The organism is Stenotrophomonas sp. STEN054 (assembly GCF_056854535.1).
In genome coordinates this window covers 1-54,210 of the sequence record NZ_JBXFWG010000027.1, presented here as the reverse complement: position 1 = coordinate 54,210, position 54,210 = coordinate 1, and the positions used below count along the sequence as shown (strand labels likewise).

The following is a 54,210-nucleotide window of genomic DNA, read 5'->3' as shown; positions in this document are numbered from 1 at the left end:
GTGTTGCGGGCGGGGGGCCGCGCCGGCGCGGGCGGCCCCTCCTGCCCGGCCGCGGGCCGCCCCGCCCCGCCCCGCCACTACCGGTGGTTCAGCCCAACCTCCACAGCAGCACGCGGTTGTTGGCCGGCATCGCCACGTCGCGCAGGCGGGTGAAGCCGTAGTCTTCGGCCAGCGCCTGCACGGCTTCGACATCGCGGATGCCGCTGCGCGGATCACGCGCCTTCAGCCAGGCATCGAACTGCGCGTTGCTGTCGCTGGTGTAGCGGCCGCCGTAGTTGAACGGGCCGTAGACCGCCAGCAGCGCACCGTGGCGCAGCAGCGGCGGCAGCGCGGCGAACAACGCCTGCACGTGCTCCCAGCCCATGATGTGCAGGGTATTGGCAGTGAACGCCGCATCGAACGAGCTGCCCTCGGGCAGGGTCAGGCCCGGTGCCGGCGGCAGTTCCACCTGCAGCGCCACGGGCGGCAGCAGGTTGAGCAGCGCCGCCTCGGCGCGCCAGGCCTCGATGCCGGGCAGGTGATCCGGGTGATCGCTGGGCTGCCAGCGCAGCCACGGCCAGCGCTCGGCGAAGAAGGCCGCGTGCTGGCCGGTGCCGCTGCCGATTTCCAGCACCCGATGCCGGTCGCCCATCCATGGGTCGAGCGCGGCCGCGATGGGTTCGCGGTTGCGTTCGCAGGCTTCTGAATACGGCTTGCTCGACATCGGGGAACGTCCAGGCGGGGTCGCCCCATTGTGCACGAGGGGTGTTCTGGGCAGGGCTTGCAGCCCTGCACCCGCCTTAGATCAACGTCAACTTCAAAAGCTGGCTATCCGTGGGTTGGCGGGTGGGTCCGGTCGAGGGGGACGCCGTGAATACGTTCATGCAGGCTGGGTCGCGGCTTGCTCGTGTGCGCTGTCCTGCGCACACGGCAAGACCGGGGTTGGGCGTCCTGCCCAACCCGCCCGAGGCATGCCTCGGGCCCATGCCGCTCACACCCCCTCAACCGGACCCACCCCGCCTTCGACAGACTTCCGCGATCTGTCGGAAGCTGCTGCTGATGGTGGGTGCCGACCGGTGGGCCGGACCGCTGAATTTTGATATAAAACAGATGTGGCCACCCACTGGGGGGATTTGTGGGGGGGGGGGGGGTGGGGGGGGGGCCGGCGCGGCGGCCGACGCGGGGTGTGTCGGGCGCGCCCCCCCCCCCCCCCCCACCCCGCCAACCCACGGATAGCCCGCTTTTGAGTTTGACGTTGCCTCGGCAGGTGCAGGGCTGCAAGCCCTGCCGAAACCCTCCCCTACCATGACTGCAGTCACTTGCCCGATCGCCCCCCGCTGGCGAAAGTCGGACAGTTGATGTGATCGGAGCGGCCCTTTGCCCTCCGCACAGGTGTGAAAGAGAGAGAGACGCTGTGCAACGACGTGAGTTCCTGGCGTATTCCGGTCTGGGCCTTGCCGGCCTGGTGCTGCCGCATTCGCGGCTGATCGCGGCCGAGCAGCTGCTCGCGCCGGTGGATACCGTGCAGCGCCGGCGCCTGGCCGAGGTCGCCCTCGCCGCCGCGCGTGCGGCCAAGGCCAGCTACTGCGACGTGCGCATCGGCCGCTATCTCAACCAGTCGGTGGTCACCCGCGAACACCAGGTCGGCAACGTGACCAACCGCGAGTCGTCCGGCGTGGGCGTGCGGGTGTTGGTCAACGGCGCCTGGGGCTTCGCCGCCACCCACCAGCAGACCGAGGCAGCCGTGCGCGGCGCGGTCGAGCAGGCCACGGCCATCGCCCGTGCCAACGCCAGCATCCAGACCCGGCCGGTGCAGCTGGCGCCGACGCCGGCGGTCGGTGAGGTGCGCTGGCAGACCCCGGTGCGCAAGAACGCGATGGAAGTGCCGATCCAGGACAAGATCGAACTGCTGCTGGCACTCAACGGCGCCGCGCTCGATGCCGGCGCCGACTTCATCAATTCCACCCTGTTCCTGGTCAACGAGCAGAAGTACTTCGCCTCCAGCGATGGCTCCTTCATCGACCAGGACATCCACCGCATCTGGCTGCCGTTCACCGCCACTGCCATCGACAAGGCCAGCGGCAAGTTCCGCACCCGTGCCGGGCTGTCCTCGCCGATGGGCATGGGCTATGAATTCCTCGATGGCGATGTGCGCGGCAAGGTGCAGCTGCCCGGCGGCATCACCGCCTACCGCGATTCCTACGATCCGGTCGAGGACGCCATCGCCGCCGCCCGCCATGCGCGCGAGAAGCTGAAGGCGCCCTCGGTGAAGCCCGGCAAGTACGACCTGGTGCTGGACCCGTCCAACCTGTTCCTGACCATCCACGAGAACGTCGGCCATCCGCTGGAACTGGACCGCGTGCTGGGCTACGAGGCCAACTACGCCGGCACCAGCTTCGCCACCCTGGACAAGCGCGATGCCGGTTTCCGCTGGGGCAGCGACCTCGTCACCTTCTTCGCCGACAAGACCCAGCCGGGCAGCCTCGGCGCGGTCGGCTACGACGATGAGGGGGTGAAGACCCAGCGCTGGGACCTGGTGCGCGATGGTGTGCTGGTCGATTACCAGGCCACCCGCGATGAGGCCCATATCCTCGGTCGCGAGGCCTCGCATGGCTGCAGCTACGCCGATTCCTGGTCCAGCGTGCAGTTCCAGCGCATGGCCAATGTCTCGCTGGCGCCGGGCAAGGCGCCGCTGAGTGTGGACGACATGATCAAGGGCGTGGAGAACGGCATCTGGATCCACGGCCGCGGCTCCTATTCCATCGACCAGCAGCGCTACAACGCGCAGTTCGGCGGCCAGCTGTACTACCAGATCAAGGACGGCCAGATCGCCGGCATGGTCGAGGACGCGGCCTACCAGATCCGTACGCCGGAGTTCTGGAACGCCTGCACCGCGATCTGCGACCAGCGCGACTTCCGCCTCGGCGGTTCCTTCTTCGACGGCAAGGGCCAGCCCGCGCAGGTATCGGCGGTCTCGCACGGGTCGTCCACCACCCGCTTCAACGGCATCAACATCATCAACACCGCGCGCAGTCTCGGCGCCTGAGTCGTCCCCATCCTTCGACGTGGAGAGCTGCCTTGCAGAGACGTGACTTCCTCGCCCTGACCGGGCTTACCGCAGGCGGCCTGATCGTGCCGTCGTTCTTCGGCAAGGCGATCGCCGCCGAGCAGCTGCAGTCCAGCCTCGACCTGGGGCTGAAGAAGCGCCTGGCCGATGCCGCGCTGCAGGCTGCCCGCAGCGCCGGCGCCACCTACTGCGATGTGCGCATCGGCCGCTACCTGCGGCAGTTCGTCATCACCCGCGAGGACAAGGTGCAGAACGTGGTGAACACGGAGTCGACCGGCGTCGGCATCCGCGTGATCGTCAACGGCGCCTGGGGCTTCGCCGCCACCAATGCGCTGGGCACCGCCGACGTGGCCCGCGCCGCGCAGCAGGCTACCGCGATTGCCAAGGCCAACGCTGGCGTGCAGACCGCACCAGTGCAGCTGGCCAAGGCGCCGGGCGTGGGTGAAGTGAGCTGGCGCACGCCGATCCGCAAGAACGCGATGGACGTGCCGATCAAGGAAAAGGTCGACCTGCTGCTGGACGTCAACGCGGCCGCGATGGGCGCCGGTGCCAGCTTCGTCAACTCGATGCTGTTCCTGGTCAACGAGCAGAAGTACTTCGCCTCCACTGATGGTTCCTACATCGACCAGGACGTGCACCGCATCTGGGCACCGATGACGGTCACCGCCATCGACAAGGCCAGCGGCAAGTTCCGCACCCGCGAAGGCCTGTCCGCGCCGATGGGCCTGGGCTACGAGTATCTGGACGGCGCCGCCGCCGGCAAGGTGCCCACTCCCAACGGCGTAGTGAACTACGGCTCCTCCTACGACATGAAGGAAGACGCCATCGCTGCGGCCAGGCAGGCGCAGGAGAAGCTGAAGGCACCGTCGGTGAAGCCCGGCAAGTACGACCTGATCCTCGATCCGTCGCACACCTGGCTGACCATCCACGAGTCGATCGGCCACCCGCTCGAACTCGACCGCGTGCTCGGCTACGAAGCCAACTACGCCGGCACCAGCTTCGCCACCCTGGACAAGCGCGAGCAGCAGTTCCAGTACGGCAGCGAGCACGTCAACATCTTCGCCGACAAGACCCAGCCGGGCAGCCTCGGCGCCGTGGCGTACGACGATGAAGGCGTAAAGTGCAAGCGCTGGGACCTGATCAGCAACGGCAAGCTGGTCGACTACCAGACCATCCGCGACCAGGCCCACATCCTCGGCAAGACCGAGTCCGATGGCTGCTGCTACGCCGATTCCTGGTCCAGCGTGCAGTTCCAGCGCATGGCCAACGTGTCGATGGCGCCGGGCAAGACCCCGCTCAGCGTTCCGGACATGATCAAGGACGTCGAGAACGGCATCTACATCATCGGCGACGGCTCGTTCTCCATCGACCAGCAGCGCTACAACGCGCAGTTCGGTGGCCAGCTGTTCTACGAGATCAAGAACGGCAGGATCACCCGCATGCTGGAAGACGTGGCCTACCAGATCCGCACGCCGGAGTTCTGGAACGCCTGCACCGCCGTGGCCGACGAGCGCGACTACCGCCTGGGCGGTTCGTTCTTCGACGGCAAGGGCCAGCCGGGCCAGGTCTCGGCGGTCTCGCATGGCTCGTCCACCGCGCGCTTCAACGGCATCAACGTCATCAACACCGCACGCAGCCTCGGCTGACCGGTCAGGAGCCCTTACACCATGAGTATCTTCACCGAAGCCCAGGCCAAGGCCATCCTCGACAAGGTCATCGCCCTGTCCAAGGCCGATGAGTGCACCGCCGTGCTGGCCGGTTCGATCAACGGGAACATCCGTTTTGCCCTGAACAACGTCTCCACCAGTGGCATCGTGGACAACACCGAACTGGCCGTCACCGTGGCCTTCGGCAAGCGCGTGGGCACCGCCTCGATCAACGAGTTCGACGATGCCGCGCTGGAACGCGTGGTGCGCCGCGCCGAGGACCTGGCCCGTCTGGCCCCGGAAAACCCGGAGTTCATGCCGGCCATCGGCAAGCAGACCTACCGCGCCAGCCCCACCTTCAGCGAATCCACCGCTGCGATCGATCCGGCGTTCCGCGCCAAGGTCGCCGCCGATTCCATCGCACCGTGCCGTGGCAACGGCCTGATCGCCGCCGGCTTCCTGGAAGATGGCCAGGGCTTCTATGCCACCGCCAACAGCAACGGCAACTTCGGCTACCAGCGCAGCACCAGCTTCGATTACACCTGCACCGTGCGCACCGAAGACGGCCGCGGTTCGGGCTGGGTCGGCCGCAACCTGAAGGACGCGGCGGACTTCAAGGCCGACCAGGACATCCGCATCGCCATGCGCAAGGCCACCGAATCCTCGGAAGCCAAGGCGCTGGAACCGGGCAAGTACACGGTCATCCTGGAACCGGCTGCGGCTGCCGGCCTGATCAGCTTCATGATGAACTTCTTCAGCGCACGCTCGGCCGATGAAGGCCGCAGCTTCCTGTCCAGGAAGGGCGGCGGCAACAAGCTGGGCGAGCAGGTCTACGACCCGCGCGTGAGCATGTACGCCGACCCGTGGCATGCCGATGCGCCGGTGCTGCCGTGGGATGGCGAGGGCATGCCGCGCGAGCGCATGGCCATCATCGAGAACGGCAAGGTCGCCAACCTGGACTACTCGCGCTTCTGGGCACAGAAGCAGGGCAAGACCGCCAAGGCCACGCCGGGCAACCTGCTGATGAGCGGTGGTGACAAGACCACCGCTGATCTGGTGCGCGGCACCCAGAAGGGCATCCTGGTCACCCGCACCTGGTACATCCGCATGGTCGACCCGCAGACCGTGCTGCTGACCGGCCTGACCCGCGATGGCACCTTCTACATCGAGAACGGCCAGATCAAGCACCCGGTGAAGAACTTCCGCTTCAACGAATCGCCGGTGATCATGCTCAACAACATCGAAGAACTGGGCAGGCCGGTGCGCGTGGCCGGTGATGAATCCAGCTTCGTGATGATGATCCCCCCGATGAAGCTGCGCGATTTCACCTTCACCTCGCTGTCCGACGCGGTCTGATGGATCGGCGGGCCTGCTTGCGCTGGTTGGCCGCTGCCGCTTCGGCGGCGGCGCTGCCGGCCTTCGCGCAGGCAGGCCCGCGCAGTTCGCGTTACGACTTCTGGTTCACCCGCCTGCAGTACGACTCCGGCGACTGGGACGTGGACGCGCGCATGCCGTCCAACCTGATCACCTCGCTGATCGACTACACCTCGCTGCGCGTCGACCCGCAGGAACACGTGGTGGCCCTGGCCGACCCGCGCATGCTGGAAGCGCCGTTCTGCTACCTGGCAGGGCACACGCTGGTGGAGTTCAACGCCGCCGAGCGGCAGAACTTCGTACGCTACGTGCGCAACGGCGGCTTCGTTTTCGTCGACGACTGCAACCATGACATCGACGGCCTGTTCGCCACCTCGTTCGAGGCGCAGATGGGTCGACTGTTCGGGCCCAGGGCCCTGCAGAGGCTGCCCAACAGCCATGCGCTGTACCGCAGCTTCTTCCGCTTCCCCGACGGCCCGCCCGCCACCGGCTTCGAGCTCAACGGCTGGGGCGACGACCTCGTGCACGACTACCTGAAGGGCATCGACGTCGATGGCCGCCTGGGCCTGCTCTACAGCAACAAGGATTACGGCTGCGAGTGGGACTACGACTGGCGCAACAAGCGCTTCCTGGCCGAAGACAACACCCGCTTCGGCGTCAACATCGTGATCTACGCGTTGAACAATTGAACGGACCACCGCCATGACCTCCCTCGATCTCGATTCCCTGCTGCCGCGCCTGGATGGGCTGCGCAGCGCCCTGGCCCGCGCCGTGGTCGGCCAGCACACGGTGGTCGAGCAGCTGCTGATCGGCCTGCTGGCCGGTGGCCACTGCCTGCTGGAAGGTGCGCCCGGCCTCGGCAAGACCCTGCTGGTGCGCTCGCTGGGCCAGGCACTGGAGCTGCAGTTCCGGCGCGTGCAGTTCACCCCCGACCTGATGCCCAGCGACATCCTCGGCACCGAACTGCTGGAAGAAGACCACGGCACCGGCCATCGTCATTTCCGCTTCCAGCAGGGCCCGATCTTCACGAATCTGCTGCTGGCCGACGAACTCAACCGCACCCCGCCCAAGACCCAGGCGGCGCTGCTGGAAGCGATGCAGGAGCGCACGGTCAGCCATGCGGGAACCACGCGCGATCTGCCCGCGCCGTTCTTCGTGCTGGCCACGCAGAACCCGATCGAGCAGGCCGGCACCTACCCGCTGCCGGAAGCACAGCTGGACCGCTTCCTGCTGCACGTGCTGGTGGACTACCCCAGCGAAGACGAAGAGCGCCGCATCATCGAACAGACCACCGGCGGTGCTACCGAAGTGGTACCGAAGGTGATGGACGCCGAGGCAGTGATCGCCCTGCAGGCTGCGGTGCGCCAGGTACATGTCAGCCCCGATGTGCTGGCCTGGATCACCCGGCTGGTACGCGCCAGCCGCCCCGGCGACAGCGCACCGGCCGCGATCAACCAGTGGGTGAAATGGGGCGCCGGCCCGCGTGCCGGGCAGTCGCTGGTACTGGCCGCCAAGGCGCGTGCACTGCTGCAGGGCCGCTTCGCCGCCACCCGCGAGGACGTGCAGGCGCTGGCTGCACCGGTGATGCGCCATCGCCTGCTGCTGTCCTTCGCCGCCGAAGCCGAACAGAAGCGCGCCGACGACGTGGTCGCGGCGCTGCTGCAGGCCGTGCCCTTCCCGGGTTGAAGCACGCGTGAGCACCGGTACTCCGCTGACCCTGCCACCGGAACTGCGTGCGCGCCTGCGCACGTTGCGCCTGCGGCCGCGCCTGGCCAGTGGCGCCAGCGGCATCGGCCAGCACGCCAGCCGCAGCCGCGGTGCCGGCCTGGAATTCGCCCAGTACCGCGCCTACGAACCCGGCGACGAACTGCGCCAGATCGACTGGAAGTTGTACGCGCGCTCAGACCGCTTCTTCGTGCGCGAATCCGAACGCGAAAGCCCGATCACCGTCTGGCTGCTCCTCGATGCCACTGCCTCGGCCAGCCAGGCCGACCGCGCCGCGCCGCAACGCACGCGCCTGGACCACATGCGAGGGCTGGCCGCCTGCCTGGTCGAGCTGGCCCTGCAGCAGGGCGATCGTTTCGGCCTGCTGGCGATCAACGGCGATGGCCTGCAGCTGGTACCGGCCGGCAACGGCGCGCGCCAGCGTGACCGCGTGCACCTGCAGCTGCATTCGCTGCAGGCGAGCGGTGGCTGGCCAGCCGCCGACCGTCTGCGCCCGCTGTGGGAACGCGTGCGCCCGGGCGATCTGCTGCTGGCCATCGGCGATGGCTTCGATGAAGCCGGCATCGTGCTGCTGGAACACCTGGCCAGCGCGCGCCGCGAGGTGATGCTGCTGCAGGTGCTGACCGCCGACGAGCGTGACTTCCCCTTCGATGCCGGCCATCGCTTCCGCGATCCGGAAACCGGCGAGGAACTGCTGGGTGACGGCGCCGCGATCCGCGCCGACTACCTGCAGCGCTTCGCCGCCGGACACAGCGCCCTTCAGGCACGCCTGCAGGCCAGCGGCATCGCCAGCGCCACCGGCTGGCTCGACCAGCGGCTGGACCAGCCGCTGCAGGCGCTGTTCGGCCGCGGGGGCGGCGCATGAACCTGCTGTTCCCGCTGGGCTTGGCCGCACTGGCCGCGTGGCTGCTGCCCCTGCTGATCCACCTGGCGCGGCGCCATCCATACACGCCGCTGGATTTCGCCGCATTGCGCTGGCTGCGCGCACAGATCCGCCCACGCCAGCGCATCCGCTTCGATGATTGGCCGCTGCTGCTAGTGCGCCTGCTGTTGCTGGCCGCACTGGCGCTGCTGCTGGCGCGCCCGGCGCTGACCGGCAGCCCAGCACCGCCCAGCGCCTGGACCGTGGTCGCCCCCGGGCTGGATGCCCGCGCACTGCGCGGCACCGGCGAAGAGGGCAACTGGCATTGGCTCGCGCCTGGCTTCCCGTCCGTCGAGCAGCCCGCGCCCGCGACATCTGCGCCGCTGCCGAGCCTGCTGCGCGAACTCGACGCGCAGCTGCCCGCCGGCACTGCGCTGACCGTGCATGTGCCCGACCCGCTGCCCGGCCTCGATGGCGGACGCCTGCAGCTGTCGCATCCCGTGCAGTGGCAGGCGCATCCGATGACCCTCGCCAGCGCACAGGCCACAGTGGCCTTGCCACGCCTGCGCGTGCATGCCGAGGTACCGGCCAGCGCGCGGCACTGGATCGGCGCCCTGCAGCGTGCGTGGAGCCCCCGGCCCGTCGCCGCCGAGCTGCCTGCCGACACGCTCCCCGCACGCGGCGAGATTGCGGTGTGGGGCCGAACCGATGCACTGCCGGCTGCGTGGCAGGCGTGGCTGCGCGATGGCGGCAGCGTGATGACCGCGGCCAGACCTGATGCTGCCGCCACGGTGGTGCTGCGAAGTGCGGAAGGCGCACCGCTGCTGTGGCAGCAGCGCGTCGGCCAGGGCCGCCTGCTATCGCTGCCCGGCGAATGGGATGCCGCCCACAACGGCGCCCTGCGTGATGCCCGCTTGCCGCAGGCCCTGCTGCTGGCCCTGCAACCGCCAGTGCCACCGCGTGTGGGCGATGCGCGGGATCAGGCACCGCAGCAGGCGGTACTGCCCATGGCTGCCGCCGCACCACGCGAGCTGACCCCGTGGCTGCTGCTGGCCATCGTGCTGCTGTTCGCGCTGGAACGCGGGATGGCCAGTCGCGCAGCGTGGAGGCCGTCATGAACGCACTGCAGCGCGGCTGGCAGCGCGCACGTCGCCGCCGCGCCAGCATCACCGTCCTGCTTGGCCTGCCGTGGGCGCTGGCCGCCACCGCGCTGACCCTGCGCCTGGCCGGCTTCGATGCCGCCTGCGTGGTCGGTACGCTGGCCCTGCTGGCCTGTGGCGGCGTGGCCGTCGCGCGGGCAAGGCAGTTGGACCGGCGCTGGCTGCAGCGCCAGCTCGATGGCAGCGGCCGCAGTGAGGACAGCGCCGATCTGCTGTTCGCCGATGTCGCCCACCTCAACCCGTTGCAGCAGCGCCAGCGCGCGCATGTGCTGGCCACGCTGGCACGCACGATGCCGGACCTGCGCCCGCGCTGGCCGCGCGCCGCACTGGCGCTATGCTGGATCGGCGGGCTGGCCATCGCCCTGCTCGCGCTGGGCTGGCCACGCAGCGCGGGCGTCTCCGCAGGCATCGGTGCTACCGCAACGGCGCCTGTGGCCGCGGCCGGTCCGCTGCAGCTGCAGTCGACCCGCCTGCAGATCGATGCACCGACGTACACCGGCCAGGCCACGCTCACCCAGAACGCACTGGACGCCAAGGTGGCCGCCGACAGCCGGCTGTCGTGGTCGCTGCGCTTCGACCGCACGCCCAGCAAGGCATGGCTGCAGTTCCACGACGGGCGACGGCTGCCGCTGCGCGAGCACGATGGCCAATGGCAGGCGCAGGACGTAGCCCACGCGCCGGTGCTGTACCGCGTAGTCAGCGAGCCCGCCCTGGCCAGCACCCGCCTGTACCGGCTGGACGTGGTGGCCGACCGCGCACCCAGCGTGCGCGTGCTGGAACCGGCTGCCAGCCTGGTGCTGGGCACGCCGGGGCAGAGGCAGTGGGCGCTGCGCTTCGAAGCCAGCGATGACTACGGCGTGGCCGCGCAGGCGAAGCTCTCTCTCACCATCACCCAGGGCAGTGGCGAGAACATCACCTTCGTCCAGCGCAGCGTCACCCTCACCGGCAGCGGCGAACCCACCACGCGGCGCTTCGCCCACACCCTCGATCTGGCGGCACTCGGCGCGCAGCCCGGCAACGATGTGATCGCCCAGCTGGAAGTGCGCGACAACCATGCCCCCAGCGCGCAGACCGGGCGCAGCAGCAGCGTGATCCTGCGCCTGCCGACCACCGAAGTCGCGCTCGGTGCCGAACTGGAAGGCCGCATCAAGAAGACCCTGCCGGCCTACTTCCGCAGCCAGCGGCAGATCATCATCGACGCCGAAGCGCTGATCCGCCAACGCCGCAGCCTGGCCGCCGATGACTTCATCAAACGCAGCGATGCCATCGGCGTCGACCAGCGCATCCTGCGCCTGCGCTACGGGCAGTTCCTCGGCGAGGAAAGCGAAGGCGGGGCGAAGCCGCCGCCGACCAGCGACCTGCCCACCAGTGATGCACCCACGGCGGACGCGCATGATCACGACGATGATCACGGACATGCGCAAGACGTTGGGCACGATGAGCATGGCCACGATCACGGCGGTACGACCAGCAACGCCGACACGCCGCCGGTGTTCGGCAGCGCCACCGACGTGCTGTCCGAGTACGGCCACACCCACGACCACGCCGAGGCCGCCACCCTGCTCGACCCGCAGACCCGCGCCACGCTGAAGGCCGCGCTGGACCAGATGTGGTCGTCCGAGGGTGAGCTGCGCCAGGGCCGACCGGAGCAGGCGCTGCCATTCGCCTACAAGGCGCTGGCCTTCATCAAGCAGGTGCAGCAGGCCGAGCGCATCTATCTGGCCCGCGTCGGCCCGGAACTGCCGCCGATCGACGAGGGCCGACGGCTGGGCGGCGACCGCGCCGGACTGGCCAGCCGCGAGCTGCCGCTGGCCGCACGCACGCCACCGGACCCGGCCGTCGTCGAGGCCTGGCAGCGGCTGGGCGATGGCGATGGCACGCCTGACCTGGACGCTCTGGCCGCGTGGCAGCAGCGCAACGCCGCCTTCCTGCCCGACGCCCTCGATCTGGCCGCCGCCATTGAACAGCTGCGCATCGAGCCGGACTGCAGCGACTGCCGCCAGCGCCTGCGCGCACAGCTGTGGCGCGCCCTGCAGCGTCCGTTGCCGCAGGTGATGCGGCGCACCGCCCCAGATGCAATGGGCCAGCGTTACCTCGATGCGCTGGAGGTGCAGCCATGAATGCCACTGCCTTGAACCTGTGGCTGGCCGTGGCGCTGTCGGTCATCGTCATCATCGCCAGCGTCCTGCAGCTGCGTGCGCGCACCACACATCGCGGCCGCCGCGCGGTTCGGCTGGGCCTGCAGGCGATCACTGCGGTGCTGCTGTATTTCTGCCTGCTGCCGCCCAGCCAGCAGCGGCCTGCGGGCGGCCTGGTCGTGCTCACTGCCGATGCGTCAGCTGCCGGCGTGTTGCCGGCCGGCGATGGCCCGCTGCTGCTGTTGCCGGAGGCGGCGGATGTGCCGGGCGGCCAGCGCGTGCCTGATCTGGCCACGGCACTGCGCCAGCACCCGGCCTCCATGTTGACCCTGGTCGGCGCCGGCTTGGCCGCACGTGACCGCGACACCGTGCTGCCGGCGAACCTGCGCTGGCAGGCGTCGCCTGCGCCGCGTGGCTGGATCGCGCTGCAGCCGCCGGCCGATGCCGCGCCCGGTGCGCGCTTCGAGGTGCACGCGCAGGCACACGGTGTCACCGCTGGCCGCGCCGAACTGCTGGACCCGGCCGACACCGTGGTGGATCGCGTGGACGTGGCCGCCGATGGCCGCGTGCAGCTCAGCGGCATCGCCCGCGCGCCGGGCCGCAGCGTTTTCCATCTGCGCCTGCTGGATGTGCAGGCCCATGTGCTGGACAGCGTGCCGGTGCCGCAGCAGACGCTGGCAGCCGCACCGCTGCGCCTGCTGGTGCGTGCCAGCGCGCCCGGGCCGGAACTGAAGTACCTGCGACGCTGGGCCACCGATGCTGGCCTGCGGGTGCAGGTGCAGGCCGACACCGGCGCCGGGCTCAGCGTGGGCGATGGCGCGGTGGCGCTGGATGCGGCCGCCCTGTCGCGCAGCGACCTGCTGCTGCTGGACGAGCGCAGCCTGTCGGCATTGAGCGCCGGGCAACTGGCCGCGGTGCGCCAGGCACTGCGCGATGGCCTCGGTGTGCTGGTGCGCAGCGCCGGCGCTCCATCGGCCAGCGCGCGGCAACGCCTGCATGATCTCGGCCTGCCGGTGCAGGGCGATGGCAGCAGCCATGCCATTGAACTGCCTGGCGATGGCGAAAGCACGATGCTCGCCGCACGGCGCGGCCCGCTGGATTCGGCCACGCTGCCCACCACTGATGGCGAAGCGGCGGACCGAAGCTCGCACAGCGCCTCCCTGCCCTCGCTGGAGGCGCTGGCGCTGCAGGTCAGCGACGGCAGCGCCCTGCTGCACGACAGCGCAGGCAAGACCCTGGGTGGCTGGCGCAGCGTCGGCAAGGGCCGCATCGGTCTGCTGCCGGTCACCGACAGCTGGCGTTGGGTGCTGGCCGGCCGCGATGATCGCCACGGCGAACTGTGGAGCGGTGTGGTCGCCATGCTGGCGCGTGCGCAGTCCGGCACGGACGCGCTGTGGTCACCGCAGGCGCAGGCATGGCTGGGCGAGCGCGTCGCGTTGTGTGGCGTGCAGGCGCCGCTGCAGGCGTTCGATGCGAAGGGCGCGGGCGTGCCGCTGGTGGTCGATGCCGCTACCTCGTCGATGGGCTGCGCCGGTTGGTGGCCGCAGGCGGCAGGCTGGCAGCGGCTGCAGCAGGGCGACACGACCGTCTGGCGCTATGTGTTCGACGCGAAGGCGGCGGCCGTTCTGCACCGACAGTCGATGAGCGATGCGACGACGCAGGCGCTGGCGGCAGCCATGCCCGCCAGCAACGCTGCGATGCAGCCGGTACCAGGTCCGCGCTGGCCGTGGTGGCTGGCCTTCGTGCTGTGCGCATCGCTGTTGTGGTGGCTGGAACGGCGGCGCTGAGCCAAGGAGTCGGATCCCTTTCGCATGCGAAAGGGCTCTGACCCCGACATGTGAAGTATCCACGCATGGCGTGGAACTACTGCCTTGCGCGGATCAGCGCGCCCCGGTACGCCGGTACACCCCGTCGAACCGCACGTTCATGCCACCGCACTCGCTGTTGTCCGACACCACCAGCACATCGCCCAGCAACTGCGCGTGCACCGTGCAGCTGTCCTCGACGAAATCCACCTGGCTGCCGCGCGGCGTGGCCTGCGCTTCCACCTGGCCCAGGTTCGGCCCATACGGCCGCTGTTCCGGCGTGGGGTTTGCCGACGGCCAGTAGGCATCACCTTCGACGTGAAGCTGGCTGCCACGCACCGAGATGCTCAGCCCGTCGTCGCCATCCTTCCAGTCACCGGCCCAGCCCTGCAGCGTCGGCGTCACCCGTACCACCGGCTGCAGCTTGCTGCGCTCGACCCATCCGGCACTTCCCCCCACCTTGTTGGGGAAAAACGCGCAGCGGTAGGGGCCCAGGTCACGGCCGGTCACCACCGTGTCACCGCTCACCACGTAGCTGCGCTGGCGGCAGGCCGGTTCGCCCTTGGCCGGGCAGCCGTCCATGTCACCCAGCAGATACAGGCGCTGCGTGCCCACCACCTTGGCCACGGCGAAATCCGATTGCGCGGAAGGGAACGCGCCGTTGCGGCAGGAGCCGTCATCGGCCAGATCGCTGGCCAGCACGGACACGGGCAGGAGAAGGGCAAGCAGGAAGATTTTCGACACCGCAGCAGCAACCGGAAGGGAGGACGACAGGATCGTACGCTCCTGCCTGTGATTGGCACCACCTTCTGCAACAAATTGCATTTCCCGGCCTGTCGCTGCCTCGCAGACTGTCCAGTCGGCCTCCAGCACCGCATCACTCCCTGCGAACATGAAACTTGTTGGTGCACTTCTCGCCCTGCTTGCTGTACTTCCCGTACTGCTTGATTGCCTGGCCCGCTGGGAAGCACGCCGGGCGTTCAAGTCACTCGCAAGACAAGCGCCGGTGCGCACGCTCAGCGAAGACGAGGACGCCGCACTGCAGCCGTTCCGGAGCGTACTGGAGCTGGGCCGCGACCGCGGCGTTCGCATTCTTGAGGGGCCCTGCGTCGAGCATCGCCGGTGGATGCGGGGCGGAGCCAGTTCAGCCTGGCGCAGTCTCGCCGGGGTCAAGGTGCTGCTGCCCTTCAACGCGCTCGAGCACGTCGGTACCAACAACCGTGCCGAGGTGGTGCTTGGTCTCCACTTTGTGGTCGTCGTCCGCATGGAGGGGTTCGATATCGCGACGGCCGGCACGCGTACGCTGCGCACGGCCGCGACGCAGATCAGCGAACGCCGCGAGACCGCGGATGAGCGGACGCAGCGCCGGCGGCCTGCCATTCCATGGGGGGCCACCGGGCTGGCGCTTGCGGCGGGCATCTGCGGAGCACTGCCACAGCTGGGCCTGGGCCAATGGAACTGGATGGCCGTGGCAGTGGGGCTGGTGCTGGCGTCTAGCGCGTTCGTGCTGTACCGGCGCGGGCATGTGGGAACGAGGGCGCTGCAGCCCGTGGTGCGCGTGCGGGGTCGGCTCAGCGAGCTGCAGTTCGCAGATCCGCACGAGAGTACCTTCAGCCACACGGTGATGCTGCTCGGCAACGACCAGCGGCTGGTCATCGACCCGGCCTGGATGGCGTCCGGGGCCATCACCCGGGGGCGCTGGCTGGAGGCCGAGGTCCGCCCGCACGACCGGCGCCTGTTGTCGTTGGGCCCGGGCTGGTCACTGAGTGCCGACGAAAAGCGGTTTCCACCGGTGCCGGTCGCCCGGCGCCTGCTGATGTTCCTGGTGGCGGTGCTGTCACTGCTGCTGGTGCTCTGGTCGGGTGACGGCCCGCGGATCGAGGCAGCGCGTGCGGCAGAAATGCTCGGCCCTGCCAAGCTGCGGACGGACACGCAGCCCGGAACGCTGCTGGGGCATCCTCCCGCCCCCGGCGATGGGGTGCACGTCACGGTCGATGCCACCTGCGAACTGGTCACCCGGCGGCATGCCGGACATGTGCTGGCGGTGCCCGACTGCAGCCGCCTCCGCTGGGGTGGCGCTCCGCTGCAGGTGCCCCCTCTGGCGGTTGCCGACTCCATCCTGCGCCTGGGTGCCGGGAATACCCTGCGCGTGCGTTGGAAACCGGCCGACGGCATCTTCCCTGCTTGCCAGTGGGTTTCCGGGCTGGATGCGCTGCGCCGCGAACTGGACGCTGCCTGCGCCGATGGTCTACGCGGCTGCGACGACCTTCGCGCACAGCTTGCGGCGCTCTCCCCGGACGACAGCGCAGAACTTCCCCGTTGGAAGATCATGAACCTCAAGGACGCCCTGAAGGAGGCCGCGCATGCATCTGTTCTTGCTGCGTGGGCTGCATCCACGCCCGCGCTTCTGGCCGCACAGAACGGTGGCGTTGTCCTGGTCGATGCCGAGGCGAACCGGGATTTGGACACCGCAGCGTTCGCGCTTGGCGATGCCGGCACAGCGTGGAAGCGCATGCACGACGCGGCCACGCGCGCGAAGCGCATCGCCTGGTCCGGCACCCTGCAGTCCCGCAGCACGGATGGCCAGACGCTGTGGCTGGAGGTGGACCGCACGCGCCCTGCCCATGGCGCCATCGCGGGGATGACCTACTGCCTCTGGCTGATCGGTGCGTCATTGCTGGCCCTGGTCCAGGGCATCCTGCTGGTCCGCGCCGCGCCCCGGGCACTCTCGCGGTCCGCCGCCTTCGACGAGGAACTCAAGCAGCGCCAGGCACCGCGTGCCTCCTGGTCGGCATGATGCGCGGTGCCGCGCCTACTTCCCGGCCGAAGGATCACAGCCTTCCTGCTGCTCGCAGAACTGTTGCGCCCGGCGTCGCTGTTCGGGAGTCAGCTCCGGCGGCGGTCGCGCGATGGCCGCCTGGATCTGGTCTGGGCCACCGGTGAGCTTGTTCAGACCGCGGCCCGCCGCCAGCACGCCCTTCACCACGCCCATCATGATGTAGCCACCGCCCATGCTCACCTGTTCCGGCGACGGCGGCTCGCTCCAGTCGCGGCTGAAACGGTTGTCACCGAACTTCACCGGGTTCTTGAAGCGGTACAGATCCAGCGCCTCATCCTCGGGCTTGAGCGCACGTACTTCACCCAGGGTGGTGACATCGCCCTGCGGTGGCGCGGCGGCATCGGCGGGCGGCACCTCGCCTGCCGCAGGCGGATCGATCATGGGGTCAATCCGCTGCGCGTGCGCAGTGGCGGCCAGCATCATGCCGGCCAGAAGTGCTCCCTGCAGTGCCCGTCGTGCCACAGCGATCGCCCTGTCTGATGCGTCCAGTCCCCGAGGATACGCATCACGGCTTCAGATTTCGTTGGCGGCACTGCCGACGTTCAGCCGGCGATGTCCATGCCGCCGCAATGAATGGTTCACTGCATCCCGGTACACGGTCTCACACCCTGAGACCCATCTGTGGTGCCATGTGACCCCTCGCAAGTCGTCCCGGTTTCACCTTTTATGGCCTACGAACTCGCCAAGCGCACGGCCGACGCCGAGCAGAAGCTCGCCACCCGCGACGGCCTGCCCGCGCGCGATGGCGCCCTGCTCAGTGCGCGCCTGCAGCGCCGCTACCACGACCGCATCACCGGCAGCTTCGCCATTCCCGGCCGCGAGGGCCGCTACGCACCCCTCCCCGATTCGGTGCCCCCGGCCCTGGCCGCCGCCCTGAAGTCGCGTGGCATCGAACAGCTCTACAGCCACCAGGCGGAAGCGTGGGAGGCCAGCCAGCGCGGTGAGCACGTGGCCATCGTCACCCCCACCGCCAGCGGCAAGTCGCTGTGCTACACCCTGCCGGTGGTCAGTGCGGCCATGCAGGACAAGGCCAAGGCGCTGTACCTGTTCCCGACCAAGGCGCTGGCCCAGGACCAGGTGGCCGAGCTGCTCGAGCTCAACCGTGCCGGCGACCTCGGTGTGAAAGCCTTCACCTTCGATGGCGACACCCCCGGCGATGCGCGCCAGGCCATCCGCCTGCACGGCGACATCGTGGTGTCCAACCCGGACATGCTGCACCAGGCCATCCTGCCCCACCACACCAAGTGGGCGCAGTTCTTCGAGAACCTGCGCTACATCGTCATCGACGAGGTGCACACCTACCGCGGCGTGTTCGGCAGCCACGTCACCAACGTGCTGCGCCGGCTCAAGCGCATCTGCGCGTTCTATGGCGTGCAACCGCAGTTCATCCTGTGCTCGGCCACCATCGGCAACCCGCAGGCGCATGCCGAAGCGCTGATCGAGGCACCGGTCACCGCCATCACCGAATCCGGCGCGCCCAGCGGGCCCAAGCAGGTGCTGCTGTGGAACCCGCCGGTGATCAACCCGGACCTGGGCCTGCGTGCCTCGGCACGTTCGCAGAGCAACCGCATCGCGCGCATCGCGATCAAATCCGGGCTGAAAACCCTGGTGTTCGCGCAGACGCGGTTGATGGTGGAAGTGCTGACCAAGTACCTGAAGGACATCTTCGACCACGACCCGCGCAAGCCGCCGCGCATCCGCGCCTACCGCGGTGGCTACCTGCCCACCGAGCGCCGCGAGACCGAGCGTGCGATGCGCGCGGGCAACATCGACGGCATCGTCAGCACCTCGGCGCTGGAACTGGGCGTGGATATCGGCAGCCTGGACGTGGTCATCCTTAACGGCTACCCCGGCAGCGTGGCCGCCACCTGGCAGCGCTTCGGCCGCGCCGGTCGCCGCCAGCAGCCCGCGCTGGGCGTGATGGTGGCCAGCTCGCAGCCGCTGGACCAGTACGTGGTGCGGCATCCGGATTTCTTCGCCGAAGCCTCGCCCGAACACGCGCGCATCGCGCCGGACCAGCCACTGATCCTGTTCGACCACATCCGCTGCGCGGCCTTCGAGCTGCCGTTCCGGGTCGGCGATGGCTTCGGCCCGATCGATCCAGAAGTATTCCTGGAAGCGCTGGCCGAAACCGAAGTCATCCACCGCGAAGGCGAGCGCTGGGAATGGATCGCCGACAGCTATCCTGCCAACGCGGTCAGCCTGCGTGCGGTGGCCGATGGCAACTTCGTGGTGGTCGACCGCAGCGATGGCCGCCAGCAGATCATTGCCGAGGTCGACTATTCCGCGGCCGCGCTCACGCTGTACGAAGGCGCGATCCACATGGTGCAGTCGACCCCGTACCAGGTGGAGACGCTGGACTGGGAGGGCCGCAAGGCCTACGTCACCCGCACCCACGTGGATTACTACACCGACAGCATCGACTTCACCAAGCTCAAGGTGCTGGACCGCTTCGATGGCGGCGTGGCCGGCCGTGGTGATTCGCACCACGGCGAAGTGCACGTGGTGCGCCGCGTGGCCGGTTACAAGAAGATCCGCTACTACACGCACGAGAACATCGGCTACGGCCCGGTGAACCTGCCCGACCAGGAACTGCATACCACCGCGGTGTGGTGGCAGCTGCCGCAGGCGCTGCTGCTGCGCGCGTTCGCCAGCAAGCAGGATGCGCTGGATGGCTTCCTGGGTGCCGCCTACGCACTGCACATCGTCGCCACCGTGGCGGTGATGGCCGATGCGCGCGACCTGCAGAAGTCGGTCGGCAACGGCGATGGCTCGTGGTTCGCAATCGCCGACCAGACCGGCCGTGGCCAGCTGCGCGGTGGCGAGGGCGATGCCGGCATCGTCGAGCTGCTGCAGGAATTCGTACCCACCGTTTATCTGTACGACAACTTCCCCGGCGGCGTCGGCCTCAGCGAGCCGCTGTGGCAGCGCCAGGCCGAACTGGTGCAGCGCGCGCGCGAACTGGTGCAGCGCTGCGACTGCAAGGCCGGCTGCCCGGCCTGCGTCGGCCCGGTGCTGGCTGCGCAGGAAGAGGATGACACCTCGCCGCGCGCGTTGGCGCTGCGCGTGCTCGACCTGTTCGATGCGCAGGCCTGCCAGCATGTGCGCGACGTGGTGGTGACCACGCGCGACCCCATGGAGCTGCTGGCACCGTGAGCCTGAGCCTGGACAAGTTGCGTCTGCTGCGGAAGCAGGCCGGCGACCCCAAGGCGAGCACGCCCGCTACGCCCGGGCCGCCGCCGGCAGCACCGGCCCCGGTGGCTGCCAACGATGCACGGCAGCCCACGGCCGAACGCTCGGTGTTTGCCTGGGTCGAACAGGAGATCCGCCACAAGCCGACCGGCGCGGCGGCACCTGCCACGGCGCCGCCCGCACTGCGGCGGCCGGAGGTAGGCGGCCTGCATCGCCTGCTCGGCCTGCGCACGCGTGGCACCACCGCCCCGGTGCGGGCCAGCGCGCAGGACCGGCAGCTGCCCGGCGAAGAAATCGCACCGGGCCTGTTGCTGATCGAATCACTGCAGGCGCAGGCGATTCCCCCGCAGCCACTGTCGCTGGATTTCGCCCGCCGCGACGGCGAGCACGTGGCCGCGCGCGACCTGCTGTTCTTCGATACTGAAACCACCGGCCTGGCCGGTGGCACCGGCACCCGCGCCTTCATGATCGGCGCTGCGGACTGGCATGCCTGCCCGCAGCGCGGCCAAGGCCTGCGCATCCGCCAGCTGCTGATGTCCACCATGGCCGCCGAGGACGCGATGCTGGCCACCTTCGCCAGCTGGCTGCAGCCGTCCACCGTGTTCTGCAGCTACAACGGCCGCAGCTACGATGCGCCGCTGCTGAAGGCCCGCTACCGGCTGGCCCGGCAGCGCGACCCGATCACCGCGCTGGACCATGTGGACTTGCTCTACCCCACCCGCCGGCGTTATCGCGGCAGCTGGGAGAACTGCAAGCTCTCCACGATTGAACGCCAGCTGCTGCGCGTGGTGCGCGAAGATGACCTGCCGGGTTCGGAAGCGCCTGCGGCATGGCTGCGTTACCTGCGCGGCGGCGATGCAGTGAACCTGCGCCGCGTGGCCGACCACAACCACCAGGACGTGGTGACCCTGGCCCTGCTGCTGCAGCGGTTGATCCGCGAGGAACAGCGCGAGCGCGAAACGCTGGCGCTGGTGCAGCCCTGAGCGCGCGCGGGTTCAGGCGGCGTTGACACCACTGACACGCGCAACGGCGACACTGCCCGCTGTCCCTTCACCGGAGCCGTGCCCATGCGCCCTACCACCCTGTTGCTGCTGGCCAGCATCCTGCCGCTGGCGGCCTGCAGCCATGCCGGTACCAACAGCACCGCCGACACAGGCCACCTGCCGGCCAAGGGTGCCGAGGGCACGCATGAGTGCCGCCCCGAGGCGCTGGAAGCCTTCACCGGCAAGACCGCCGACGAGGCCACGATCAAGAAGCTGGTGGCCGACAGCGGCGCGCGAAACGCACGCGTGGTGAAGCCGGGCATGGCCGTGACGATGGATTTCCGCCAGGACCGCGTGACCGTGCACGTGGACGAACAGAACCGGATCGAACGCGCCAGCTGCGGTTGATGCGGTAGCGCCGGGCCATGCCCGGCGGGTTCCATTCGCATACGCGCCGCTGCGCTCGCCGGGCATGGCCCGGCGTGACCGCGCTGTCAGAGCTGCTGGGCTTTGCCGCTGGCCATGGCGCGGGCGATCACCTGCTTCGCCTGTGCCGATGCCTGTGCCTGCAGCTGCGCCTGGCGTTCACCCAGTTCCGCCTGCTGGCTGCCCAGCGCGGCCTGGCGCAGACCCAACTGCGCCTGCTGGTTGGCCAGTTCACTGATGTCGCGGCTGTGCGTGTCCTGCGTCAGCTGCACCTCCTGCATGGCACGGCGCACCTCGGCCGCAGCCTGGTGGGCAACCGCGGCGTCATCCATCGAACCGCTCGCGGCTCTCGCCGCCTCTGCTGCGGCCTGGCGGTTGATGTCGCTCTCGCGCACCGCGCGGCTGGCCGCCTGCGTCGCCACACGGCTGATTTCGCGGGCGTGCACGGCCTGCTTGCGGCCCAGTTCACCCTGTTGGCGCCCCAGGGCGCCCTGTTCACGGCCGAGCTCGCCCTGCTGGCGGCCCAGTTCGGCCGACTGTGCATAGACGCGCTGCAGCGGCTGGATGAGGGCCGGATCACGCACGGCATAGCGCTTGCTGCCTTCGCGGAACCACAGCACCGGGCCGTCGCGGCCGACATCACGGCGGGCCTGCTGGATGTCGTCGATCGTGGCGCTGGCATAGCTGCGGCCATGGTCGATCAGCACGTGGCCACGTTCCAGATCGTTGCCCAAGTGCAGCTCGCCCACGGTGGTGTAGCTGTCGTCGCCGTCCTCGTCGTCCACAGGGGGCGCCGGAGGTGCGGGCGGCGCAGCGGGGACCACCGGTGCGGCAGGCGGCGCGGGTATTACCACCGGGGTGGCGGAGGCCGGCACAGAGGGCGCGGCCGGCGGCGCGGGCGGTGCAGGGAAAACCTTCGGCGGTGCGGGCGGCGCCGGCGGGGCCGGGGCGGCCACCAGGCGCATCGGCGCCACGCCCACCGCAACCACCACGGCGGTCAGGCCGATGGCGAGGATGCGCGGGCAGGCACGACGCGGCTGCAGGCTCATCAGGCGGCGCTTCAGGCTGGTGGTGCTCGGCGCGGCACTGGCCACGCCCAGGTGCGGCTGCGGCGCCACACCCAGCTGCAGCAACAGGCGGCCGTAGGCGTGGCGGCTGGCACCGTGCTGGCCGACCACGGCTGCATCCACCGCTTCCTCGCGGGCCTGGGCGTATTCGCGCACGGCCAGGCGCAGCAGCGGATGGAAGAAGAACAGGTGCTGCGCTAGCGCGGGCAGCAGACCCCACTGCAGGTCACGGCGCTGCATGTGCTGCAGCTCGTGGGTCAGCGCCAGATCCAGCGCATCGCCCTGCAGGGCATTGGCACCGGCCGGCAGCAACAGAACCGGGCGCAGCGGGCCGACCAGCTGCGGCGCGTCCACCCGCCCGCTCATCCACAGGCGCGGTGCGCGGCGCAGGCCGTGGGCATCGGCAGCCAGCTGCAGCGCCTGCACCAGGGCAGCGTCTTCGCAGGGGTGCGAGGCAGCCAGCAGCGCGCGGCACTGGCGCCACTCAGCGAAGGTGCGCCACGCCATCACCAGCACGCCGGACAGCCACAGCGCGGCCAGCGCCATCGCCCACCAGGCCATCGGCGATACGCCGCTGCCGATCGACGCGGCGATGTCGTGGGCCTGGTCGATCGGCGCGGTGGCCAGGTTCGCGGAGAGTTCCGGCGCCATCGGATGGATCGCATCGGCGGCCAGGTCGGTGGCGCTCATTGCCACCGCCTGCGGCGCCGGCAGCCAGGCCAGCTGCAGCGGCTGGCTCCAGAACAGGCCCAGCACCGCCTGCAGCGACACCAGCCACCACATGCGGCAGCGGGTGCTGGCCGACAGCGAGGGCAAGGCGCGGCAGAGGCCGTACACCAGGGCCACCAGCAGCACGGTCTGCAGGCTGGTCCAGCCCAGTCGTTCCAGCAGGGAAATCAGCATCGTGGTGTCCATGGCTCAGCCCTCGTGGCGACGCGATTGGAGTTGGGCGACCAGTGCTTCCAGTTCGGCCAGCTCGTTGTCACTGACTTCCTGGCGCTGCGACAGGTAGGCCACGAACGGCGACACCGAGCCCTGCAGGGTGTTGTCGACGAACTGGGCCACGGCGCCCTGCAGCACGCTCTCCGGGCCACGGGTGGCCTGGTAGCGGTAGACGCCCTCCTGCTGCTCGCGCTGAAGATACCCCTTGGCGCGCAGCCGCTCCATCATCGTCAGCACGGTTGAACGGGCCAGCCCGCGGGCCTCGCCGTAGCCACTGGCGACCTCGCCGACACTGGCCGGCGCATGTTCATCGATGTACTGCAGCAGGGCCAGCTCCTGGTCCCCGATGGTCTTGCCACGCATGACACACCTCCCTTGACTACACGTGTCGTCACTGTCTGCGTGACGACAACTGTAGTCAACCCCCCGGAAGTCATGGGCCGACGAACGGCAGGGGCAGGTGAACGGCTTAAACCTTCTGCCCGCCCTGCGCATCCGATCTCCGACACCCCGCCGGGAATGCGCATGTTCCGCCCAACGCTGACCGTCCTTCTGCTGCTTCTCGCCGCCCTGCCAGTGGCCGCCGCTCCGCCCGGCCCTGATGCCGCCAACGAACAGGCACGCCGCCTGATCCGCCAGACCATGCAGGACGAGCGCATCCCCGGCCTGCAGGTGGCCGTGGTCAAGGGCGGCCAGGTCGTGCTGTCCGAAGCCTTCGGCCTGGCCAACGTGGAAAACGGCATCGCCGCCACGCGCAGCACGCGCTTCCCGCTGAACTCGGCCACCAAGGCCTTCACCGGCGTGGCGGTCGCGCAGCTGGCGCAGCAGGGCAGGCTGGATCTGGATGCGCCGCTGGCGCGCTATCTCGATGCGCTGCCGCCGGCCTGGCAGAACGTTCGCGTGCGCCAGCTGCTCGCGCACACCTCGGGCCTGCCGGACATTCTCGATGAACATGGCCTGCTGGGTGGAGGTACCGAGGCGCAGGCCTGGCAGGCCGTGACCGCGCGGCCGATGGATGCTGCACCCGGCCAGCGCTTCGCCTACAACCAGACCAACTACCTGCTGCTGGCGCGGATCATCGCGCGGCAATCGGGCATGCCCTACGAACGCTTCCTCGCCAGCAGCCAGTTCGGCACGGTCGGGATGGACCGCACCACCTTCGGCGACAGCTACGACTTGGTGCCCGATGCGGCGACGATGTACAGCCTCGCGCCGCGCGCGACCGAAGCCGCTGACACGCCGACACGGCTGTCGCACTGGTTTTACGACGTGCCACCCAGCCTCTGGGCAGGCGGCGGCATCCTGACCACCGCCGATGACACCGCCCGTTGGCTGGCCGCGCTGGCCGACGGCCGCCTGCTTGGCGAGCCCGCGCGCACGCGCATGTGGACGGCCGAGCCGCTCGCCGATGGCCGGGCCGGCCCGTGGGCCGCCGGCTGGCCAGTGCTGCAGGCGGTGCCGGACCGTCAGGTTGCCGGCATCGGCGGCGCGCGCTCGGCCTTCATCGTCTACCCCGACCGCGGCGTGGCGGTGGTGGTGCTGACCAACCTGGTCGGTGCCAACCCCCAGCGGTTCATTCCGCGCATCGCCGATCTCTATGGGCGTGGGGAGACCGTGCCCTGAGGTTGCCGGACAGCAGCCGGCACTACCGGAGCATCGGCCGTGCCGACGGCCATATCGGGCAGACTCGGCGCGTCATCCGTGCGGCCCGCCCATCACCGGCAGGATGACCCCGCTGATGTAGCTGGCACAGGCTGGCGAGGCGAGGAACACATAGGCAGGTGACAGCTCTTCCGGCTGCGCGGCGCGCCCCATGTCACTGTTCTTGCCGAACTCGGCCACGTCCTCGGCCGGCTTGTCTGCCGGGTTCAGCGGCGTCCACACCGGTCCCGGCGCCACGCAGTTGACCCGGATGCCACGCGGCAGCAGCTGGCTGGCCAGCGCCTTGGTGAAGGCATGGATGGCGCCCTTGGTTGCCGAGTAGTCGACCAGTGCCTTGCTGCCGAACAGGCCGGTTTCCGAGCCGGTGTTGATGATGCTGGCGCCCTCGCCCAGATGCGGCAGCACCGCCCGTGCCATCTGGATGTAGCCGCCGATGTTGGTCTGCAGCGTTTCCTGCAGGTGCGCGTCTTCCAGGTCTTCCAGACGCTCGCAATGCAGCTGGAACGCCGCGTTGTTGACCAGGATGTCGATGCCGCCGAACGCCTTCGCCACCTGCTTTACCGCCTTGTTGCAGAAGCGCGGATCGCGTACGTCACCGGCGATCACCACGCAGCGCCCGCCTTCGCGTTCCACGTGCTGGCGGGTGATGTCCGCATCCTCGGCTTCGTCCAGATGCAGTACCGCCACGTCGGCGCCTTCGCGGGCGAACAGCACGGCCACGGCGCGGCCGATGCCGGAATCACCGCCGGTGATGATCGCGCGCATGCCCTGCAGCTTGCCGCTGCCGACGTAGTCCGGGGCGAGGAAGCGCGGCGCAAGTTCGAGTGCGTGTTCATGGCCGGGCTTGGCCAGGTGCTGGGCCGGCATCGTTTCCGGCTGCCTGCGCGCACCAGCCTGGGTGGCGGTCTTCTTCGCCGCCTTCCTGGTTGCGCGTGCGTCCTTGGCCTTCTCCTGGTCCTGCAGGCGCCGCTGTCGCGATGCCACGCGCGCCGCGCGCGGGTCGCTGCCGGCAGCCTTGCGGGTGGCGGTCTTCACCACGCGCGGGCGGTCGGTTTCGGCAACGGTTTTCGGCGTGGTGCTGCCTTTGCGCACCTTGGGCGATGCCTTGCGGCGGGCGGGGGTCTTCTTGGTGGTGGCCATGCAGGTCTCCTCGGGAGGGAATGGGGTCGCCAGCCAGCGGCCGGCACTACCGGGGGGCGGCGTGCGCCGCTCGTGCAGTGTCCCTACCCGCACTGTGGGCGGCGGTGAGCGCACCGTGTCCATCGCGTGCACGGCATTCATTCCGCCACCACGCGTGTCGTCGCACTCTTCAAGCCAGGACACGAGGAATGCCCAGATGAAACATGCAATTGCCACCGCCGCCGCCTGCTTCGCCCTTGCCGCCTGCAGCAGCAGCCCGGTTGCCCAGGTCCAGCCGATCGATGGCGTGATTTCCGGCCAGTGCCACACCAACATGGTGCGCGGCGCGGTTGGTTTGGCTGCCTCGGCAGTCACCATCGAACGCGCCCGCGTGGACAGCGACAGCCTGCACGTGCAGGTTCTGCGCGGCAGCCGAGAGCGCAGCGGCAACACCGCCAGCGGCAATGCCGATCCGGCGGCGGGTGCGGCACAGGAAGGCGGTGACCGCCTGACGATCGAAACCGGCCGTACCAACAACATCACCGCCATTTACTGCGGGTAACCGCCGTCGAGCACGCTCGACGCTACCAGGACCTCAGGCGCGGCGCTTGGCCAACCGCCGCGCCCGGCGCAGCACCTTCAGCGTGGCCTGCTCCCACTGTCGTGGGCCGCGCAGACCGGCCAGCGCGGACAGTTCGCCACGTTCCCAGCCGGCAAATACGCACGGGTCGATATAGGCCTTGCGGCAGACCGCCGGCGTATTGCCCAGCCGCGCGGCCACCTGGCACACCACCTCGCGCTGCGCCTTGGCCAGCGCCCGCTGACTGGACGGCTCGGGCAGCTCGGTGGCGGCGAAGGTCTGTACCGCCGCCAGGGTGCCGCCCCAGGTGCGGAAATCCTTGGCGGTGAAGTCCTCGCCCATTACCTCGCGCAGGTAGTCATTGACCGCACCGGAATCGACCGGCTGCACGACACCGTCGTCGTCGCGGTACTGGAACAGCGCCTGCCCTGGCAACTGCTGCACGCCGCGCACCAAGGTGCCCAGGCGGCGGTCGCCGACAGTCACCTCATGCAGCTGCCCCGACTTGCCGCGGAAGCGCATGCGCACGCGGCCCCCGCGCAGCAGGTCGAGGTGACGGTTGCGCAGCGTGGTCAGGCCATAGGACTTGTTTTCCTTGGCATAGGTTTCATTGCCCACCCGCACCAGAGTGTCGGCCAGCAGCGCGACCACTACCGCCAGCACCTTCTCGCGCGGGTAACCACGCTGCTTGAGATCGCGGCTGAGTCTGCGGCGCAGGGCAGGCAGCGCTTCGCCGAAGGCGATGGTGCGGTCGAATTTGCCCGAATCACGCATTGCCGCCCAGTCGGCGTGATAGCGGTACTGCTTGCGCCCGCGCGCATCGCGGCCGGTGGCCTGCAGGTGGCCGTTGGCATGCGCGCAGATCCACACGGCGTTGTAGGCCGGCGGGATGGCCAGCGCTCGGATGCGCTGGAGCGTGGCGGCATCGCGCACCGCGTGGCCATCAGCGTCCCGGTAGGCAAAGCCCTTGCCTGCGCGGCGCCGGCTGATGCCGGGCTGGGTGTCATCGACATAGCGCAGGCCCGCCGCGCGTGCGGCCTGTCGTTCGGGGGTGGGGGCAATAGGCATGCTGACAGTGTGGCGATCGGCGCGGCGTGGCCACGTCAATAACGCAAGACAAACACGTGAGGGGAGCTTCGCGGCTATGCTCGGGTCTTCACGGTCCCTTCTCTTCCGGAGTCATGATGTCGTTCCAGATTCGCGCCCGTTCGCTCTCTGTCCTGTTGCTGCCGGCCGTGCTGGCGTTGTCCGCCTGCCAGGCACCGGCGCTGGATGAGCAGGATTCGGCCACCGCCCACGCCCAGCAGGCCGCCGAAGCCGCCAAGGCCCCGGCCGATGAAGCCGGCAAGGCCATCGAAGCACCGCCGGCCGGCACCTGCGATGCCAGCCAGGTACAGAGCCTGGTCGGCCAAGCCTACACCGACGCGCTGGGCAAGCAGGCCCAGGAAGATGCCGCCGCCAGCCAGGTGCGCGTGCTCAAGCCCAATGACGTAGCCACGATGGAGTTCCTGGGCGATCGCCTGAACATCGAAGTGGATGAAAAGGGGCTGGTCAGCGGTGCCCGCTGCGGCTGAGTGAAAACCAACGCCGGCAAGGGTTTGCCGGCGTTTTGGTTGCACGCGCAACCGTGTATTGCGGCGTTGCAACAACTGTGATCTAGTCGAGGCATCCGGTGGCCTCATGATGCGCTCCAGGGATTGAGCGGGCACGAGTGTCCCTGCTCATTTCATTACGCATCGAGGTAGAGATGGCCCCCCGCAACCGCCAAGGGCTTTACGACCCGCGCTCCGAGCGCGATGCCTGTGGCTTCGGCATGGTCGCCCAGCTTGACGACCAACCCTCACGCCTGCTGGTCGACACCGCCATCGCCGCGCTTTCGCGCATGACCCACCGTGGTGGTGTCGCCGCCGACGGGCTGACCGGCGATGGCTGCGGCCTGCTGCTGCGCCGCCCCGATGCCTTCCTGAAACTGCTGGCCAGCGAAGCGGGCATCGCCGTGGGCGCGCGCTTCGCCGCCGGCCTGGTGTTCCTGCCGCACGATGCCGAGGCCGCGCAGGCCTGCCGCACGCAGCTGCAGGCGCAGGTGGAAGCCGTCGGCTGCAAGGTTGCCGGCTGGCGCGAGGTGCCCATCGATGACAGCGTCTGCGGCCAGCTGGCCCGCGATACGCTGCCGCGCATCGAACAGGTGTTCGTCGACGCCGGTGTCGGCCAGGATGACGGCGGCTTCGCGCTCGCCCTGTTCCTGGCCCGCCGCCGCAGCGAACAGCAGCTTCGCGGGCATGCCGATTACTACGTCACCACCCTCAGCCCCAATGCGATCAGCTACAAGGGCATGGTCCTGCCGGACAAGCTGAGCCGCTTCTTCCCGGACCTGCAGCGCCGCGAACTGGCCTCCAGCGCCATCGTGTTCCACCAGCGCTTCTCCACCAACACGCTGCCGCGCTGGCCGCTGGCGCACCCGTTCCGCATGCTCGCCCACAACGGCGAGATCAACACCATCGAGGGCAACCGCCGCTGGGCGCAGGCGCGCAGCAAGGTGTGGAAGACCCCGCGCTTCGACATCGCCGAGTTCGATCCGGTCATCTCCATGCACGGCTCCGATTCGCAGAGCCTGGACAACATGCTGGAGCTGATGGTGTCCGGTGGCATGGAACTGATCCAGGCGCTGCGCATCCTGGTGCCGCCGGCGACCCAGTCGCTGGAGTTCAAGGATCCCGACCTGGCTGCGTTCTATGAGTTCCATGGCCTGAACAGCGAGCCGTGGGACGGCCCGGCCGGCATCGTCGCCTGCGACAGCCGCTATGCGGTGTGTACGCTGGACCGCAACGGCCTGCGCCCGGCGCGCTGGATGCTGACCGCCGACCGCCACTTCCTGGTCGCCTCCGAAGCAGGCGTGTGGGAAGTGCCGACCGAGCGCGTGGTGCGCAAGGGCAAGCTCGGCCCGGGCGAAATGATCGCCATCGACCTCAAGCGCGGCGACCTGCTCGATTCGGAAGCCATCGACCGCATCAACCGTGGCCGCGCGCCGTACAAGCAGTGGCTGCAGCAGGGCGTCACCTACCTGCAGACCGAACTGATCGATCCGTCGCTGGTGGAAGAGCCCTTCGACGAGGGCACCCTGCGCAGCTACCACAAGCTGTACCAGCTCAGCAGCGAGGAAGTGGAGCAGGTGCTGCGGCCGCTGGCCGAGACCGAGCAGGAAGCCACCGGCTCGATGGGGGATGACACGCCGATGGCCGTGCTCAGCCAGCGCAGCCGTCCGCTGTACGACTATTTCCGCCAGGCGTTCGCGCAGGTGACCAACCCGCCGATCGATCCGTTGCGCGAAGACTGCGCGATGTCCCTGTCCACCCAGCTCGGCAAGGAGACCAACATCTTCCATGCCGGCCCGGAGACGGTGAACCACGTCATCCTCAACTCGCCGGTGCTGAGCCAGCGCAAGCTGCGCCAGCTGCTGAAGATGGACCAGTACGTGCAGGCCAACCGCCTGCTCGACCTGTCCTACAGCGAGGACGAAGGCCTGCGCGCCGGCATCGAGCGCATCTGCGCCGAGGCCGAACAGGCTGCGCGCGAGGGCATGGTGATGCTGCTGCTGTCCGACCGCTACCCGGTGGCCGGGCGGCCGATGGTGCACGCCCTGCTGGCCACCAGCGCCATCCACCACCACCTCTCGCACCTGGGCCTGCGCTGCGACGTCAACCTGATCGTCGAGACCGGCACCGCGCGCGACCCGCACCACATGGCCTGCCTGCTCGGCTTCGGCGCCACCGCGGTGTACCCGTACCTGGCCTACCAGACCCTGTTCGACCTGGGCCGCCGCGGCATCCTCAAGCTCAGCAAGGGCGGCGAGCAGTCGCAGATCGGCCGCCGCTACCGCAAGGGCGTGTACAAGGGCCTGTCGAAGATCATCTCGAAGATGGGCATCTGTACCGTGGCCAGCTACCGCGGTGCGCAGCTGTTCGAGATCATCGGCCTGGAACCGGAGGTGGTCGCGCTGTGCTTCCCCGATACCGCCTCGCGCATCGGTGGCGCCGGCTTCGCGCGCCTGGATGCCGATGCACGCGAGCTGTGCGCGCAGGCCTGGGATGCGCAGCAGGGCGTGGATGTCGGCGGCCTGCTGAAGTACGTGCACGGCGGCGAATACCACATGTACAACCCGGACGTGGTGACCACCCTGCAGCGCGCGGCGCGCAGCGGTGACCCGCGTGCGTGGCAGCAGTACTGCGATGCCGTGCATGCCCGGCCGCCGTCGGCACTGCGCGACCTGCTGGAACTGGTGCCGGCGGCCACGCCGACGCCGCTGGACGAGGTCGCCCCAACCAGCACGCTTTTCCCGCGCTTCGACACCGCCGCCATCAGCCTCGGCGCACTGTCGCCGGAAGCGCATGAAGCGCTGGCCATCGCCATGAACCGCCTCGGCGGCCGCAGCAATTCCGGCGAAGGTGGCGAAGACCCGGCGCGCTACGGCACGCAGCGCCGCAGCAAGATCAAGCAGGTGGCCTCGGGCCGCTTCGGCGTCACCGCCGAATACCTGGTCAATGCCGAGGTGCTGCAGATCAAGGTCGCACAGGGCGCCAAGCCCGGCGAAGGCGGTCAGCTGCCCGGCCACAAGGTCAATGAACTGATCGCCCGCCTGCGCTATGCCAAGCCGGGCATCGGCCTGATCTCGCCGCCGCCGCACCACGACATCTATTCCATCGAAGACCTGGCCCAGCTGATCTACGACCTCAAGCAGGTCAACCCGACCGCGCTGGTGTCGGTGAAGCTGGTCAGCCATGCCGGCGTGGGCACGATTGCCGCCGGCGTGGTCAAGGCCGGCGCGGACCTGATTACCATTTCCGGCCATGACGGCGGCACTGGCGCTTCACCAGTCAGCTCGATCCGCTATGCCGGCGTGCCGTGGGAACTGGGCGTGGCCGAAGCGCACCAGGCGCTGCTGGCGAACGACCTGCGCGGGCGCACCCTGCTGCAGACCGACGGCGGCCTGAAGACCGGCCTGGACGTGGTCAAGGCCGCGTTGCTGGGTGCCGACAGCTTCGGTTTCGGTACTGCACCGATGATCGTGCTGGGCTGCAAGTACCTGCGCATCTGCCACCTCAACAACTGCGCCACCGGCGTGGCCACCCAGGACGAGCGCCTGCGCGAGAACCACTTCACCGGCCAGCCCGAGCGCGTGGAGAACTTCTTCCGCCTGCTGGCCGAGGAAGTGCGTGGCTGGCTGTCCTATCTGGGCGTGCGTTCGCTGGAAGAGATCGTCGGCCGCACCGACCTGCTGCGGCAGATCGAGGCCGCGCCGCGCGATGGCGTGCGCGTGGACCTGTCGCGCCTGCTGGCTGATGCCCGCTACGAAGGCAGCCACTGCGCCGCGCAGCGCCTGTACGAATCGCCGGACAGCCTGGCCACGCAGATGGACGGCCTGCTGGCGCCGGCCATCGAGCACAAGCAGGGCGGCGAGCACCGCTTCCTGATCCACAACACCGACCGCAGCATCGGCACCCGCCTGGCCGGTGCCGTGGCCCGCGCGCACGGCAACCAGGGCATGGCCGAGGCGCCGCTGGAACTGCGCTTCCGTGGCAGCGCCGGGCAGAGCTTCGGCGCATTCAACGTCGGCGGCCTGCACCTGGAAGTGGAAGGCGAAGCCAACGACTACGTCGGCAAGGGCATGGCCGGCGGCCGCCTGGTGGTGCGCCCGCCGCGCGGCGCGCGCTTCGAGGCCCGCAGTACCGCCATCATCGGCAACACCTGCCTGTACGGCGCCACCGGTGGCGAGCTGTTTGCCGCCGGCCGCGCGGGCGAGCGCTTCGCAGTGCGCAATTCCGGCGCGCTGGCGGTGGTGGAAGGTGCCGGTGACCACTGCTGCGAGTACATGACTGATGGCGTGGTGCTGGTGCTGGGCAAGGTCGGCCTGAACTTCGGCGCCGGCTTCACCGGTGGCCTGGCCTACGTGCTGGACGTCGACCGCGATTTCGTCGACCGCTACAACCACGAGCTGATCGACATCCACCGCGTGTCGGCCGAGGGCTTCGAGAACTACCGCCAGCACCTGCACCGCCTGATCGGCCGCCACCGCGAGCTGACCGGCAGTATCTGGGCCCAGCAGATCATGGACGAGTTCCGCGATTACATCGGCAAGTTCTGGCTGGTCAAACCCAAGGCCGCCAGCATCGAGTCGCTGACGGAAACCCTGCGACGCGCCGCGTGATGTTTTCCGGTAGTGCCGGCCGCTGGCCGGCAACGTCCCTCCCCGCATTCCAGAGCCCGCCATGAGCCGCAAGCAAGCATTCCAGTTCCTCGATCTGCCCCGGACCATGCCGCAGCGCATCCCGGTCGAACTGCGCACCTCCGGCGACTGGGGTGAGCTGTACGGCAAGTTCGGCAAGGAAGACGCCCAGTACCAGGCCGGCCGCTGCCTGGACTGCGGCAACCCGTACTGCAGCTGGAAGTGCCCGGTGCACAACGCCATTCCGCAGTGGCTGCAGCTGGTGCAGGAAAACCGCATCCACGAAGCTGCCACCCTGTGCCACAGCACCAACCCGCTGCCGGAAGTGTGCGGCCGCGTCTGCCCGCAGGACCGTCTGTGCGAAGGCAGCTGCACGCTGGAGGAATTCGGCGCGGTGACCATCGGTGCGGTGGAGAAGTACATCGTCGATACCGCGCTGGCCAGCGGCTGGCGCCCCGACCTGGACGCGGTGCAGCCCACCGGCCAGAGCGTGGCGGTGATCGGTGCCGGTCCGGCCGGCCTGGCCTGCGCCGACCGCCTGGCGCGCGCCGGCATCACCGCCGTGGTCTACGACCGCTACGAACAGATCGGCGGCCTGCTGCAGTTCGGCATCCCCAGCTTCAAGCTGGACAAGGACGTGATCCACCGCCGCCGCGAGGTGCTGGAGGGCATGGGTGTGCAGTTCCGCCTGGGCGTGGAGATCGGCCGCGATGTCAGCGTGCAGCAGCTGCTGGACAGCCACGATGCGGTGTTCGTCGGCACCGGCGCCTACCGCTACACCGATGGTGGCCTGGACGGCCAGGACCTGAAGGGCGTGCTGCCGGCGCTGCCGTTTTTGGTGCAGAACAGCCGCATCGTCAGCGGCGATGATCCGAAGGGCCGGCCGATTGCCGGCTGGGAAGACACCATCGCCCTGCCCGACCTCAACGGCAAGCGCGTGGTCGTGCTCGGCGGCGGCGACACCGGCATGGACTGCGTGCGCAGCGCGGTGCGCCTGGGTGCGGCCAAGGTGACCTGCGCCTACCGCCGCGACGAGGCGAACATGCCCGGCAGCGCGCGCGAAGTGGCCAACGCGCGCGAGGAGGGCGTGCGTTTCCTGTTCAACCGCCAGCCGCTGTCGATCGAAGCCGGTGCCGATGACGAAGTGATCGGCGTGACCGTGGTCGAGACCCGTCTCGGCGAACCCGATGCCAATGGCCGCCAGAACGCGGTGCCGATCGAGGGCAGTGAATCGCTGCTGGAAGCGGACGTGGTGATCATCGCGTTCGGCTTCTCGCCGACGCTGCCGGCGTGGCTGTCCGAGCACGGTGTGGAAGGCCAGTCCAATGGCCGCATCGTTGCCGGTGGCAAGGACCGCCTGCCGTACCAGACCTCGCACCCGCGCCTGTTCGCCGGTGGCGATGCCGTGCGCGGTGCGGACCTGGTGGTGACCGCCGTGGCCGAAGGCCGCGACGCCGCCGCCAGCATCGTGCGCCTACTGGCGCACTGATCCGCCCACGGCCGTGGCCTGTACGGCCTGTAGCGCCGACGCTGGAGGGGCGTCGCACGCAGGCAGGTACAGGTCCAGGCTGACGGTGGTGCCCTCGTCGGGGACGCTGTGCAGCTGCAGTTCGCCGCCCAGCGCGGCGGCCAGCTCGCGGCAGATGGCCAGGCCCAGGCCACTGCCACCGAAGCGGCGGGTGGTCGAGGCCTCGGCCTGCGTATAAGGCGCGAACACCGCCCGCTGCCGCGCCGGGCTGATACCCACGCCGGTGTCGGCCACCTGCAGCCGCAGATGCTGGCCGGCAGCCGCCTGGCGCAGCACCTGCAGGCGCAGCTCGACCCCGCCGTGCGCGGTGAACTTGAGCGCGTTGCCCGCCAGGTTGAACAGGATCTGCCTCAGGCGCAGGCCGTCGACCAGTGAGCCGGCCTGCAGCGCCGGGTCCAGCACGCAGTGCAGATGCAGACCCTTGCTTGCGGCCAGCGGCGCCAGCAGACGCTGCACGCCCCGCAGCAGCGCGGCCAGATCGGTCGGCACCGCCTGGGATGAACGGCCGCCCTCACGCTGCCGCTCGCTGTCCAGCACCTCGGCGAGGATCTGCCGCAGCATCGCGGCCGCCTCGTCGAGGGTGGCCAGCAGCTCCCGCTGGCGCGGATCCAGCGACGTCTCTGCCAGATCGTCGAGCATGCTCATCAGCGTGTTCATCGGCGCACCGATCTCCTGGCTCATGCTGGCCAGGAAGTGGGCCTTGGCCACCACCGCCTGCTCGGCTTCGCGCCGTGCATCGTTCAAGGTGGCCGCACGCATCTGCGCCTCGGTCACGTCCATCCAGTAGCCGGTCCATTCGACGCCGCTGGCATCGCCGTCGCTGCAGGCCACCGGCCGCCCGTGCGAACGCACCCATCGCCAGCCCATCCGCCCGCGGGCGCGGAAGGTGACGTCGATCGGCCCGCGCACCAGCGCCGCCGCGTCGACATGGGCCATCACCGGTCCGCGATCCTCCGGGTGCACGGCCGCCAGCAGCCGCCAGTGCTCGACGCGCGCGGTGTCCACGCTCATGCCGAACAGCGCCTGCACGTCGCCGGTCAGGTAGAGCACGCTGTACTCGCCCGTGGCGCTGCGCCGGGTCCGATAGACCACTGCCGGCAGCCCCGCGCTGACCTCCTGCAGGCGCTGCTGCAGGGCATGACGGCGCTGCGCTTCGCGGTGCAGCCGCCAGTAACCGAGGGCATGCACCAGGCCCAGCCCGAGCAGGACCAGCAAAGCGGCGGCGAGGCCGCGCAGCCACGTCGGCATCGGTATGTCCGCCGGCCTCGATGCAGATTTGCCCGCTGTGGCCAAGGCGATGCCGCGCACGCTGGACAGCGGTGCCAGCTGAGGGTCGAACACGGCCAGCCAGTGCCGGCAGGCCGGCGTCGTGGCCAGTACCAGGGCATCGTCGAAGCCGGCTGGCGCAGCGACCTGCAGCGCGTTGTCGTGGCCCTCCCGCAGCAGGCGCTCGACGTCGACCAGGTTGGCCACCACCGCATCCACCTGCGAGGCCGCCAGCAGGCGCAGGGCGGTGGCCACCGGTGCCGGTGGCAGCAGCAGCGCGCCGGGCGCCTGCCGCTGCAACAGGGGCGACAGCGATGCCGGATCGGGCGTGGCCACGGTCTGCCCGCGCAGCCCGCCCAGGTCGAGGATCGGCGGGGCATCGCGGCGGCGTACGATCACCTGCGGTATCTCGAGGTAGGTGGCGCTGGCCGGCCACTCTGGAGGCAGCTGCCCACGCGACCAGCCCAGCACCGCCTGCGTGCCGGCCGGCAGCGGGCCCTCGCCCAGCAGGTCGGCGGCCACCGGCTGCACCTGCAGCGATGGCTCGGCGGTGCGCAGCGCGGCCAGCATCGCGGCGATGCCCCCGTGCACCGCCCCGGCCTGGCCGGCGGGTACCGACGACGGCGCCGAGGCATGCACCAGCCGCAGCGGGCCGCTGCAGTCATCGGCGCGCACCGGCAACGCCACCAGCAGGGCCAGCAGCACGCCGCCATATCGCCAGCGGCGGCGCGCGGCGGCGACATCAGGACAACCAGCGACACTCACGATTACTCCTCAGGCCGCAGGCCGGACACGCGGCTGCACGAAGCAGCGGCCACCTGTCACGCTAGCGACGCGCCCCGCAGCGACAATGAGGAAAATTGCAAATCGCTTAAGTGATACTGATAGCGACATACACTGCCGCTTCCACCACTGAGGACGCCCACGATGCGCATCGGCCTGGCCGCCAACCGCCTGCACCACCATGACGCGCATGCTGCGTTGTTCCGCTGGCTGCGTGCCAGCGAGCCGGGTCTGCGCGAGCTGGGCGTGTCCCTGCATGCGGTCGGCCGTACCCACGACGCGATCGAGCGCAATGGCTTCCTGTCCGGTTATGCGGGTCTGCATCGCTATCCCTACGGCCGCCAGGGCGGCCTGATGAAGCTGGTGGCCGAAGTGGTCGGCATGGGACCGGAGCGCATCCTCGATGGCGCGATCTACCTGATCGATCCGGTCGACCCGTCGTCGGTGTTTCCCGAGGCGACCGCGCTCAAGCGGCAGTGCGTGATCCATGGCAAGCCGTTTATTTCGACCGTGGCCACCGCGCGCGACTGGATCGAGATCGAACGCGTCCACGCCGGCTTGTCCGCCGATGCCGGTGCTGATGACCTGCATGCGTTCGAAGGCCAGACGCTGGCGCTGATCGCCCACGATGCGATGAAGCCGGCGATGCTCGCCTTCGCCGACGAACATTTCGACGTGCTGGCCCGCTTCGGCGAGCGCGTGGCCACCGGCACCACCGGCCAGCGCCTCAACGAGCTGGCGTGGAGCCGCGGCTGGCCCACCGATACGCCGTGGGTGACGCGCTACCAGAGCGGCCCGATGGGCGGCGATGCGCAGATTGCCGACCGGGTGCTGGAGGGTCGCTGCCAGCGCGCGATCTTCTTCGAGGATCCGCATGTGGCGCGCCAGCATGAGGCCGATATCCAGCTGCTGGAGCGGGCGGTGACGACGGTGACCGATCAGGCGGTGTGCATTACCGCACCGCGGGTGGCGGCGCGCTGGGCGGCGGCGGCGGCGCTGCGCTCAGCCCGGTCATGATTGCGGCCAACGGTCGGTAGAGTCGACTGCCGGGCGACTGGCGTTTTGGCTTGGCCGGGCGGGGTGGGCTGCGCGCGCTCCTGTAGAGCCGAGCCCATGCTCGGCTGCTTCTCGTCGGGCTGACTGGAAACCCCACGCTGCGCGCGTCAGCCTAGGGTGGGCTCGGCTCTACGCAGTGCGTTCGGTGGCGCTGCGCGATGTCGCGATTCGCACGTTTACGGGCGGGATCATTCATGGACGGCAGCCCGCGGTGATCTGCAAACTTTCCAACTTTTCTCATTGGCTGCGCAGCCGCCGCGTGCAGATCATGGCGAGCCACCGACAACGGGTGGCGCGGGACTCCGGTGGCGCGGGACTTCAATCCCGTTCTGATCTGAAGGTTGTTTACGCTTTTCAGCTGGCGTCGCTCATTCACCGTGGGCGACGCCGGCTGGCAATCCGTCTGCGTGTCTATGGTGGGCGGTGCGTGGAGGGCTTCGGCCCGCCGGGTTTCCTTCAGATCACCGGTATTGGAGCCACGCATCGTCCGCCACCCCGCAGCTGCGGGGGTGGCTCTCTCTGCAACCTGCATAGGAGACCGCCATGAGCGCCCATCGCTACCCTTTCCTGTTCGCCACGCTGGGCGAGGCTGCCAACCAGCTTCCCGACGAGATCGCCCAGCCGCTGGAAACCACCCTCTCGGCCAACACGGCCACCGACGGCATCACGCTGGTGGGCTGCCTGCAGCGCATCGGCCACTGCGAAGGCGCGGATGGCCAGCCATTGCAGCGCACGGGGCGGACACCGGGGCAGTGCGTGGCCTTGTCCCGCATCCACCGTGGCAATGCCGGGCTGACCTTCCTGCTGGAGCTGGCGCATGCCATCGAGCGCGTGCGCGTGGACGGCGACATCAGCCAGCACCTGGGTGACGACGCGCGGGACAGGCTGCTGCTGGCCTGCCGGGCGCTGTCGGAATACGTGGATCTGCAAGTGGATGCCGCCTGAGGGAGCCGCTGCACGCGCGCGCTTTCCCGCGCTTCGCGCGTGAGCCGAGCATGGCTCGGCTCTACCGGATCCGGGGCGCCGCTCTTTGTAGAGTCGAGCTAGCTCGACTGCTTCTCGTCGGGCTGACTGAAACCCCGCGCTGCGCGCGTCAGCCGAGCGTGGGCTCGGCTCCACCGTTACAGCAGCTGGCGGAGCATGGCCTTCAGGCGCCTGCCTTCCAGCTGGAAGTAATCGCGCTGTTCGCGCCACGCCGGGAAGCGCTGTTCCACTTCCTGCCAGAACGCGGGCGAGTGGTTGGCCTGGATCAGGTGGCACAGCTCGTGCACCAGCACGTACTCGAAAGCCTCCGGGCGGCCCAGCACGAGGGCCAGGTCCAGCGCCATGCTGCCGTCTGGGGCCAGCGAGCCCCATTGCGAGGACATCACCTTCAGCCGCACGCGGCTGGGCGCGCGCGGCAGGCCCGGCAGGTACTTCGGCAGCCAGCGGCCGACATCGGCGCGGGTCTGTGCTTCATAGAACTCACGCAGCAGGCGGCGCAGGGTGGCGTCGCCGGCACGGGTCGGCCACTGCAGGCAGGCACCGTGCCCGTCGATCTCCAGGCGAGCGAAGCGGCCTTCCTGCCAGCGCACCGGCAGCAGCTCGCCACGCAGTGGCAGCATGCCGCCCTCGCCCGGCTGCAGCGGTGCTGGCAGGCCGTTGTCCTGGTAGACGCGCAGCTGCAGCGCCAGCCAGTCGCGGTGCTGTTCGAGGAAACGCTCGCCCATCACCAGGCTGGCGCGTGGCGGCAGGGTCAGGCGTGCGCCGCGTTCGTCCACGCTCAGCTTGATGCGTCGCGCACGCGGGTCGCGCACGCGCAGTACCTCGATCTCGGCATCGTCCAGGCGCAGGCGGACGGTGTCGCGCTGCACGGTGGCGGGCGGGGTCGGGCTGATCAGGCGGCGCAGCAGGCGGCTCATGTGCCCAGCATAGCGCTGCGCGGGGCCGCTGGATGACCGGCGGCCCGCGCAGTGCCTGTTCAGTCAGCCTTGCTGAGCTTGAAGGCTTCTTCCAGCAGCAGGAACAGCCGACGGATCTCGGCGCTCTGCAGGGCGAAGCGGGCGTCGAACTCGGCGCGGCGGCCGTCTTCGTCTGCATGCTCCAGCTGGTCCAGGGCGCCGTCGAGGAACTTCAGCTTGCGCACGATCAGGTCGTCGCCGATGACGAAGGACAGGTTGTCCTCGAAGATCAGTGCCAGCTTGGTCACCTGCTTGCCGGCGTCCAGGTGCTTGTCGATCTCGTCGCAGCGCAGTTCCTGGTGCTGGCACTTGACCACCGCGCCACCCTCCGCCGGGTCCTTCATCTCGCACTCTTCGCCCAGGCTCAGGCCGGTCGGCAGCGGCTCGCCGGCGATCCAGCCGGTCAGGATCGAGCGTGGCGCGACTTCGGCGTTCAGCGGCATCGCCGGGAAGCTGCCGAGCAGGCCGCGGATGTCGGACATGAAGTACTCGCCGGTCTTGCGGCTGGAGGTATCCACCGCGACATAGCCGTGCTGCAGGTCGATGAAGGCATCGTTGCGCGAGGACTTCACGAAGGCGCGCGGCAGCAGTTCATGCAGCAGGTCGTCCTTCATGCGCTTGCGCTCGCGGCCACCGGGGCGGCGACCTTCCTTCTCCTCGATCTCCTCCAGCTTGCGCTCGAGCAGGTCGTTGACCACCGCCGCCGGCAGGATCTTGTCCTCGCCGCCCACGGTCAGCCACAGGTGTTCGGCGATGCGGTGCGACAGCAGTTCCTTCTCCTCGCGGCCGAAGGGCGAGATGAAGCCACGCGAATTCATTTCCAGCGCACCGACCGGCTTGAGCAGGGCGTGCGGCAGCAGGGTGTCCACTTCGGAGAAATCGGTGGTGGTCGGGAAACGGAAGAACGTCAGGTTGCGAAAGAACATGGAATTCCGGATGGCGAAGAGGAAGGGCGTCCCACCTTAGAGGGCGGGCGTCTCGGGTGCTGCGTCGGCATCGGCCGGCGAACCGGCCAGCCAGGCATGGGCATCGGACAAGGGTGCCTCGTCGCGACGGCCCAGCGCCATGAAATCGAACAGACTGGCATCGGCCAGCTGCGAGGGGTGGATCTGGCCCATGGCCCGGGCGATCTGGTCGATGCGGCCGGGGTGGTCCTTTTCCCACTGCTGGAGCATCAGCCCGACCTGGCGGCGTTGCAGGTTTTCCTGGCTGCCACACAGGTTGCACGGGATGATCGGGAAATCACGGGCCTGGGCGTACTCGACGATGTCGCGCTCGCGTACGTAGGCCAGTGGACGGATGACCACGTGGCGGCCGTCGTCGCTGCGCAGTTTCGGCGGCATGCCCGACAGCTTGGCGTGGTGGAACAGGTTCATGAAGAAGGTGGCCACCATGTCGTCGCGGTGGTGGCCCAGCGCGATGCGGGTGAAGCCGTGCTTCTCGGCGTGGTTGTACAGCGCGCCGCGGCGCAGTCGCGAGCACAGCGAACACATCGTGCGGCCTTCCGGGATGACCCGGCTGACCACCGAATAGGTGTCCTGCTCGATGATCTGGTACGCCACGCCCAGGCTGGCCAGGTATTCCGGCAGCACGTGTTCGGGGAAGCCGGGCTGCTTCTGGTCCAGGTTCACCGCGACCAGCTCGAACGGCACCGGGGCCTTCTTCTGCAGCTGCAGCAGCATGTCCAGCAGAGTGTAGCTGTCCTTGCCGCCGGACAGGCAGACCATCACCTTGTCGCCGGCCTCGATCATGCCGTAATCGGCAATGGCCTGGCCGACCTGGCGGCGCAGGCGCCGGCACAGTGTGTGTTCCGCGCGCGGGCCCCCACGCGGTGCGACAGGCGCTCGCGGCAAGGGATCGGGCAGGGAAATCACGGCGCTCATGGCTGCCATTCTACCGGCTTGGGACCGGCGCCGGCCGCGGCGCGGGGTTGCCCTCTCCCGATGGTCACCGGCGCTGTGTATGCTCGGAGGCTGTGGATACCTACAGCCCCGCCGAGATCGTCGAACGCCTCGTCGCCCTGCGCGCCGAACACCGCGTGCTGGATGAACAGATCACCCGGATGGCTGCCAATGGCGAGGATGAGCTGGAGTCGAAACGGCTGAAGCGGCGCAAGCTGCAGTTGAAGGACTGCATCGCGAAGCTGGAAAGCCTGCAGATTCCGGACGAGCCGGCGTAAGCGGGCGGCCCATCCACGCATGGCGTGGATCTACTGGCGGGCACTGGCCGGCGTAAGGCCCATCCACGCATGGCGTGGATCTACCGGCGGGCACTGGCCGGCGTGAGGCCCATCCACGCATGGCGTGGATCTACTGGCGGGCACTGGCCGGCGTGAGGCCCATCCACGCATGGCGTGGATCTACTGGCGGGCACTGGCCGGCGTAAGGCCCATCCACGCATGGCGTGGATCTACCGCCGGGCATGGCCCGGCGCTACCCGTTCGGGATGACCACGTCGGCGTTCCACGCCGGCTCGCCGTCGACACTCAGGTCGCAGTGGCGCACGGCGCCGTCCGCGCGGCAGTGCAGGCGCAGCGGGTGGCCGTACCAGTCCCCCTGCAGGCCCGCGCCGACCACCGCCTCTTCCTCACCGACGATGCGCTCGGCATCGGCCAGCCACAGCGTGTAGCGCGGCGCGCTGCCGTCAGCGGCGCCCACGCACAGGCGCACCGGTGCGTCGGCCAGCCGGCCCGGCAGGGTGTCCTCCACGCAGGCCGGGGCGGCCTGGGCCGTCGCCGCAGCGAGCAGCATGGCCGGCAGCAGCCACGCGGGGCTGATCCACCGGCCAGGGCGGCTCATGCCTGCGGCGTCGGCTCGTCGGGGCGCGCCGCTTCCGGGCTGACGCGCTCGATGGTGTGGCGCAGTTCGCGGCCGAGGATGAACTTGGCGTCCTTGGCCCAGCTGTCCAGGCGGTCGTCGAACAGCAGCTTGCTGTTCTCGTCCGGCCACACCAGGCGCAGCTCGCGCAGCTTCTGGATGAAACCACGGAACAGCGACTTGTCGAAGAACTCCGGCGCGGCCGGCGCGTACAGCAGGCTGAGGCGCTGCGCGGCCTGCTGGCACAGGCTTTCCAGCTCGGCGGTACCGAGCGTGCCCGGGCCGTTCTTCACCAGCACCGAAATGGCGATGTAGTAACGCTCGAACGCCTGCTGCAGCGAATGGCCGATGGCACGCAGGCGGAACACTTCGTCGGTCTGCCCGGTGTTGCGGGTCAGCATGCCGCCGTCATCGTCGGCGACCTGCTGCAGCAGGCCTTCGCGGATGAACACGTCGATGGTCTGCTCGATGCGCTGGGCGAACTCGTCTTCGCTCCACGGCAGGAACAGCTCGGCCTGCAGGAACGGGTACACGGTGCGGCCCAGGCGGACCAGGCCGGTGCGGCTCATGCGGCGGTTGTTCTGGAAGCAGCAGGCCACCCACGACGAGGCGGTGAACAGGTGCACCACGTTGTTGCGGAAGTAGCTGAGCAGCACCGCGGTATCGCCACTGACGCTGAGCACGTCGCCCAGCGGGTGCTTGATACGGGTGAGGACGTTGATTTCCTCGGCGTGGGCGATGATCCGCTCCGGCGAGTGCGGGGTCACCGTCACCCGGCCCGAATACGGCATCTCTTCCAGCAGGGTCTTGCACAGCTCGATCTGCGCGATCAGGTCGGCCTCGCCCATCGCGTGCTTCGGCGTGGACAACAGGGCCAGCGCCAGCAGGTTGATCGGGTTGACGTCGGCGGCGGCATTGACGTGAACGTTGATGTTCTGCGCAAGCGTGTCGACGGTCTTCATCAGCCATGCCGGCTTTTCGTCCTCCGCTACTGCACGGCCGTCCCATTCGGGCGCGTTGACGGCCAGAACATCGGTGAGCGCGATCGGTTCGCCGAAGTTCACCACCACCTGGCCGTAGTTCTGCTTGAGCACCTTGGGGATGCCCCACAGCAGCGACCAGATCGATTCCTTCTCCTTCGGCCGCCCGGACAGTTCGTCCAGGTAGCTGTTGCCTTCCATCAGCTTCTCGTAGCCGATGTAGATGGGCTGGAACAGCACCGGCTTGCGCGGCTGGCGCAGGTAAGCGCGCAGTGTCATCGAGATGACGCCACCCTTGGGCTGCAGCAGGCGCCCGGTGCGCGAGCGGCCACCTTCGACGAAGTACTCGATGGAATAGCCGCCTGAGACCAGCTGCGCCATGTACTCGGAGAACACCGCCGAATACAGCGGGTTGCCGCGGAAGCTGCGGCGCGCGAAGAACGCACCGCCCTTGCGCAGCAGGGTGCCGACCACCGGCAGGTTCAGGTTGATCCCCGCGAAGATGTGCGGCGGCACGATGCCACGGTCGTACAGCAGGTAGGACAGCAGCAGGTAGTCCATATGGCTGCGGTGGCTGGGCACGTAAACCACTTCGTGGCCCGGCGCGGCGGCCTTGAACTTGTCCAGGTGGTGCACCAGCACGCCGGCGTAGATGCGGTTCCACACGTGGCTGAGCATGAAGCTGGCCGACCGCACCACCGGGCTGGAATAGTCCGCGGCGATTTCCCAGGCGTAGGCGTGCGCCTTCTTCCAGGCATCAACCGGCTTGGAGTTGTCGCGCTTGGCCTGGGCGGCGATCGCCTCGCGCACCGGTTCGGCGGCCAGCACCTGGTCCACCAGCAGGCGGCGGGTGGACAGGTCGGGGCCGATGACCGATTCACGGATGCGGCGGAAATGGGTACGCAGCACGCGCTGCAGCTTGCGCACGGTGCGCTCGGGCTCCAGGCCCTCGTCCACGGTGCTGCGCAGCGAAATCGGCGGGGCGAAGCGCACGATGGTGCTGCGGCCGTTCAGCAGCAGGCCCAGCAATCGGCGGAAGCGGCCGACCAGCGCCCAGTTTTCCGAGAACAGCACGGCAAACCAGCCGCTCTGCTTGTCCGGCGCGCGGCCGACGAAGATCGACACCGGCACCAGGTGCACGTCCAGATCATCGCGCACGCGGTGCGCCTGCAGGACCTTGGCCAGGGAATCGGAATGGGTCTTGGCGCCGCGCTGTTCAGGGATCAGCGAATTGCTGGAACTGCGTCGCGACAGCGCCAAGTAGGCGCGCTTGCGGCCGGTCGGGTCACCGGCCAGCGGCACCAGCGGCGAGGGCAGGCCTGCCTGGCGGCAGGCCTTGTCGAGGATCAGCGCGTTGGACAGGCCGTAGTCTTCCAGCACGTACACGACCGGGCGGCCGTCGTTGTACTGGCCCGGGTCCTCCGGCTCGATCTTCAGCGCCAGCCAAGGCTCGACCAGGCGGCCCAGCAGGCGCGCCCAGAAGGGGCGGCGGCCAGCGGGACGGGCGTGCGCGGGCGGCGGCACCGGATTGGGGCCGGTGCCGGTCGAGGGAGACGCCGCGGCCGGATCGGCGGGCGTCTGCTGGGGTTCTTCGCCGGGGAACGGCAGCGGGTTCTGTTTCGACATCGGCGCCATTATGGCTTAGGCGGCGTGGTTGCCGCTTCCCCGCCGACGGCGGGGTCTTCTGCGGGCTCCGGCGCGGCGGCCGCGCGGGCCGCATCGGCTTTGCGCAGCAGGGCATCGGTATCGGCCAGGGTGCGGGTCAGGTACCAGTGGCCTTCGCGCCGGCTCAGCGGCAGCTGCAGCTGCAGGGTGCGCCCGGCCAGCTCGTATTCCATGCGGACCAGGGCATTGTCGCCTTCCACCGAAAGCAGCTCCCCGCGCAGGCTGCGCAGGGCGTCGTCCACGCCCAACCCATAGCTGGCCAGGACGGCCTTGACGGTGTGCAGGAACGGCGCCAGCTGCTGCAGGCTGCCTTCCATGCCGGCCGCGCGCAGGCCGTCCTCGTTGTCGAAGCCGACCTTGGCGGCGGCCTCGACCAGCGCGGCGATGCTGCTGCGGGCGCGGGCCCGGTCGCTGATCGGCGCACCCTGCGCCCAGCCGGCCAGGGTTTCCACCAAGGCGATGTAATGCGTCTGCTGGCTGGAGGTGTAGCCCTTCTGGTGGCGCAGGTACTGCACGCCGAAGTTGCCCATCGACTGCGCCGCCTGGCGCACCGCACTGGCCTGGCCGGCCAGCTGGCGGTCGAAGCTGCGCTGCAGCTGGGCGGCGGCCTGCGGCTCGCGCAGCGCGGCCAGCATCGGCAGCATCTGGTCACCCAGCGGCAGTTCGCCCAGCGGCCACTGGCTGTGGCCGTCGGCCCAGGCCTGCTGCAGGCGCTGGTACTGGCCCGGCGGCACCGACAGGCGCGCGTAGCCAACCAGGTCATCCTCGACCAGGCGCTGGGCCATGGCCTGCACCGCCGCCACCGGTTCGGCCGCCGGCTTGGCCGGGTCGGTGCCGGATTGGCGGCACGCCGCCACCGCCAGCAGCACCATGGCTGCCAGCCCCCATCCACGCGCGGACCTTCCTCGCACTGCCAGGCTCATGCAATCGGACTCCCCGTACCGGCCCGCATCTTGCGGCCTGCAAGGTGACAGCGGCAAGCCGTGCGGTCACGGTTCTGCCAGGAAAGGGGGCCGGATCGTTGGGCAGACGGCTGATTGGCGGGGTCAGAGCCCTTTCGCGCACGAAAGGGATCCGACCCCTGGCGATAAAAAAAGAGCCCGGATCATAGGGATCGCAGGCTCTTCAAACCGGCGCGAGGCCGGTGGACAGTGGTGGCACATCTCCGGCCCAGGGACCGGATGGCGGCGATGCTACGCCGCCTCCGAAGTTAAGGCAATACGTCATGTAACATGACTTAAATATTTGATTTTATTGAATCAATCCTTCTGCCAGACCGCTTCAATGAAATCTACGGCATGTTTTTCGGCGATTCGGGCATAAACGCCGGGATAGCCGGGCCGCGCGCAGCCCTCGCCCCAGCTGACGATGCCGAACTGGGTCCAGCCGTCGCGCAGCTTGAGCATCAGCGGGCCGCCGGAATCGCCCTGGCAGCTGTCGACGCCCGCGCGCCCGGCGCAGATGACCTTGCCGCGCGCGAGTTCACCGGCGTAAGCGTGCTGGCAGTCGGCAAACGGCACGAACGGCACCTGCACCGTCTGCAACTGGGTCGGCAGCTCGCTGGCGCCCTCCTCGGTGGTGCCCCAGCCGATCACGGTGAAGTCACGGCCCGGCTTCAGGTAGCTGGCGTCGGGGCGCAGGCGCAGGGTCACCGGCTGCGCACCGGCCAGCGGCGCATCCAGCTGGATCAGGGCGAGGTCGTGTTCCAGCGAATTGCCGCTGTTGAAGGCCGGGTGTACGTGGATGGCCTTGACGTTGGAGGCGCGTGGCGCAGCATCGGTGGACAGCGCGGTGAGGTTGCCGATGATGGCCAGGCCGGCGGGCGAATCGCCCTGCACGCAGTGCGCGGCGGTCAGCACCCACGACGGCGAGATGAGGGTGCCACCGCAGAAGTGGCGGTCATGGTCGGTGTCGCCCATCGACAACCCCTGCAGGCTGACCATGAACGGGTACTGCCCCGGCCGGGCGTCCTCGCCGCCGATGATGCGCGGCGTTTCGCGCGGTTGCGGTGCGGCGGAGGCGGGTGCTGCGAACGCCAGCAACAGGCCGGCAAGAACTGCAGAGGTGCTGCGATACATATCCGTGTACTCCCTCTTGGATGATTGGAACCGGCGCAGCCGTGAGCGGCGCCGGTGCATCGATTGGGAGGGAGGGACATCCGGATCCAGTGCGACCGCGCGCACGGTTCTTCGCTGCAGTGTCGACTGCGACAGCGCGGGACCCACAAATGCGAACGCCATCCCGCACGGGGCGGGATGGCGTTCGATATTGCGGTGTGACCGGCGGCGCCGGCAGGCTCAGCGTGCAGCCAGAGCCGACGCGATTTCCTGCTGGATGGCCCGCGCGGCCGCCTGCGGATCGGCAGCCAGGCGGATCGGACGGCCAACCACGATGGCATCGGCGCCATCGGCGAAGGCCTGGGCCACGCCGACGGTACGCTTCTGGTCATCGCCCACCGGGCCGCCGGGGCGGATGCCGGGGCAGACGATGGAGAATCCATTGCCGGTCGCGGCGCGGATCGGGCCGGCTTCCTGGCCCGAGGCGATCACACCGTCGATGCCGGCGGCCTGTGCGGCCAATGCGCGTTCGACCACCACATCCACCGGCTCGCGATCGATGCCCATCCGTGCCAGGTCCTGGCGCCCCATCGAAGTCAGCACGGTCACCGCCAGCAGGCGCATGTCGCTGCGGTTGGCGGCTGCGCAGGCCTCCATCATCGCCGGGTGCCAGCCATGGATGGTGGCGTAGCTGACCGGCCACTGCGACAGGCGCTTGATCACCGCCGCCGCCGTGGCCGGGATGTCGAAGAACTTCAGGTCGACGAACACGCGCTTGTCGCGGCGTGCCAGCTCATCCAGCACCTGGAAGTACTCACCGGAGGCCAGCAGTTCCATGCCGATCTTGTAGAACGCCACGCTGTCGCCCAGGCGATCGACCCACTCCAGCGCCTGCACGCGGTCAGGCACATCCAGGGCGAAGATCAGCCGTTCGTCATCGCGCAGCGGCAGCGGTGCGCGGCTCACGGCGCGTAATCCAGCGCAGCGCGCTTGGCGTCGTGGCGGGCCTGGCGCGACTGGGTGTAGTCGTTGTTGAACTGTGCCGGCTCGAAACCGCCGTAGGTCGGGTTCGGCAGCATCCACCAGCGCTCGCCGAACCAGTCGTGGTACTGCTGCAGCAGCGCATCGCGGCCTTCGTTGGTGTTGGCGGTCACTTCAACGAAGTCACCCATCTGGTCACCGAACTGCATCAGCACGCGGTACTGCTGGCCGGCCAGGCGGCGGCGGCAGTTCTTCTCGCTGCCAGCCTGCTCGCAGCCTTCGACCACGGTGCCCAGGCCGAGGAACACGCTGTCGTCGGCCACCGGCAGGCCCTGCTCGCGCAGGTTGGCCAGGGTCGCGTCCTTCAGGTGCACGGCGCGGTTGGAAATGTACAGCAGGGTCACGCCCTTGGCGTTGGCGGCCTTGGCGAAATCAACCACGCCGGGGATGGCCTTGGCCTTCTTCTCGGCCACCCACTGGTCCCAGCTCAGCTCGTCGTACTCCTTGCCATCGCGCACCAGGCGCGCCTGGTAGGGCGAGTTGTCCAGCACGGTCTCATCCACGTCCAGCACCACCGCCGGCTTCAGGCCCTTGGCGGCGTTGCCACGCTCTTCCGGCACCAGCGCGTCCCAGTGGGCTTCCTTCAGCGCGGCATCCAGCTTGTCGGCAGCAGCGCGGTAGGTCTGTTCGGTGATCGCCTTGTACTCCTGCGCACGCTGCATCCACAGCACGGCATTGAGGTTGTCGTTGGCGGTCACATCACGCGCGCCGTCGGCCTTGGCGGCCGCAGCAGGGGCGTCGGGGGCGGGGGCCTCGGCGGCAGGCGCATCGACACGCTTGCAGGCGGACAGGCCGATCGCCGCAGTGGCGAGCAGGGTCAGGGACAGGGAAACGGGACGACGCATCAGGATTCACCGGCAATCAGATATACCCGGCCATTTTACCGGCAAAGATGACCGTGGCACGGCTATGCTTCGGGGTTGACCCGTTGCCTTGCGGAGGCCGCCATGACCGATCCCGTCCAGACTCCCGACGCCCCCCTGCTCGATGCCGTCCAGGCCCGCCTGCTGGGCTGCCTGGTGGAAAAGGAGGCGACCACCCCGGACACCTACCCGCTGACGGTCAATGCCGCGCAGTCGGCGGCCAACCAGAAGACCGCCCGCGAGCCGGTGATGAACGTCGATGCCGGCAGCGTGCAGCATGCCCTGCGCCAGCTGGAGACACTGGGCCTGGCGCGCCAGCACTTCTCCTCGCGCGCCGACCGCTACGAGCACCGCCTGCAGGCCGCGCTGGACCTGACCCGGCAGCAGACCGTGCTGCTTGCAATGCTGCTGCTGCGCGGCCCGCAGACCCTGGGCGAGCTGGTCACGCGCAGCGAGCGCCTGTACCGCTTCGCCGATGTGGACGAAGCCCGCCACGCCATCGAGCGCCTGCAGCAGCGCGCCCTGCTGGTGGTGCTGCCGCGCGCAAGCGGCCAGCGCGAGGACCGCTACATGCACCTGCTGTGCGGTGAGGTGGACGGCGCGGCGCTGGCCGCGAAGTACGCCAGCAGCGGCAGTGGCAGCAGCGAAGCGGCCGACCCCGGCCTGGCCGAGCGCGTGGCCCAGCTGGAAGCCGCGGTGGCCGAGCTGCAGGCCCAGCTGGCGGAACTGCGCGGCGGTTGAGGGCACCCGCCGCGCATGGCCCGGCGCTACCGCAGGTGCACCCGGTAGGGCCGGCCGCTGGCCGGCACGATGCCATGTGAACTCAGGTCGGCGTATCGACGTCGTCCCAGTCGGCCTGTTCAAAGCAGAACAACCAGTTCAGCGCGTAGTGGCGCTCGTAGATCACGCCGCCCACCAGCGCACCGGGCAGCGGTGCACCTTGGCGCTGGGCCTCACGTGCGGCCCAGTGCAGGCGGTAGTGCAGATCCAGCGCATCCAGCAGCACGTCGGTATCGCGCAGGGTCGCAGGGACGCTGCCACTGTCAGCCGCCTGCAGCAGGGCGCCGACCACATCCGGCACCGCACAGGTCGCCTGCGGCCACGGCAGCGCCTCGGACAACCCCAGCGCCCACAGCAGCACGGCCAGACTCTCGTAGCGCCAGCCGAATGGCAGCGCAGCCTCGGCGTCGCCGTGCTCGATGAAGGCGGCCTCGGCCGGGCTCAGAGCCTCCGGCAGCGCCGGCAGACGCTCGGCAAGTTCGGCCAGGCTCAACGGTGGTTCACCGGACTGCAGGGCCTCGGCGCGCAGGGCACAGGCCAGCAGCGCCTGTGCCCTGGCCCAGACCTGGGCAGGCTCGCGCAGCTGTGCCTCGGCCGCACCCAGCACAGGTGGCAATGACGGCGGGACACGCAGCTCGTGGGACTGCAGCTGCTGTTGGCTGCGCGCACGGCGCTGCCCGGCATCGGCGGGATACGGCACCTGCGCCTGCGGATCGGGCGCTTCACCCAACAGCACCCTGCCGGCCGGATCGCGCACGCTGCCATCTTCCGGGAAGCACACCGCATTGGCCTGCAGCAGCCAGGGCTGCAGTGCCTCAAGATCAGCCTCGGCCAGCTCGAACAGATAGTGCTGGCGCACGCGCTGCACGTGCCGCATCAGGTGATAGCGCGCGGCAGTCATCTGCCCGTCGCCATGGCCCAGCACGTAGTTGACGAAGCCGCCGAGGTGCGGCGCCAGCGCAGGGTCATCAAGACCACGGACGGAGGCACTGCCGGCCTGTGGCGGCGGTGCCAGCACCGGGCCGAGGGTGGAATACGCGTTGATCAGCATCGAAGCATCCGTGCAGGAAAACAGACCTGCACCATACCCCACCGGCTCATGCTGGCTGTTGAACCACCGCCGCCCCCGGCGTGGCGTACAACCGGCTCGCGCTGTCGACGTTCGGCAGCTGGATCACGCCGCGCTCGTGCATGCCCAGGCCCAGCAGGATCCGCCCGGAGGCCACGTTGTCCAGGTCGGTAATGCCGTATAGATCCTCAATGTCCAGCTGCGTGCGCGCATGCGTGAACACCGCCCGCGCCGCCTCGCTGGCATAGCCCTGCCCCGCGAACTCGGACAGCACCGCATAGCCGATATCCGGCCCCGGCAGGCCATCACGCCGCACCAGGCCGGCGTTGCCCAGCCACGCGCCATCGGCCAGGCGCTCGATCACATACATGCCGAAACCGTTCAGCGCATAGCTGTGCAGCACGCGCAGCGCGATGTAGTCGCGCGCCTGCTCCGCACTGTGCACGTTGCGGTCACCGATGAAACGCAGGAAGCCGGGATCATTGAGCAGCGCCAGCATCGGCAGCGCATCCCGATCCGGCTCGATGCGGCGCAGCCGCAGGCGTTCGCTTTCGATGGGATGCACGCGCAGACCTCTGTGGATCGGGGGTCGGATCCCTTCGCGAGCGAAGGGAACCGACCCCGGTCAATCAAACAATGCCTCGATCGCCGCCAACCCCGCCGTCGCGCGCTCCTTCTTCCGCGCCGCATCGGCCACCGGGTCCGCGCCATCGCGCTGGATCTCCTCGGCCGGAATCTCCTCGAAGAACCGGCTCGGCTTCAGCCGCACATGCTCGCCGAACTTGCGCGTCAGCTTGCTGTAGCTCATCCACAGCTGGATCTTCGCGCGGGTGATGCCCACGTACAGCAGGCGCCGCTCCTCCTGCAGGTTGCCTTCGTCCAGGCTGACCTGGTGCGGCAGCACCCCGTCCTCGCAGCCGACGATGAAGACATAGGGGAATTCCAGGCCCTTGGACGCGTGCATGGTCATCATGCGTACCTGGTTGCCGCCCTCGTCCTTGTCGCTGCGCGAGAGCAGCGCCAGCTGGCCGGCCAGGTCGGCCGCGGTGGCACCGCGCGGGCCGCCCTCGAACCACTGTGCCAGTTCCTCGATGTTGTTCGCCCGGCGCTGGTAGCTGGCCTCTTCCTTGGCCTGCTGGCGCAGCTCGCTGAGCAGGCCCGACTCCTTGGCGACCTTGCGGATCATGTCGCCGGAGCTGATCTGCCGGGTCTGCGCGCGCAGGTCACGCAGGATGTCGGTGAAGCGCGCCAGGCTGTTGGCCGCCCGCGGCGGCAGCTGCTGCAGCGCGCCGATCGACTCGGCGGCATGCGCCATCGGGATGTCTTTTTCCTGTGCCAGCTCGGCCAGCTTGGCCAGCGTGCCGGCACCAACATCGCGCTTGGGTGACTGCACCGCACGCATGAACGCGGTGTCGTCGTCCGGGTTCACCAGCAGCCGCAGCCAAGCCAGCGTGTCCTTCACTTCCTGGCGTTCCAGGAACATGGTGCCGCCGGTCAGGTGGTAGGGAATGCGCAGCAGCTGCATCGCCTTTTCCAGCGGCCGCGACTGGAAGTTGCCGCGGAACAGGATGCAGAAATCGCTCCACGGCACCTTGCGCGCCTGCGCCACGAAGGCGATCTCGGCGGCGACCTTCTCTGCTTCGTGCTCGCTGTTGCGGCATTCCCATACGCGGATGCGCTCGCCGTCCGCCTGGTCGCTCCAAAGCTTCTTCAGGTGTTCGTGCGGGTTGTTGGCGATGAGTGCGTTGGCCGCGCGCAGCACGCGGTTGGAGCAGCGGTAGTTCTGCTCCAGCTTGATGATTTCCAGCGCGGGATAATCGCGCCCCATCTGCTGCAGGTTTTCCGGGTTGGCGCCGCGCCAGGCGTAGATCGACTGGTCATCGTCGCCCACGCAGGTGAAGTTGCCCTTGTCGCCGGCCAGCTGCTTGAGCAGCCGGTACTGCGCGTCGTTGGTGTCCTGGCATTCGTCCACCAGCAGGTAGCCGATGCGTTCGCGCCAGGCCACGGCGATGTCCGGGTTCTCTTCCAGCACCTGCACCGGTAGGCGGATCAGGTCGTCGAAGTCCACTGCATTGAACGCGGTCAGGCGCAGCTGGTAGCGCTCGTAGACGCTGGCCGCTTCCTTCTCGCGGTTGCTGCGCGCGGCGGCCATCGCCTGCTCGGGCGACAAGCCGGCGTTCTTCGCTCGCGATACCAGGTTCTTCATGTCCTCGATGTCGTCGGGCTTGGCGCCGGACATCAGGTCCTTGATCTGCGCAGCGGCATCGTCGGCATCGAAGATCGAGAAGCCGCGCTTCAGGCCCACCGCCGCGTGTTCGATCTGCAGGAACTTCAGGCCCAGGGCGTGGAAGGTGCAGATGGTCACCTCGTCGGCGTCCTGCTCGCGCAGGCGCTTGGCCACGCGCTCGCGCATTTCCTTGGCCGACTTGTTGGTGAAGGTGATGGCCGCGATGCGGCGTGCGGGGTAGCGCCCACAGCCGATCAGGTGGGCGATCTTCTCGACGATCACGCGCGTCTTGCCGCTGCCCGCACCGGCAAGCACCAGCAGGGGGCCTTCGATGTGCAGGACGGCGGCGGCTTGGGGAGGATTGAGACCGTGCATGGGAGGGGGATTGTAGCGGGCCCGGGTGACGGCCACAGCGGCCGGCCGGTGGGGATGCTGAACGGCTTCGGCGTGCCGGGGCAGCGGCGTACAATCGGCCGATGGCCAAGCTCTATTTCTACTATTCGGCGATGAACGCCGGCAAGACCACCACCCTGCTGCAGAGCGCGCACAACTACCGCGAGCGCGGCATGCGGGTGGCGATCCTGACCCCGCGCCTGGACGACCGTGCCGGTGCCGGCGTGGTCGCCTCGCGCATTGGCCTGCGCGCCGAGGGCATGGCCTTCGACCGCGACAGCGACCTGCAGCGCTGGGTGGCGCAGGACCTGGCCGACAAGGGCCCTATGGGCTGCGTGCTGGTGGACGAGGCGCAGTTCCTGACCCGCGCGCAGGTCTGGCAGCTGAGCGAGGTGGTCGACCAGCTGCGCATTCCAGTGCTGTGCTACGGCCTGCGCACCGATTTCCGCGGCGAGCTGTTCGAGGGCAGCCAGTACCTGCTGGCTTGGGCCGATGAGATGCAGGAGATCAAGACGATCTGCCACAGCGGCAAGAAGGCGACGATGACGGTGCGCGTGGATGAGCATGGCCACGCGGTGCAGGACGGCCCGCAGGTCGAGATCGGCGGCAACGAACGCTACGTGTCGGTGAGCCGTGCCGAGTTCAAGAAGATCACCCGTGGTGAGGGGCGGATCGACCCGGCGCAGGCCCCCCTGCCGCTGTAAAAGGTGGTTCTTTTGCAGGGCTTGCAGCCCTGCACCTGATGCAAGCCAGAGCCGAAGCAACAGCAACAGCGACAGCAAAAGCGGGCATTCCGTGGGATGGCGGGGCACTGTGGGTGTGCGGGGACGCCGTAAACCCGTCCATGGGGGTCGCCGCTTGCTCGTGTGCGCTGTCCTGCGCACACGGCAAGACCGGGGTTGGGCGTCCTGCCCAACCCGCCCGAGGCATGCCTCGGGCCCATGCGGCTCACACCCCGCA

43 protein-coding genes are annotated in these 54,210 nt (G+C 69.1%); 23 read left to right on the top strand and 20 right to left on the bottom strand.

Annotated elements, in window-relative coordinates; all coding sequences use genetic code 11:
- Positions 1–88: 88 nt before the first annotated feature.
- Positions 89–703 carry a DUF938 domain-containing protein gene (locus AC1VXD_RS12300; protein WP_482992276.1) on the bottom strand — a complete coding sequence of 205 codons (615 nt, stop codon included), beginning with the start codon at positions 701–703 and terminating at the stop codon, positions 89–91.
- Between the two features lie 690 nt (positions 704–1,393).
- Between AC1VXD_RS12300 and AC1VXD_RS12295 the strand changes: the two genes are divergently transcribed.
- The 9 genes from AC1VXD_RS12295 to AC1VXD_RS12255 are packed head-to-tail and all read left to right on the top strand — an operon-like array spanning position 1,394 to position 13,738.
- A complete protein-coding gene (locus AC1VXD_RS12295) occupies positions 1,394–3,025 on the top strand; it encodes a TldD/PmbA family protein (protein ID WP_482992275.1) in 1,632 nt (543 codons plus the stop codon).
- Positions 3,026–3,057: 32 nt separating this feature from the next.
- Positions 3,058–4,692: a TldD/PmbA family protein gene (locus AC1VXD_RS12290; RefSeq protein ID WP_482992274.1), complete on the top strand. Its 1,635-nt coding sequence runs from the start codon at positions 3,058–3,060 to the stop codon at positions 4,690–4,692.
- Positions 4,693–4,713: 21 nt separating this feature from the next.
- Positions 4,714–6,048 carry a TldD/PmbA family protein gene (locus AC1VXD_RS12285; RefSeq protein WP_482992273.1) on the top strand — a complete coding sequence of 445 codons (1,335 nt, stop codon included), beginning with the start codon at positions 4,714–4,716 and terminating at the stop codon, positions 6,046–6,048.
- The gene (locus AC1VXD_RS12280) at positions 6,048–6,755 is read left to right on the top strand and encodes a DUF4159 domain-containing protein (protein WP_482992272.1); all 708 of its coding nucleotides are present in this window, start codon (positions 6,048–6,050) and stop codon (positions 6,753–6,755) included. The genes AC1VXD_RS12285 and AC1VXD_RS12280 overlap by 1 nt, the downstream gene beginning before the upstream one ends.
- Before the next feature lie 13 nt (positions 6,756–6,768).
- Complete coding sequence (locus tag AC1VXD_RS12275; RefSeq protein WP_482992271.1) at positions 6,769–7,752, top strand: AAA family ATPase; 984 nt, start codon at positions 6,769–6,771, stop codon at positions 7,750–7,752.
- 7 nt (positions 7,753–7,759) lie between these two features.
- A complete protein-coding gene (locus AC1VXD_RS12270; RefSeq protein WP_482992270.1) occupies positions 7,760–8,656 on the top strand; it encodes a DUF58 domain-containing protein in 897 nt (298 codons plus the stop codon).
- On the top strand, positions 8,653–9,771 hold the full coding sequence (locus tag AC1VXD_RS12265; RefSeq protein WP_482992269.1) for a BatA domain-containing protein: 1,119 nt from the start codon (positions 8,653–8,655) through the stop codon (positions 9,769–9,771). Before AC1VXD_RS12270 ends, AC1VXD_RS12265 begins: the two co-directional genes overlap by 4 nt.
- Complete coding sequence (locus AC1VXD_RS12260) at positions 9,768–11,933, top strand: hypothetical protein (protein ID WP_482992268.1); 2,166 nt, start codon at positions 9,768–9,770, stop codon at positions 11,931–11,933. Before AC1VXD_RS12265 ends, AC1VXD_RS12260 begins: the two co-directional genes overlap by 4 nt.
- Entirely contained in the window at positions 11,930–13,738 is a 1,809-nt protein-coding gene (locus AC1VXD_RS12255) for a hypothetical protein (RefSeq protein WP_482992267.1), read from the top strand. Before AC1VXD_RS12260 ends, AC1VXD_RS12255 begins: the two co-directional genes overlap by 4 nt.
- A 93-nt stretch (positions 13,739–13,831) precedes the next feature.
- Here the strand turns inward: AC1VXD_RS12255 and AC1VXD_RS12250 are convergent, their stop codons facing one another.
- On the bottom strand, positions 13,832–14,581 hold the full coding sequence (locus AC1VXD_RS12250) for a hypothetical protein (protein ID WP_482992266.1): 750 nt from the start codon (positions 14,579–14,581) through the stop codon (positions 13,832–13,834).
- Between the two features lie 67 nt (positions 14,582–14,648).
- Between AC1VXD_RS12250 and AC1VXD_RS12245 the strand changes: the two genes are divergently transcribed.
- Complete coding sequence (locus AC1VXD_RS12245; RefSeq protein WP_482992265.1) at positions 14,649–16,553, top strand: hypothetical protein; 1,905 nt, start codon at positions 14,649–14,651, stop codon at positions 16,551–16,553.
- Positions 16,554–16,568: 15 nt separating this feature from the next.
- Here the strand turns inward: AC1VXD_RS12245 and AC1VXD_RS12240 are convergent, their stop codons facing one another.
- Entirely contained in the window at positions 16,569–17,018 is a 450-nt protein-coding gene (locus AC1VXD_RS12240; RefSeq protein ID WP_482992278.1) for a hypothetical protein, read from the bottom strand.
- Between the two features lie 243 nt (positions 17,019–17,261).
- Between AC1VXD_RS12240 and AC1VXD_RS12235 the strand changes: the two genes are divergently transcribed.
- The 3 genes from AC1VXD_RS12235 (at position 17,262) to AC1VXD_RS12225 (ending at position 21,178) form a co-directional block, all read left to right on the top strand.
- Positions 17,262–19,751: a DEAD/DEAH box helicase gene (locus tag AC1VXD_RS12235; RefSeq protein ID WP_482992264.1), complete on the top strand. Its 2,490-nt coding sequence runs from the start codon at positions 17,262–17,264 to the stop codon at positions 19,749–19,751.
- Positions 19,748–20,770: a ribonuclease H-like domain-containing protein gene (locus tag AC1VXD_RS12230; RefSeq protein WP_482992263.1), complete on the top strand. Its 1,023-nt coding sequence runs from the start codon at positions 19,748–19,750 to the stop codon at positions 20,768–20,770. Before AC1VXD_RS12235 ends, AC1VXD_RS12230 begins: the two co-directional genes overlap by 4 nt.
- Positions 20,771–20,854: 84 nt before the next feature.
- A complete protein-coding gene (locus tag AC1VXD_RS12225; RefSeq protein WP_482992262.1) occupies positions 20,855–21,178 on the top strand; it encodes an I78 family peptidase inhibitor in 324 nt (107 codons plus the stop codon).
- A gap of 86 nt (positions 21,179–21,264) precedes the next feature.
- Here AC1VXD_RS12225 and AC1VXD_RS12220 read toward each other — a convergent pair whose 3' ends face one another.
- Both AC1VXD_RS12220 and AC1VXD_RS12215 read right to left on the bottom strand, forming a co-directional pair.
- Entirely contained in the window at positions 21,265–23,178 is a 1,914-nt protein-coding gene (locus tag AC1VXD_RS12220) for a M56 family metallopeptidase (protein ID WP_482992261.1), read from the bottom strand.
- Between the two features lie 3 nt (positions 23,179–23,181).
- A complete protein-coding gene (locus tag AC1VXD_RS12215; RefSeq protein WP_164073873.1) occupies positions 23,182–23,568 on the bottom strand; it encodes a BlaI/MecI/CopY family transcriptional regulator in 387 nt (128 codons plus the stop codon).
- 192 nt (positions 23,569–23,760) lie between these two features.
- Here AC1VXD_RS12215 and AC1VXD_RS12210 point away from each other — a divergent pair, with 192 nt between their 5' ends.
- Positions 23,761–24,828: a serine hydrolase domain-containing protein gene (locus AC1VXD_RS12210; RefSeq protein ID WP_482992277.1), complete on the top strand. Its 1,068-nt coding sequence runs from the start codon at positions 23,761–23,763 to the stop codon at positions 24,826–24,828.
- A 72-nt stretch (positions 24,829–24,900) separates the two neighbouring features.
- On the opposite strand, the gene AC1VXD_RS12205 is transcribed toward AC1VXD_RS12210, so the two are convergent.
- Positions 24,901–26,007: an SDR family oxidoreductase gene (locus AC1VXD_RS12205; RefSeq protein ID WP_482992260.1), complete on the bottom strand. Its 1,107-nt coding sequence runs from the start codon at positions 26,005–26,007 to the stop codon at positions 24,901–24,903.
- 196 nt (positions 26,008–26,203) lie between these two features.
- On the opposite strand from AC1VXD_RS12205, the gene AC1VXD_RS12200 reads away from it, so the two are divergent.
- Positions 26,204–26,548: a hypothetical protein gene (locus AC1VXD_RS12200; RefSeq protein WP_482992259.1), complete on the top strand. Its 345-nt coding sequence runs from the start codon at positions 26,204–26,206 to the stop codon at positions 26,546–26,548.
- A gap of 33 nt (positions 26,549–26,581) precedes the next feature.
- Here the strand turns inward: AC1VXD_RS12200 and AC1VXD_RS12195 are convergent, their stop codons facing one another.
- Positions 26,582–27,634: a DNA topoisomerase IB gene (locus tag AC1VXD_RS12195; RefSeq protein WP_482992258.1), complete on the bottom strand. Its 1,053-nt coding sequence runs from the start codon at positions 27,632–27,634 to the stop codon at positions 26,582–26,584.
- 116 nt (positions 27,635–27,750) lie between these two features.
- Between AC1VXD_RS12195 and AC1VXD_RS12190 the strand changes: the two genes are divergently transcribed.
- From AC1VXD_RS12190 to AC1VXD_RS12180, 3 genes are all read left to right on the top strand, one after another.
- A complete protein-coding gene (locus AC1VXD_RS12190; protein ID WP_482992257.1) occupies positions 27,751–28,140 on the top strand; it encodes an I78 family peptidase inhibitor in 390 nt (129 codons plus the stop codon).
- Between the two features lie 173 nt (positions 28,141–28,313).
- On the top strand, positions 28,314–32,768 hold the full coding sequence (gene gltB, locus AC1VXD_RS12185; RefSeq protein WP_482992256.1) for a glutamate synthase large subunit: 4,455 nt from the start codon (positions 28,314–28,316) through the stop codon (positions 32,766–32,768).
- A 61-nt stretch (positions 32,769–32,829) separates the two neighbouring features.
- Positions 32,830–34,275 carry an FAD-dependent oxidoreductase gene (locus AC1VXD_RS12180; RefSeq protein WP_108767229.1) on the top strand — a complete coding sequence of 482 codons (1,446 nt, stop codon included), beginning with the start codon at positions 32,830–32,832 and terminating at the stop codon, positions 34,273–34,275.
- Here AC1VXD_RS12180 and AC1VXD_RS12175 read toward each other — a convergent pair.
- The gene (locus AC1VXD_RS12175; RefSeq protein ID WP_482992255.1) at positions 34,261–36,345 is read right to left on the bottom strand and encodes an ATP-binding protein; all 2,085 of its coding nucleotides are present in this window, start codon (positions 36,343–36,345) and stop codon (positions 34,261–34,263) included. The two genes, AC1VXD_RS12180 and AC1VXD_RS12175, sit on opposite strands and share 15 nt — an antisense overlap.
- 162 nt (positions 36,346–36,507) lie before the next feature.
- Here AC1VXD_RS12175 and AC1VXD_RS12170 point away from each other — a divergent pair, with 162 nt between their 5' ends.
- Both AC1VXD_RS12170 and AC1VXD_RS12165 read left to right on the top strand, forming a co-directional pair.
- Entirely contained in the window at positions 36,508–37,380 is an 873-nt protein-coding gene (locus tag AC1VXD_RS12170) for a methylglyoxal synthase (RefSeq protein WP_482992254.1), read from the top strand.
- Between the two features lie 582 nt (positions 37,381–37,962).
- Positions 37,963–38,364 (top strand): hypothetical protein, encoded by a 402-nt coding sequence (locus AC1VXD_RS12165; protein WP_482992253.1) that lies wholly within the window; start codon positions 37,963–37,965, stop codon positions 38,362–38,364.
- A gap of 176 nt (positions 38,365–38,540) precedes the next feature.
- Here the strand turns inward: AC1VXD_RS12165 and AC1VXD_RS12160 are convergent, their stop codons facing one another.
- From AC1VXD_RS12160 to ttcA, 3 genes are read right to left on the bottom strand one after another with little or no spacing between them, the layout of a single operon-like run.
- Positions 38,541–39,320, bottom strand: a complete 780-nt coding sequence (locus AC1VXD_RS12160) for a M48 family metallopeptidase (RefSeq protein ID WP_482992252.1) — start codon at positions 39,318–39,320, stop codon at positions 38,541–38,543.
- A gap of 59 nt (positions 39,321–39,379) precedes the next feature.
- Positions 39,380–40,285 (bottom strand): recombination-associated protein RdgC, encoded by a 906-nt coding sequence (locus tag AC1VXD_RS12155; protein ID WP_482992251.1) that lies wholly within the window; start codon positions 40,283–40,285, stop codon positions 39,380–39,382.
- 36 nt (positions 40,286–40,321) lie between these two features.
- The gene (ttcA, locus tag AC1VXD_RS12150) at positions 40,322–41,251 is read right to left on the bottom strand and encodes a tRNA 2-thiocytidine(32) synthetase TtcA (RefSeq protein WP_482992250.1); all 930 of its coding nucleotides are present in this window, start codon (positions 41,249–41,251) and stop codon (positions 40,322–40,324) included.
- Positions 41,252–41,334: 83 nt separating this feature from the next.
- Here ttcA and AC1VXD_RS12145 point away from each other — a divergent pair, with 83 nt between their 5' ends.
- A complete protein-coding gene (locus tag AC1VXD_RS12145) occupies positions 41,335–41,538 on the top strand; it encodes a YdcH family protein (RefSeq protein WP_079224582.1) in 204 nt (67 codons plus the stop codon).
- Positions 41,539–41,791: 253 nt separating this feature from the next.
- Here AC1VXD_RS12145 and AC1VXD_RS12140 read toward each other — a convergent pair whose 3' ends face one another.
- From AC1VXD_RS12140 to AC1VXD_RS12115, 6 genes are all read right to left on the bottom strand, one after another.
- Positions 41,792–42,157 carry a hypothetical protein gene (locus AC1VXD_RS12140; protein ID WP_482992249.1) on the bottom strand — a complete coding sequence of 122 codons (366 nt, stop codon included), beginning with the start codon at positions 42,155–42,157 and terminating at the stop codon, positions 41,792–41,794.
- A complete protein-coding gene (gene plsB, locus AC1VXD_RS12135; RefSeq protein ID WP_482992248.1) occupies positions 42,154–44,790 on the bottom strand; it encodes a glycerol-3-phosphate 1-O-acyltransferase PlsB in 2,637 nt (878 codons plus the stop codon). The genes AC1VXD_RS12140 and plsB overlap by 4 nt, the downstream gene beginning before the upstream one ends.
- The gene (locus AC1VXD_RS12130) at positions 44,790–45,743 is read right to left on the bottom strand and encodes a hypothetical protein (protein ID WP_482992247.1); all 954 of its coding nucleotides are present in this window, start codon (positions 45,741–45,743) and stop codon (positions 44,790–44,792) included. Before AC1VXD_RS12130 ends, plsB begins: the two co-directional genes overlap by 1 nt.
- 336 nt (positions 45,744–46,079) lie before the next feature.
- Positions 46,080–46,898 carry a S1 family peptidase gene (locus AC1VXD_RS12125; protein WP_482992246.1) on the bottom strand — a complete coding sequence of 273 codons (819 nt, stop codon included), beginning with the start codon at positions 46,896–46,898 and terminating at the stop codon, positions 46,080–46,082.
- A gap of 219 nt (positions 46,899–47,117) precedes the next feature.
- Positions 47,118–47,843 carry an orotidine-5'-phosphate decarboxylase gene (pyrF, locus tag AC1VXD_RS12120; protein ID WP_482992245.1) on the bottom strand — a complete coding sequence of 242 codons (726 nt, stop codon included), beginning with the start codon at positions 47,841–47,843 and terminating at the stop codon, positions 47,118–47,120.
- Positions 47,840–48,763 carry a 5'-nucleotidase, lipoprotein e(P4) family gene (locus tag AC1VXD_RS12115; protein ID WP_482992244.1) on the bottom strand — a complete coding sequence of 308 codons (924 nt, stop codon included), beginning with the start codon at positions 48,761–48,763 and terminating at the stop codon, positions 47,840–47,842. Before AC1VXD_RS12115 ends, pyrF begins: the two co-directional genes overlap by 4 nt.
- Before the next feature lie 102 nt (positions 48,764–48,865).
- On the opposite strand from AC1VXD_RS12115, the gene AC1VXD_RS12110 reads away from it, so the two are divergent.
- Positions 48,866–49,522 carry a YceH family protein gene (locus tag AC1VXD_RS12110; RefSeq protein ID WP_482992243.1) on the top strand — a complete coding sequence of 219 codons (657 nt, stop codon included), beginning with the start codon at positions 48,866–48,868 and terminating at the stop codon, positions 49,520–49,522.
- A gap of 82 nt (positions 49,523–49,604) precedes the next feature.
- Here the strand turns inward: AC1VXD_RS12110 and AC1VXD_RS12105 are convergent, their stop codons facing one another.
- From AC1VXD_RS12105 to AC1VXD_RS12095, 3 genes are read right to left on the bottom strand one after another with little or no spacing between them, the layout of a single operon-like run.
- Positions 49,605–50,612: a DUF4272 domain-containing protein gene (locus AC1VXD_RS12105; RefSeq protein ID WP_482992242.1), complete on the bottom strand. Its 1,008-nt coding sequence runs from the start codon at positions 50,610–50,612 to the stop codon at positions 49,605–49,607.
- A 46-nt stretch (positions 50,613–50,658) separates the two neighbouring features.
- On the bottom strand, positions 50,659–51,195 hold the full coding sequence (locus AC1VXD_RS12100) for a GNAT family N-acetyltransferase (RefSeq protein ID WP_482992241.1): 537 nt from the start codon (positions 51,193–51,195) through the stop codon (positions 50,659–50,661).
- Positions 51,196–51,255: 60 nt separating this feature from the next.
- The gene (locus AC1VXD_RS12095; protein WP_200751337.1) at positions 51,256–53,232 is read right to left on the bottom strand and encodes a UvrD-helicase domain-containing protein; all 1,977 of its coding nucleotides are present in this window, start codon (positions 53,230–53,232) and stop codon (positions 51,256–51,258) included.
- A gap of 101 nt (positions 53,233–53,333) precedes the next feature.
- On the opposite strand from AC1VXD_RS12095, the gene AC1VXD_RS12090 reads away from it, so the two are divergent.
- Complete coding sequence (locus AC1VXD_RS12090; protein ID WP_200751336.1) at positions 53,334–53,954, top strand: thymidine kinase; 621 nt, start codon at positions 53,334–53,336, stop codon at positions 53,952–53,954.
- Positions 53,955–54,210: the final 256 nt, after the last annotated feature.

What these genes read in the sequence shown, in the direction of transcription:
- AC1VXD_RS12300 (WP_482992276.1), bottom strand. Translation starts at nt 703, where the DNA reads ATGTCGAGCAAGCCGTATTCAGAAGCCTGCGAACGCAACCGCGAACCC.
- AC1VXD_RS12285 (WP_482992273.1), top strand. Translation starts at nt 4,714, where the DNA reads ATGAGTATCTTCACCGAAGCCCAGGCCAAGGCCATCCTCGACAAGGTC.
- AC1VXD_RS12280 (WP_482992272.1), top strand. Translation starts at nt 6,048, where the DNA reads ATGGATCGGCGGGCCTGCTTGCGCTGGTTGGCCGCTGCCGCTTCGGCG.
- AC1VXD_RS12275 (WP_482992271.1), top strand. Translation starts at nt 6,769, where the DNA reads ATGACCTCCCTCGATCTCGATTCCCTGCTGCCGCGCCTGGATGGGCTG.
- AC1VXD_RS12265 (WP_482992269.1), top strand. Translation starts at nt 8,653, where the DNA reads ATGAACCTGCTGTTCCCGCTGGGCTTGGCCGCACTGGCCGCGTGGCTG.
- AC1VXD_RS12260 (WP_482992268.1), top strand. Translation starts at nt 9,768, where the DNA reads ATGAACGCACTGCAGCGCGGCTGGCAGCGCGCACGTCGCCGCCGCGCC.
- AC1VXD_RS12255 (WP_482992267.1), top strand. Translation starts at nt 11,930, where the DNA reads ATGAATGCCACTGCCTTGAACCTGTGGCTGGCCGTGGCGCTGTCGGTC.
- AC1VXD_RS12250 (WP_482992266.1), bottom strand. Translation starts at nt 14,581, where the DNA reads ATGCAATTTGTTGCAGAAGGTGGTGCCAATCACAGGCAGGAGCGTACG.
- AC1VXD_RS12245 (WP_482992265.1), top strand. Translation starts at nt 14,649, where the DNA reads ATGAAACTTGTTGGTGCACTTCTCGCCCTGCTTGCTGTACTTCCCGTA.
- AC1VXD_RS12240 (WP_482992278.1), bottom strand. Translation starts at nt 17,018, where the DNA reads ATGATGCTGGCCGCCACTGCGCACGCGCAGCGGATTGACCCCATGATC.
- AC1VXD_RS12235 (WP_482992264.1), top strand. Translation starts at nt 17,262, where the DNA reads ATGGCCTACGAACTCGCCAAGCGCACGGCCGACGCCGAGCAGAAGCTC.
- AC1VXD_RS12225 (WP_482992262.1), top strand. Translation starts at nt 20,855, where the DNA reads ATGCGCCCTACCACCCTGTTGCTGCTGGCCAGCATCCTGCCGCTGGCG.
- AC1VXD_RS12220 (WP_482992261.1), bottom strand. Translation starts at nt 23,178, where the DNA reads ATGGACACCACGATGCTGATTTCCCTGCTGGAACGACTGGGCTGGACC.
- AC1VXD_RS12215 (WP_164073873.1), bottom strand. Translation starts at nt 23,568, where the DNA reads ATGCGTGGCAAGACCATCGGGGACCAGGAGCTGGCCCTGCTGCAGTAC.
- AC1VXD_RS12205 (WP_482992260.1), bottom strand. Translation starts at nt 26,007, where the DNA reads ATGGCCACCACCAAGAAGACCCCCGCCCGCCGCAAGGCATCGCCCAAG.
- AC1VXD_RS12200 (WP_482992259.1), top strand. Translation starts at nt 26,204, where the DNA reads ATGAAACATGCAATTGCCACCGCCGCCGCCTGCTTCGCCCTTGCCGCC.
- AC1VXD_RS12195 (WP_482992258.1), bottom strand. Translation starts at nt 27,634, where the DNA reads ATGCCTATTGCCCCCACCCCCGAACGACAGGCCGCACGCGCGGCGGGC.
- AC1VXD_RS12190 (WP_482992257.1), top strand. Translation starts at nt 27,751, where the DNA reads ATGTCGTTCCAGATTCGCGCCCGTTCGCTCTCTGTCCTGTTGCTGCCG.
- gltB (WP_482992256.1), top strand. Translation starts at nt 28,314, where the DNA reads ATGGCCCCCCGCAACCGCCAAGGGCTTTACGACCCGCGCTCCGAGCGC.
- AC1VXD_RS12180 (WP_108767229.1), top strand. Translation starts at nt 32,830, where the DNA reads ATGAGCCGCAAGCAAGCATTCCAGTTCCTCGATCTGCCCCGGACCATG.
- AC1VXD_RS12170 (WP_482992254.1), top strand. Translation starts at nt 36,508, where the DNA reads ATGCGCATCGGCCTGGCCGCCAACCGCCTGCACCACCATGACGCGCAT.
- AC1VXD_RS12165 (WP_482992253.1), top strand. Translation starts at nt 37,963, where the DNA reads ATGAGCGCCCATCGCTACCCTTTCCTGTTCGCCACGCTGGGCGAGGCT.
- AC1VXD_RS12160 (WP_482992252.1), bottom strand. Translation starts at nt 39,320, where the DNA reads ATGAGCCGCCTGCTGCGCCGCCTGATCAGCCCGACCCCGCCCGCCACC.
- AC1VXD_RS12155 (WP_482992251.1), bottom strand. Translation starts at nt 40,285, where the DNA reads ATGTTCTTTCGCAACCTGACGTTCTTCCGTTTCCCGACCACCACCGAT.
- ttcA (WP_482992250.1), bottom strand. Translation starts at nt 41,251, where the DNA reads ATGGCAGCCATGAGCGCCGTGATTTCCCTGCCCGATCCCTTGCCGCGA.
- AC1VXD_RS12140 (WP_482992249.1), bottom strand. Translation starts at nt 42,157, where the DNA reads ATGAGCCGCCCTGGCCGGTGGATCAGCCCCGCGTGGCTGCTGCCGGCC.
- plsB (WP_482992248.1), bottom strand. Translation starts at nt 44,790, where the DNA reads ATGGCGCCGATGTCGAAACAGAACCCGCTGCCGTTCCCCGGCGAAGAA.
- AC1VXD_RS12130 (WP_482992247.1), bottom strand. Translation starts at nt 45,743, where the DNA reads ATGAGCCTGGCAGTGCGAGGAAGGTCCGCGCGTGGATGGGGGCTGGCA.
- AC1VXD_RS12125 (WP_482992246.1), bottom strand. Translation starts at nt 46,898, where the DNA reads ATGTATCGCAGCACCTCTGCAGTTCTTGCCGGCCTGTTGCTGGCGTTC.
- AC1VXD_RS12115 (WP_482992244.1), bottom strand. Translation starts at nt 48,763, where the DNA reads ATGCGTCGTCCCGTTTCCCTGTCCCTGACCCTGCTCGCCACTGCGGCG.
- AC1VXD_RS12110 (WP_482992243.1), top strand. Translation starts at nt 48,866, where the DNA reads ATGACCGATCCCGTCCAGACTCCCGACGCCCCCCTGCTCGATGCCGTC.
- AC1VXD_RS12105 (WP_482992242.1), bottom strand. Translation starts at nt 50,612, where the DNA reads ATGCTGATCAACGCGTATTCCACCCTCGGCCCGGTGCTGGCACCGCCG.
- AC1VXD_RS12095 (WP_200751337.1), bottom strand. Translation starts at nt 53,232, where the DNA reads ATGCACGGTCTCAATCCTCCCCAAGCCGCCGCCGTCCTGCACATCGAA.
- AC1VXD_RS12090 (WP_200751336.1), top strand. Translation starts at nt 53,334, where the DNA reads ATGGCCAAGCTCTATTTCTACTATTCGGCGATGAACGCCGGCAAGACC.